Origin of the sequence: Pseudomonas sp. NBRC 111133 (assembly GCF_001320605.1) — a bacterium.
Taxonomy (GTDB): Bacteria; Pseudomonadota; Gammaproteobacteria; order Pseudomonadales; family Pseudomonadaceae; genus Aquipseudomonas; species Aquipseudomonas monteilii.
Genome location: NZ_BCBJ01000120.1, coordinates 1 through 43,154, shown reverse-complemented (window position 1 = coordinate 43,154; position 43,154 = coordinate 1). Strand labels below are relative to the sequence as shown.

Sequence of the window (43,154 nt, the reverse complement as noted above, 5' to 3'; positions counted from 1 at the left end):
GCAAGCCCGCCATTCCATGAGTCAGATGAGCTTTTCCGATTTCGAGTACGCCGGTAAGCGCAAGCAAACCCGTCGTGAGCGTTTCCTGGCCGAGATGGAACAGGTGGTGCCGTGGAGCGGTTTGGTGGCATTGATCGAGCCGCATTACCCAAAGGCCGGCGGTGGTCGCAAGCCGTACCCACTGGAAACCATGCTGCGTGTTCACCTGCTGCAGAACTGGTTCTCGTTGAGCGACCCTGCCATGGAAGAGACGCTGTACGAGATCACTTCGATGCGCCAGTTTGCTCGGCTGACGCTCAGCGCTCCTACCCCCGAAGACACGACGATCATGAATTTCCGGCACCTGCTGGAGAAGCATCAGTTGGCGGCGGGAATTCTGGAAACCATCAACAATTACCTGCGAGACAAGGGCCTGTCGTTGCGCCAGGGCACTATTGTCGACGCCACCATCATCCACGCGCCCAGTTCGGCCAAGAACAAGGAAGGCAAACGCGATCCTGAAATGCATCAGACGAAGAAGGGGAATCAGTATTTCTTTGGCATGAAGGCGCATATCGGTACCGATACCGAGTCGGGCCTGGTGCACCACGTCCACGGCACAGCGGCGAATGTGGCCGATGTAACGGAGGTCGCTCACCTGTTGCATGGCGATGAAAATGTCGTCTGTGCCGACGCGGGTTATATCGGCGTGGAGAAGCGGCCAGAGCATGAAGGGCGGCCGGTGATCTGGCAGATTGCGGCTCGTCGTAGCACCTACAAGCACTTGAGCAAACGCAGCGTGCTCTACAAAGCCAGACGCAAGATCGAGAAGGTCAAAGCGCAGGCGCGAGCGAAGGTCGAACATCCATTCCGAGTGATCAAACGTCAATTCGGGTATGTGAAAACCCGCTTCCGTGGCTTGGCCAAGAACACGGCGCAACTGACCACGCTGTTTGCCCTGTCGAATCTGTGGATGGTGCGCCGGCAATTATTGCCTGCTGCGGGAGAGGTGCGCCCGTGAGGGCAGATAACCAAGGCTTTGCCTTGGTTATCCAATAATCAGAGACTGAAAATCGGTTTTTTCGGCATCCCCAAGCCGCCCATTTTCGGCTGATGAGCAACTTGTTCGGAGTTTCCCTAGGTTTCACTGAAGGGGTAAGCGCGTGGGTGAGCACATTCAGCGCATCGGCGACGCATCGGTATTGATCGCTCGAGCGATGGGACAGCCAGCCAACTGGTGCGAGCGCTTGAGAATGGCGGCGCCGATGCATGACCTCACATCGCAAAGCGCCACGATGCGCGCTTCAAGAGGGATTTGCTCGCCAGACAGCCCACGCGGGTAGCCGGTGCCATCCCATTTTTCGTGATGCCAGTATGCGATGTGCGCCGCCATCTCGGTCAGTTCATCCATCGTGCCATCATGCAGGATGCTATAGCCAATTTCTGGATGGCCCATGATCACTTGACGCTCTTGCGCCGTAAGGACGCCCTCCTTGAGCAAGATGTGGCCGGCAATCCCGATTTTGCATTTAGCCGTCAGGCCGAATTCACCTAAAGTCGAAAGCGTCACTTCAGATTCTATTCAGATTCGACCCCGATAATCCCCCCGTCGAACCCAATTGGGGGGAGTTTCATGATCGAGTCTCAATGGAGCAGCCTGCTCCCGCTACCAATCGGTAGCCATGCCGACCACCGAGCGCAGCTTTCGCTTCATCTGGAGGGAGATGCTTCACGTGAGGATCTCGAGCAATTCATCCACGCGTGCTTTGCCGCCGTGCATCAAGCGAATGTGCAGCATTACCTACCAGAACTCTTGGCATTGCATGACAGCCACGGCCGCCTGATCGCCGCGGCCGGCATGCGCCCGGCCAGCCAGGGTCCCGTATTTCTCGAACGGTACCTGGACGTCTCATTGGAAACCGCCGTTTCTCAAGTTGCGGGCATTTCATTGGATCGCACCTGCATCGTCGAAGTTGGAAACCTGGCCTCCATCAGCGCTGGCAGTGCTCGCATCATGATCATCGCGGTGACGTGGTTGTTGGCCAACCGTGGCCTTGAGTGGGTCACGTTCACTGGGGCGGCGACATTGATCAACAGTTTTCAACGACTAGGGTTGACCCCCACCGTGTTGGCCTCGGCCGATCCCGACCGTCTGGTGGGACAGATGGACCAGTGGGGAACCTACTACGAGCAACGTCCCCAGGTATTCGCCGGAAACATCGGCTATGGCTTCGACGCCCTGACCCGAGCCGGCGTGTTCCAAAGGCTGGGTTTCCCAGTGCTCGCCGAGGAGACTGGCCATGCCGCGTGAACTGGAGCGGTTTCAAGAGCTGCTGATGTCGTTCGCCCGCGATCACGCCGGTGCCGTGGCGGTGAAAGGTGATGCTCACAGCTACACATACCGGCAGTTACTCGGTGAAGTGGGACTGCGAGCCCATGCTCTGCACCGACAACCTGCTGGAGCGTTGGTGCTGGCCCTGGATAACGGCCCTAATCTGCTGTTCTGGGACCTGGCCGCCCTGTTCGCTGAACGCCCCTGCGTGATCGTGCCGTCGTTCTTCAGTGCGACGCAGTTTGATCACTGCATTGCCCAGAGTGGTGCTTCAACCGTGCTTTGCACGACGCAGTGGGAGCCGCGACTGGTCAGTGAGGGGTTTGTTCTGGAAGGTGAGTTCTGGGTGCGCGAGCGGTCGGTCAGCGCACCCTTGCCTGATGGTACCGCCAAGGTGACCTACACCTCTGGCAGCACCGGGCACCCTAAAGGGGTCTGCCTGAACGCTGACGCCATGCTGCGGGTAGCACGGGAATTGGAGGCGGCAAGCCGGCCCACTGAACCGCAGCAGTACCTGGCTGTGCTGCCTTTGGGCGTATTGCTGGAGAATCTCGGCGTCTATGCCGCACTGATGGCGGGGGCCTGCGTACAGCTTTATCCGCAGCATCAGCTGGGCATGGGGGGCGCAAGCCAGGTGGACTTCAAGCGACTGCTGGGCGCCATTGCCCTCAGTGGTGCGCAGAGCCTGATCCTCGTACCGCAGTTGCTGATGGGGCTGGTCACGGCCATCGAGCGCGGCCTGATGCGCGTTGGCCCGTTGCGGTTCGTGGCGGTGGGCGGTGCACGGGTATCCCCAAGCCTGCTAGCCAGGGCCGAGGCGGTCGGGCTGCCGGTGTTCGAAGGCTACGGCCTGTCGGAGTGCGCCTCCGTGGTCGCACTGAATCGCCCCGGTGCTGTACGCCACGGCAGCGTCGGCAAGCCATTGCCCCATGTGCAAGTGCGTATTGCCGAGGACGGCGAGGTGCTGGTGGCTGGCTCGACATTGCTTGGCTACCTGGAGGAGGCCCCGCTCACCCAGCAATGGTGGGCGACGGGCGACCTGGGCCACCTCGACGAAGAAGGTTATCTGTTCCTCGACGGGCGCAAGAAACACCAGTTCATCACCAGCTTCGGGCGCAACGTCAACCCCGAGTGGGTAGAGGCCGAACTCACTCAGAGCGGTGTCATTGCCCAGGCCTTTGTTCATGGAGAGGCCTTGCCGCACAACTTGGCACTGCTCTGGCCGCTGGATCCCAGCGCCAGCGATGAGGCCATCGAGCAAGCCGTGCAGCAGTGCAACGCGAAGCTGCCCGATTACGCCCGAGTGCACATCTGGCGCCGTTTGCTAGCCCCGCTTAGCACCCGTGACGAAACCTTGACTGCCAACGGCCGCCCGCGACGCGAGGCGATCTTGCAGCGTTACCACACCCTGTTATCCGACATCTCGTTGTGAGGTTCCCATGTCTTTTTTCGACACCCTGCAAATAGAAACAGCTCAAGAGCGTCAGGCGTTGTTCGCCGTGCCTGTGATCCGTGAAGCCTTGTCTGGTCAGGTCAGCCTGGACAGCTATGTCGCTTTCCTGAGCCAGGCCTACCACCACGTTCGCCACACCGTTCCACTGATGATGGCCTGTGGCGCACGTTTGCCGTCACGGCTGGAGTGGCTGCGTGGCGCGGTATGCGAGTATATCGACGAGGAATACGGCCATGAGCAATGGATCCTCAACGATATCAACGCGTGCGGCGGCAACTGGGAGGCGGTACGTGATGGTCGCCCGGCATTGTCGATCGAGCTGATGGTCGCCTACCTCTATGACCTGATCGCTCGCGGCAACCCCGTCGGGTTGTTCGGCATGGTCAATGTGCTCGAAGACACCAGCATCGCGCTGGCCACTCAGGCGGCGGGTACCATCCAGAGCACCCTTGCCCTGCCTGATCAGGCGTTCAGCTACCTCAGTTCCCATGGTGCGCTCGATCAGGACCACATGGTGACCTACAAGCAGTTGATGGACCGCCTCGACGATGCCGCGGATCAACAGGCCGTCATCCATGCAGCGAAGGTCGTCTATCGCTTGTACACCGAAATGTTCCAGGGCTTGCCGCGTGCAGACCAGCCAGAGGTGCGCCATGCGCTTGCCTGAATCTGTGGTTATCCTCACCGGCGCCAGTGGGGGCATTGGCCTTGAGCTGGCCGAACAATTGTGCGCAGCTGGCGCCCAGGTGCTGGCTGTCAGTCGGCACATGGGCAAGCTGGCCGGTTTGATGAATCGGTATCCTGATCGCCTGCGCTGGCAAGAAGCGGACCTGCGCAGCCAAGCGGGGCGCGACCAGGTGATCGCCCGCGCCCGCGAGATGGGCACAGTCAACGTGCTGATCAACGCCGCTGGCGTGAACCGCTTCGCCTTGCTCGATCAGTTGGACGAACACGCACTCGACGAACTGCTGGATATCAATTTGAAGGCGCCGCTGCAACTGACACGCGCCTGTCTTCCATTGCTACGCGCTCAGCCCAAGGCGCTGGTGGTCAATGTCGGGTCCACCTATGGCTCGATCGGGTATCCCGGCTATGCCACCTATTGCGCCAGCAAGTTCGCCTTGCGGGGTTTCTCCGAAGCATTGCGGCGTGAGTTGGCCGACACCACGGTCAATGTTCTGTATGCCGCCCCCCGGGCGACCCGCACCACCATGAACAGCAGCGCTGCGACGGCGCTCAATCAGGCGCTGAAAGTCGGCATGGACGACCCGGCCGATGTCGCCCGTGCAGTGCTCGAAGCCGTGCAGTCCGAGCGCAGTGAGCTGTATCTGGGGTGGCCGGAAAAACTCTTCGTGCGTATTAACGGCATGCTGCCAGGCGTGGTCGATCGCGCGTTGCGCAAGCAACTGCCGGTCATTCGTCGCTACATCGGTAGCCATTCCAAGGAGTCGATCAAATGAAGCGTCTGTTCGTCGCCAGCTTGTTGGCATTCGCCCCCTTCACCTGGGCACTGGACCAGGCCGGCACCCAGCACTTGAGCGAGCTCCAGCAGCGCTGGGCGCAGATCCAGTATCAATTGCCCAAGGACAAACGGGCCGATGCTTTTGAAAAGCTCTCTGCTGACGCGGCGGCTTTCGTTCACCAGTACCCTGGTACACCGGAGCCTCTGATCTGGGACGGCATCATCAACAGCAGCTGGGCGGGCGCCGTTGGCGGTCTGGGGGCACTGGGCAAGGTCAAAGCGGCGAAGACCAGCCTGGAACAGGCCATGAAACTGGACCCCAACGCACTGCAGGGGTCGGCCTACACCAGCCTTGGCACGCTCTACGACCAAGTGCCGGGCTGGCCGATCGGGTTCGGCGATGCCGACAAAGCGGACGCTTTGCTGCGCAAAGCGCTGCAAATCAACCCCAACGGTATCGACAGCAACTACTTCTGGGCCGATCATCTGTACCGACAAAAGCATTACCCTGAGGCTACTGCAGCCCTGCAGAAAGCCTTGCAGGCCCCAGCCCGGCCTGGGCGTGAATTGGCAGACCAAGGCCGGCGTGCCGATATCGATGCTTTAATGAAGGCGATCAAGGACAAACAGGACTGAACATGCGGCTGCTGTTGGTTGAGGACGACATCGCATTGGGTGAAGGGATCTGCGACGGCTTGCGTCAGGAGGGCTACACCCTCGACTGGTTGCGCGACGGTGTCAGTGGCTTGCATGCGTTGCAGCATGAAACCTTTGATCTGCTGATTCTGGATCTGGGGTTGCCCCGTATGGATGGGATTGAACTACTGCTGCGTTTACGCGCCGGCGGCGACAGCCTGCCGGTGCTGATTCTCACCGCACGAGACGCCCTCGACGATCGCATCACTGGCCTGGATGCCGGTGCCGACGATTATCTGGTGAAGCCGTTCGACCTCAACGAGTTGAAGGCGCGCCTGCGGGCGTTGCTGCGGCGCAGCGCCGGGCGCGCCAAGGTGTTGATCGAGCATGCCGGCGTCAGCCTCGACCCGGCCACCCAGCAAGTGCACTACAACGGTGTCGAAGTGGTGCTGACCCCGAAGGAGTATGTGCTGTTGCACGAACTGTTGGCGCAACCGGGCAAGGTCTTCACCCGTGAGCGCCTGACCCAGCTGCTGTATGGCTGGGACGAAGAACCCGAGAGCAATACGCTGGAGGTAAACATCTATCACCTGCGCAAAAAATTGTTCAACGGTTTGATTCGGACGGTGCGTGGTATCGGCTATCTGGTCGAGGCCAAGGTATGAGCTCGCTGCGCCAGCGCACACTCTGGCGAGTGATGCTGTTGCTGATGCTTGGCACAGGTCTGCTCGCGCTCTACAACTACCATGACAGTCGCCGCGAAATTAACGAAGTGTATGACGCCCACCTGGCCCAGAATGCGCGCCTGCTACAGGGTGTCATGAGCATGCCGGTGCAGGAAGGATCGCGCGAGGCGCTCTATCGGGCGTTCAATGAGGCGCTGGGTAAGGCCGGACGACATCAGGTGGGCCACCCTTACGAAAGCAAATTGGCCTTCCAGGTTTGGCAGGATGGCGCTGGCTTGCTCGTGCACACACCCAGTGCGCCGACCATCGACCCTCCACCGACTGCTCCCGGTTTCTACGACTTTTCAACGGGTGGCCAACAATGGCGGGGTTTTGTCTTGCCAGTACCGGAGCATCACTGGGTGATCTGGGTCGGTGAGCGGGATGATGTGCGCTACGACCTGATCGACCGGATTGTTCGTCACACCTTGTTTCCGTTCCTGCTCGGCAGCCTGGCCTTGGCGCTGCTGGTCTGGGCTGCGATTGGCTGGGGACTGCGGCCGTTGCAGAACATGGCCAATGTCATCCGCGGGCGTCACGCCGACTCGCTGGAGCCTCTTCAGCTGGTACCGCTGCCCTCCGAGCTTGAGCCCATGCAGGCGGCTATCAATCGCTTGTTGGCGCAAATTGAGGACCTGCTGCGGCGTGAGCATCGATTCATTGCCGACGCTGCCCACGAAATGCGTACCCCCTTGGCGGTCCTGCGTCTGCACGCACAGAACGCGCTTGAAGCCAGCAACGATGCAGAGCGGCAAAAAGCGCTGGGCTTTCTGATGGGCGGGGTCGACCGGCTGACCCGAGTGGTCAACCAACTGCTGACACTGGCCCGCGTCGAACCCAGGCTGGGACAGCGCGCCAGTACCCGAGTCGATTTGGCCGAGGTCGTCACCGATACCCTGGCCGATCTGACCCCGTGGATACTGGATCGCGGCCTGGAGCCCTCGCTGGACATCGGCGAAGGCGACCATCACCTGGCGATCGATGCCGGCGCGCTAGGTATCGCGCTGCAGAACCTAGTATCCAATGCGGTTGAGCATTCACCGCCAGCAGGCCGCATTACCGTGTCACTCAGGCGTCTGGACAACGCTTTTGCGCTGGTGGTCGAAGATGAGGGGCCGGGTATCGACGAGGCGAGCCTCTCTCGCGTGTTCGAGCGCTTCTACAGCCGCAATAGCCCCAATGGGGCCGGCCTTGGGCTCTCTATAGTTGCAACGATTATCGATCGTCTAGGCGGGCAGGTGCGTTTGGATAACCGAGCAAGCGGGGGGCTAGCCGCCACCTTGCTCCTTCCAATCGATTGAGTCCGTCGGGCACACGCTTTCGAGATCGTGCAGGTTACCTGCAGCTGTAATTAATGCTGACGACTTCAGGCTTCCTTAAGCTTGGGCTGGCAACTTGAGGCTATCCAGTTGCCGGGAATGGCTTCTCGCTTTATGGCAACGGATACCCCTCTAATTTTTCGAGGTCGTGGATATGAAGCACGATTCAACTTCCGACCGTTATGGTCGCCTATCCATCATCATGCACTGGAGCATGGTCGTCTTATTCATCGGTATCTATGCCTGTATCGAACTGCGCGGGGCATTGCCAAGAGGCAACGTGCTTAAGGGCCCATTGCTCGGATTTCATGCGCTGATGGGTATCGCCGTATTCGTGTTGGTTTGGGTGCGCTTGATGGGTCGGCTTAGCCCACGTCCTCCCATCTTGCCAAAACCGCCTACCTGGCAGACGGCAGTGGCTAGCGTCACACACCTGGCCTTGTACGGTTTGATGATTGTGACCCCCTTGTTGGCCTGGTTGATGCTGAGCGCTGCCGGTAAGCCCCTGCCGTATTGGGGTATAAGTCTGCCTTCGCCGCTTCCTGTCGATCCCGCTTTGGCCAGGACACTGAAGGACTGGCATGAACTCATTGGGAATGCTGGCTACGCGTTGATTGGACTCCATGCCTGCGCAGGTCTGGCGCATCACTACTTGATCAAGGACAACACCCTCACACGCATGCTCCCTGGGCGTTGAGCTTGGGGGGCGGCAAGCAGGAGCTGAACCGCTCTACGCTTCTTTGTCCTGCAAAAGATCAGCAAAGATCGCCATGAATGAACGGTCGCCCTAAGACGACCGTTCATTTCTACCAGGTGGCTAGGTTAATCCTTGTTGACCGCATCCTTGACATCACCGACTACCTGCTGCGCTTCGCCTTTTTTCTCCTGCAGTTTGCCTTTCAACTCCAGTTCAGTGTCTCCTGTGGCCTTGCCTATGGCTTGTTTGACCTTGCCAACAGCCTCGTTGGCCATGCCTTTTACCTTATCCGAAGTGCTGCTCATGGTTTTCTCCTTCGACGACGATCAGTGAAGCGTGGGTTGGGTGAAACGTACGTGCATCGGTTGAAACGCGTGTCACTCAGCGATGACACGGATCTTGCGTGACGACAAGGCGAAGCGGCCTACCGCAAAGCTCAAGGCGGCACCGATCAACAGCGTTGCCAAGGTGCCCCAGGCGGCTTTCGATACGTTGCTGGTAGCGACCTGAGCAGCTTCACGTGCCTGCTGCTCTGCCTGCTCTTTCAGTGTCTTCACCTGTCCAGCGGCCTGTTGATAGGCACGGGCGTAGTTATCGACCACTTGCTCGGCCTCTTGCTGGCTCTTTCCGGTACGCGCAGCGACGATGTTGACCAAGGCTTCCTTGTCTGCCGCGCTCAGGGCAGGCTCACCCGCCTTGCGTACCCGCTCGAACCACTGCTTGAGCTGATCGATCGCCAGGGTCGGGTTTTCGGCTGCTACCTGGCCTGCAGACTCGCCTTGGGCCTGAACCTGATCGGCCTCTTGCTCCAACGTCGAAGGGTTCAGTTCAGCCTTGCCGGACTGCTCCAGCGTTTTATTCAACTCTGCTTCCATGCTGTCCCAGTCAAGCGAGATACCCTGCTTATTCAGCTGTTCCTTAATGCCTTGGCCTACAGCAGGCGCGGCTGCCGCTACCCCGTCGGCTGCAAGCGACAGGCCTTTGCCGGCAATGTTGCCAGCGGTGCCGACCACGCTGCCGGCTAAAGAAGCCAGCAGCCAGGTAGCCACTAGCGTGGTCACTGTCCAACTCAACAGACCATGCAGGCCACCGCGGGTTGGGGCGGTACGGCCAGCCACCCAAGCACCGGCTGCCACCGAGAGCACCGTACTGATAAACAACCACACGCCCGCGCCCGTACCGAAGCCGCGTAAGGGATTGCCTTCAGCTATGGGGTCCACGATTCCGGCGCCGATGGCCGTTCCCAGCACACTGAGTATCAGATAGCTGGCCAAGGCGATGGCGCCACCTGCAAACACGGCGCTCCACGATACCCGCAGCGTGCTGGCAGCGTTGGCTGGGGCGGTCACATACGATTCAGTCATCTATGCATCCTCGAGAGTTGAGACGGGAAGCACCAGCAACGGATACCTCTGGTGCAACGTCAGGGCCAGTTTGCAGGTCTCATGCAAGGCTGTATTGGCGCATCTGCACCTGATCGATTAGTGCATCCGCACCACCCTTGGCATGCCTGCAGCGATTAAGCTCCAGGTAAAACGTACATGCGCGATGGAGAACCGCCATGAGCGACGCCGTGCTCACCCGAGAGACCAACCGCCGCCAACTTCAGCAGATCATCGCCGGATTGTCCGATGGTGTGATCCTGCTGGAAGTCGACCAATCCATCATCTGGGCGAACGAAGCGGCCCTGCGCATGCATGACGTCGACAGCCTGGAGCTACTGGGTAGCAACGCTGAGGCTTATCGCGAGCGTTTCGCCCTGCGCTACCGCAACAACCACCCGCTTGAAGCCGAGCAGTACCCAATTGCTCGTGTGGCTGCTGGGGAAGTGTTCAGCGACGTGGTGGTTGAGGTTAGGCCCGTTGGCGATGAGGAAGCGCGCAGCCGGGTACACCGGGTGCGCAGCATGGTGCTGGCGGACAGCAAGGGCGATGCTGAATCGCTGGTGCTGATCATCGCCGATGCCACTGAATGGGCCAGCGCCGAACAGCGCTTCGAAAAAACCTTCAATGCCAACCCGGCCCCTGCGGTTATCTGCCGGCTTAGCGACCTGCGCTTTATCAAAGTCAATCAAGGTTTTCTGGAGATGACCGGCCATGTGCGGGAGAACGTCATCGGCAGGTCTGTCTATGAAGTGGATGTGCTGGAAAACGCCGAGCGCAAGGAGTTGGCGATCGAGCGTCTCATAGAAGGTGCAACCATCCCGCAGATGCAGGCTGAATTGCGCTTGCCGGAAGGTGGCACGAAGCTGGTTATTGTAGCCGGACAACCACTGGACATGCATGAGGAAGACTGCATGTTGTTCTCATTCACCGACCTTGAGCCCAGGCGCAAGGCGGAAAATGCCCTGCGGCAGAGCGAAGAACGCTTTGCGAAGGCGTTTCGCCTGAGCCCCGTGCCTACCTTATTGTGCAGCGCTGACAGGCAGCAATTGATCGATGCCAACGAAGCCTTTCTCGACACTCTGGGATACACCGCACAGGAACTGCTAGGCAAAACAGTGGCTGAAATCGATTTCATGGTCGATCGGCGAGTGACGTCGCAGATATTCGACGTACTAGAAAAGACAGGCCGTATCGACGGGCTTGACCTAAAACTGCGCAAAAAAAGCGACGAGCGACTCGACTGTGTCCTGCAAGCCGACAGCGTCAGCCTACAGGACACTCCCTGCTATCTGCTGGTTCTAATGGACATTACCGAGCGCAAGCGTTCAGAGCTGGAGTTGGTCGAGGCGATTGAGACGGTGATGCAGGATGCGTCTTGGTTCAGCCAAACGCTGATAGAGAAGTTAGCCAATGCCAAACGCATCAATACTGGCCGTTTGCCGGATACGTCGTTCAGCGACCTCACTCGCCGAGAGCGCGACGTGTTGGCGCTTATCTGCGAAGGTCTTGCCGACAAGGAGATCGCGGCGCGGTTGAACCTAGCACTGAACACCGTGCGCAACCACGTGGCCACAGTGTATTCCAAGCTTGACGTCCACAGCCGGGGTGAAGCGATCGTCTGGGCACAAGAGCGAAGATTGTTTGGTCGGTAAATCTAGTGCGTTTTAACGACTACAAGTGCTGAGTAAAACTGAAATCAACTGAATCGCCCCTGGTTTCGTAAACACCTCCAAGCCTCATAATGAGGCCCAAATAGGAGGTGTCATGGTAAGCGTCCGCCCAACTCACCTTGCGTAAGTCAGGCTGGCACCCACTGATGCGGCAGCAGCTGCCCGATCTCACTGGCCCGTTGCGTCGGCAGCCGCGTCAGCACATCTTTGAAATAGGCATACGGATCATGCCCATTCATGCGCGCCGACTGGATCAGGCTCATGATCGCCGCGGCCCGTTTGCCACTGCGCAGCGACCCGGCAAACAACCTGTTCGAGCGCCCGAGTGCCCATGGCCGGTACGGGTTTCGCCACGGCCTGCGCCCAGGTAGGTGGTCTTCTCGATGCTTGGCTTGGTTCCCTAGTAACCCTCGAAGCGTTCTGCGGCCAGGCGCTGAGGGGGCTCTACCAAGGTGGTCTGGTATGGCCCGGTGCCGATGACCTTGAGCACGTTGTCGTTGGCGTCGTAGGCGCTGGCGGCAAGGATGCTGGTCGACGAGTGCGCCAGCAGCGCTGGCAGCGGGGCGAAGGGCTGCTTCAGGGTAATGACCACATCGCGCCCCTGGGCACTGATCGACTCGATGTTGGCGCTGCGCAGGATGCCTGGTTTGTTGCGCGCGACGTTGAGTGCATGGGCCGCCACGGTGGCGCTGAGGTCGCTGCCGTCATGGAACTTGACGCCTTGGCGGATGGATAGCTTCCAGGTTTTCCCGTCATCGGAGACTTGCCATTGTTCGGCCAGCGCGGGCAGCGGTTGGCCCTTGGCATCGGCCTCCAGCAAGGTCTCGGTGATCTGCATGCGCTGGAAGATGAAGCCGGACACGGACGGATCGAGGCCCACGATCTCGAATGGGGCGACCACATCGAATACACGGTCCGGAGCCGCGGCATGCGCTGTGCAGACTGCACTGGAGGCCAATAACAACGCTGCGAGCAGCTTCAAGCGGGGCTTCTTGACAGACAACATGAAATGCCTTTCTAGAGCGCGACCTTTCTTGCTTCAGGCCAGACAACTGAACCTTGATGAAGAAAATTTCATCAAGAGGGGCGCGCATGATATTTGATGTAATAACGTAACGCCAGAGCGTGCACTAAAATTGCAGTTGAAAATTATTCGCGTTAAGTGTGTAATGTTATTGTGTAACTTAAAGGAGTTGTTCATGAAGCCTGGCATCCACCCTAACTATCGTCCTGTGCTGTTCCACGACACCTCGGCGAACGTGTTCTTCCTCATCGGCTCGACAGCCGAATCCGACCGCACCTACCAGCACACCGATGGCAAGACTTATCCGTACGTGCAGCTTGACGTGTCGAGTGCCTCGCACCCGGTGTATACCGGCCAGCAGCGACAGGCCACCACCGAAGGGCGCATCGCCAACTTCAACAAGCGCTTTTCCGGGTTTGGTGGCAAGCCGTAAGCGGCTGGCTGGACAAGCAGGGGTAACGCGTCAGCGCACTCTGGAGGACCGCACGGCGTGCTGCCTTCCAGAGGCGTGTTTCAAGGCGGGGTCAAGCGGTAGTCGAGTGCTTGGCAGGCGATAAGCCCGCCCACAGTTGCTCGATCGCCTGTCGGCGTTCAGCCGCATCCGGCGCTTCGCATTGCTGCATCAGCATGTCGAGGGCCGCTTTCACTTCGAAGGTGCCTAGATCCTTTCCGTCGCGGTTGCGAATGGCAATAGTCCCTTCTGCCTGTTCCTTGGCACCGGCAATCAGCAGGAACGGGATTCGCTGCAGGGTTTGCTCGCGCACCTTGTAGCCGATCTTCTCATTGCGGGTATCGACCTCGGCCCGCAAGCCGACACTATGCAGCAGCTTCGTGACGTCCTGGGCATAACCCGCGTATTGCTGGGTGATCGACGACACCACCACCTGCACCGGCGATAGCCAGCTCGGCAGCTTGCCGGCATGGTGTTCGAGCAGGATGCCGGTGAAGCGCTCCAGCGAGCCGAACAAGGCGCGGTGCAGCATCACTGGGCGCTGGCGCTGGCCGTCCTCGTCGACATATTCCAGGCCAAAGCGTGCCGGCAGGTTCATGTCTACCTGCAGGGTGCCGCATTGCCAGTCCCGGCCAATGGCGTCGCGCAGCACGAACTCGAGCTTCGGCCCATAGAACGCGCCTTCGCCAGGGCTGACCTGGTAGGCCAGCTGCATGTGCTGTAAGGCGGTGATCAGCGAGCCTTCCAGCAGGTCCCAGGTGTCATCGTCGCCCATGCGGTTGTTTGGCCGAGTGGACAGCTTGATGCGTACATCCTCGAAGCCGAACTGGCGATAGATGTCGAGCACCAGGGCTACCACCGACTGGCATTCCTGGTCCATCTGCTGCGGGGTGCAGAAGATGTGCGCATCATCCTGGGTAAAATGGCGCACCCGCAGCAGCCCGTGCAGTGCGCCCGAGGGTTCGTAGCGGTGCACCTTGCCGAACTCGCCCATGCGGATCGGTAGGTCGCGGTAGCTCTTCAGGCCGTGCTTGTACAGCAGCGTACCGCCGGGGCAGTTCATCGGTTTGAGCGCCAGTGCCCGGCCATCCTCGGTTTCGGTGGTGAACATGTTGTCGCGGTAGTTGTGCCAGTGGCCGGAAATCTCCCACAGGCTGCGGTCCATCACATCTGGCGTGTTGACTTCGATGTAGCCGGCGTCGTCCTGGCGTCGGCGCATGTAGGCGATCAGCGATTGGAACACCGCCCAGCCCCGTGGATGCCAGAACACCGCGCCAGGGGCATCGTCTTCGAAGTGGAACAGGTCGAGCTCGCGGCCGAGTTTGCGATGATCGCGCTTCTCCGCTTCTTCGATCCCGCGCAGATGCTCCGCCAGTTGCTTGGCATCGGCCCAGGCGGTGCCATAGATGCGTTGCAGTTGCTCGTTCTGTGCATCACCACGCCAGTAGGCACCCGCCAGCTTGGTGAGTTTGAAGGCCTTGAGCAGGCGGGTGTTCGGCACATGCGGGCCACGGCACATGTCGACGTATTCCTGGTGGAAGTACAGGCCCAGTTGGGTCGCCTGCGGCAGGTCGTCGATCAGGCGCAACTTGTAGTTTTCGTTGCGGGCTTTGAACACCTCAATGGTTTCTTCACGGCTGAGCATACGCTTGACCACGTCGTAGTCCTGGGCGATCAGCTCGCGCATGCGTGCCTCGATGGCTTCCAGGTCGGCCGGGGTGAACGGCCTCTCATAGGCGACATCGTAGTAGAAGCCATCGCGGACTACCGGGCCGATCACCATTTGCGCGGTGGGGAACAGCTGCTTCAGCGCGTGGCCAAGCAGGTGCGCACAGGAGTGGCGGATGATCTCCAGACCTTCTTCATCTTTGGGGGTGATGATCTGCAGGCTCACATCGTGGTCGATGATTTCGCAGGCATCGACCAGGCGCCCGTCGAGCTTGCCGGCAACGGTGCTGCGGGCAAGGCCTGGGCCGATCGCGCGGGCGACGTCGAGGACGCTGACAGGGCTGTCGAAGTGACGCAGCGCCCCATCGGGCAAGGTCACTGATACGGCTTGGGATAGGGGTTGTTCTGGCATTTTTCAGGCTCGGGTGGTCAATAGCGTGGTCGGGATGGGTCTATCCAACCCTTGCAGCTCGGTCTGCAGCATGGCGGGGTGAGACTTCAGTTGTTCGAACAAGCCCGGGTTTGCCCAGGCTTGGGTGATGGCGGGCGAAAATTCGATGCTGTGCAGGTCGATCAGGCCCATTCGCGGGTTCTGCGCATCCGCTCGGAAGCACTGGGCGTAGCCGGTCTCGGTTTCGTGCACGATGACTGAATGCAGGCTGACCTCGGCCTCGCCATTGCGCATTTCGGCCTGTGACAGCGCTGCATCGACCAGGCAGAAGAACAGGCGCGAGAACTGCTCGGCGCTGGGCGAAACCGGAATCAGCACCCAGCGTTCCGAATGGCGACGAACCGATGCCAGGTAGTCGGGGTCATCACCAGACCAGAGTGCGACGGCATGGTCGAAAGCGTCGATCAGGTCCCTGATATCGCCCTTGAGCAGACCGAAGTCGTAGATCATCTGGCCATTGTCCAGCGCATCGGCGTGGAGGATCAGCTCGACCTTGTAGGAGTGCCCGTGGATCGAGTGGGAGCAGCGTCGGGTGCTGCAGCCCCGCACGATGTGGGCGTTTTCGAATTTGAACAGTTTGCGGATCAGCATGGGGCACCTGGGTTGGCGCGGGCGCTGGTCGTCTGCACGAGGGCGCGCAGCCTCGGTCCTTGTGCGGTGTCCTCGGCGGTGAAGCCGGCCGCTTGCAGTTCGCTGCGCAGCCTGTCGGCGGTGGCGAAGTCACGGGCCTTGCGCGCGGTTTCGCGGGCCTCGAGCAAAGCGTGCAACGCGGCTTGTGGTGGTGGCGCGTCGATGTGCGGTTGCAAGGCTTGCAGTGCGGCCAGTGGTGCTTGCTGCAACAGGCCGAGCAGTGCGGCCGACTTCACCAACCGGGCCTTGGCCAATGCCCGGGCGGCATCATCGCTGGCGTCATCGAGCGCTTGGCGTAGCACATTCAGGCGAGCCAGGGCTTCGGCGATGCCCAGATCGTTTCTCAGGGCGTGGAGCAATTGCTCATCTGGCTTTACATCGGCAGCGCAGGGCAATGCCTCGCAGCGCGCCAGGCTGGTGTAGAAGCGAGTGAGTGTCTGCACTGCCGCGCTCAGGCGCTGGGCGTTCCAGTCCATCGGGCGGCGGTAGTGGGTGGACAGCAGCGCCAGTCGGATCGCCTCGCCAGGCGCTTGGCTCAGCAGGTCGCGCACCAGCAGCACGTTGCCCAGCGACTTGGACATCTTCTGCCCATCCACGGTGATGAAGCTGTTGTGCACCCAGGTGCGGCAGTACAAGGTGCCGTGGGCGCAGGTGCCTTGGGCGATCTCGTTCTCATGGTGTGGGAATATCAGGTCCTGGCCGCCGCCATGGATGTCGATGGTATGGCCCAGGTGCTGGCCGATCATCGCCGAGCACTCCACATGCCAGCCCGGCCGGCCTCTGCCCCAGGGACTGCTCCAGCCGGGCTGGTCGGCCGTGGACGGCTTCCACAGCACGAAGTCCAAGGGATCGCGCTTGTAGGGCGCGACTTCCACCCGGGCGCCGGCGAGCATGTCCTTGGTGTTGCGCCCGGAGAGTTCGCCATAGGCGGGGTAGGACGGTACGTGGAACAGCGCATGGCCTTGCGCCACATAGGCATGGCCACGCGCGATGAGGGCCTGGATCAGCTCGATGATCTGCGGCATGTGCGCGGTGACGCGAGGTTCCAGGTCAGGTGAGGCCACCCCGAGTGCAGCCATGTCCTGGTGGTAGGCCTCGATGAAGCGGTCGGTGATGCTGGCAATGGGCACGCCAGCCGCGGCTGCGGCGGCATTGATCTTGTCGTCGACGTCGGTGAAGTTGCGGGCGTACACCAGCTCTGCATAGTCGTGGCGCAGCAGCCTGGCCAGCAGGTCGAACACCACGGCCGGGCGGGCATTGCCGATGTGCGGGTAGTTGTAGACCGTGGGGCCGCAGACGTACATCGTCACCCGGTCGGGCCGCTCGGTGCGCAGCACCTCCTTGCGCCGGGTCAGCGTGTTGTGCAGGTAGATCGGCTCAGTCATGCGCAGGGGCCTGCGGGGCTGACCAGGCCGAGGCGTCGTGCGGGTGCAGGCTTTCCAGGTGGCGAACGTGCACCTGAGTGTCGCGATAACCCTGCAGGCTGGCCTGGATGCGCCGCGCAGCATCTTCGACGAACATCAGGTTCTGCCCGTTGAGTGCCGCGAACGCCTGTTCGTCGGCCCGTTTCACGGCGGTCTGCACCGGCGTGCGCAGGGCGCCTTCGACCTGGTCGATCAGGGCCAACAGCCCGAGATTCGGGGCATCTGCGGGCACCGCGACGCGCACGCGTGCTTCGCTGCGTTGGCTGTGCGGCGTCGCCAGCGAAGCGTTGCTGCGCAACCACTGCGCAACGGCACTGGCCTCGAGCAGCGGCTGGCCCTTGAAGGTTTGCAGGAAACCGTCTTCGATCAATTGCCGGGAGAGGGCGGCCGAGCACGGGCAGGTTGACGAGTAGCCGATCCGGACCTCGACGCTCAGGTTCAGCGCATCGCTCACCTTCGTGGCGAGCAGGTGAACGGGGTAGGATTTCCAGCCGGAGAGGCCCTCGGTCACCAGCGCAGGGCGGCGAACCAGCAGGTCGAAATCCAGGCGCAACCTGGCATTGCGGCTCTCACAGTCCTGATGGCTATCGATCATCTCTTGTAACAGGTGAAAGAGGTTAACCGGCGAAACCGACCCCGCCTGGCCCCAGGCGTCCAGCAGGCGATACAGCCTGGACATGTGAATGCCTTTGACGTGCGGTGCCGGCAGGTCGACCTGGACATCCGCCCGGGCGTGCAACTCGCGCTGATAGGTCGGTTCTTCGATGCGAACCGGCAGGTCGATACCTTGCATGCCGACCCATTGCAGTGGGCTGAGGCTAGGGGCCAGGTCGGTGACGGAAACGTCGGGTAATGCTGAGCTCATCATGTCTATCCAGTGGTGGGAGCCTTGCGCGTGGCAGCAAGGCGTATCAATCAGTTCCAGCCGGGGAAGGGGTTGGCCAACTGCTTCCAGGCTTCCGGCCCTTGGGCCATTTCATCATCGGTCAGCAGGCAGTCATCGAAACGTGCACGCAGCGCAGCCTCGTCCATTTCCATGCCGATCAGCACCAGCTCCTGGCGGGCATCACCCACGCCTTCGTGCCATTTCGACCGGATGTGCAGGACTGATTCGCTGTCGGTCGGCCAATGTTCCTCGGGAACGGCCGCCCACCAGTAGCCTGCCGGGCCGTGGCGCGCGACGGCCCCGGCCTGGGACCAGTTGCCGGCCATGGCTGGCTCGCAGGCGAGCCAGAAGTAGCCCTTGGAGCGCAGCACCCCAGGCCATTCGCTTTCTACCAGCGCGTGGAAGCGGCCTGGGTGGAACGGCCGGCGTGCGCGGTACACGAAGCTGGCGATGCCGTACTCTTCGGTTTCGGGGGTGTGGGTGCCGCGCATTTCCTGCAACCAGCCAGGCGCGCGTGAGGCTTCGTCGAAGTCGAACAGGCCGGTGTCCAGCACGCGATTCAGCGCGACCTTGCCGAACTCGGCGATTTCGATTTTTGCCCTTGGATTGAGGGTATTGAGGATGGCCATCAAGCGCTCGCGCTCTGCGTCACTGACCAGGTCGATCTTGTTCAGCACGATGACGTCGCAGAACTCGATCTGCTCGATCAGCAGGTCGACCACCGTGCGCACGTCTTCCTCGCCCAGCGATTCACCGCGGGCCTGCAGGCTGTCGCGCGAGCTGTAGTCGCGCAGAAAGTTGAAGGCATCGACCACGGTGACCATGGTGTCCAGGCGTGCCACTTCATTGAGGCTGCGGCCATCCTCACCTTCGAAGGTGAAGGTTTCCGCTACGGGCAGCGGCTCGGAGATGCCGGTCGACTCGATGACCAGTTGATCGAAGCGGCCCTCTTTGGCCAGGCGGTCCACTTCCAGCAGGAGGTCTTCGCGCAAGGTGCAGCAAATGCAGCCGTTGCTCATTTCCACCAGCTTTTCGTCGGTGCGCGACAGCTCGGCGCCGCCATCACGGACCAGCGCGGCGTCGATGTTCACGTCGCTCATGTCGTTGACGATCACGGCGACGCGCCGGCCTTCGCGGTTGTTCAGGATATGGTTGAGCAGGGTGGTCTTGCCGGCCCCAAGGAAGCCGGACAGCACGGTGACGGGAAGCCTTGCGGCTTGATTGGCAATCGCGCTAGAGGTGCTCATCAGGTGGCCTCACGGTAGTAGGTAGTGTGCATGCGTGCGGCTCTACTCAGTCCTCGCCGGTATCACGGCGAGTACAGGCGGCGCATTTACCGTGCAGCTCGATGGTCGAGCTGCACAGCGAAAACACGTTCTGGGTCATCCAGTGCCCCAAGGCCTGGTTCAGGTGCGGGACGTTGAATTCATCGACATGGCCGCAGCTATCGCAGATGGCGAACGCTCTGAAACCTGCTTCGCACTGGCTTGGGCAGGCGCAACTGACATAGGCATTCAACGATTCCAGGCGGTGGATCAACCCTTGCTCGGTCAGGTGGCCCAAGGCGCGGTAAATCTGCGTTGGCGCCCGGAAACCCTCATTGCGCAGGCTGTCCAGAATGGCGTAGGCACTGAGCGGCCTGGCGGCCTGCTGAAGCGTCGTCAGGACACGTTGCTGATTGCTGGTCAGTTGCATGCAGGTCTCCTTCCGCTCGCTTTGCAGTCTTCATGTTTGTTCATGGCGCGAGATGTTATAAAGTAACATTAATAAAATGGCTAGCGAAATCGCCCGGGGCTTCGCTGGTATGCAGGTCAATTGGAGTACGTATGGATCGACGCCGTGTGCTGAAACTATTGGTCGCCTGCCTGACATTGCCGCTGCCCTTCGCGGCGCAAGCAGGGCAGGCGGTAAAGCGGATTCGGCTGAGTCGTTCGGGCAGCATAACCAAGGTGTCGCTGGAGCTGACCGGGCCGGTGGCCGCGAAGCACTTCAGCCTCGCGGCGCCGCCGCGGTTGGTGATTGATCTTCCCCAGGCCAGCCTGCAGGCGTCACTGAACGAGCTTGCCCTGCAAGGTTCTGCGGTCACGGCCGTGCGCAGTGGCGTTACCGCGGCGGGTGACTTGCGTATCGTGCTGGACCTGGCCGACGCGGCGGTGCGCAGCGAAGTCCGTTCGCTAAATCCCGGGCGGCATGGCCTGGAGTTGGTGCTCACTGGATCAGCGGTGTCCGTTGCGCCGGTAGCCGTCAAGCCCTCGACGCGTCAGCGCGACCTGTTGATCGTGGTGGATGCCGGGCATGGTGGCAAAGACCCTGGCGCTGTGGGGCCCAAGGGCGAGCAGGAAAAGCGCGTGGCGTTGCAGATCGCCACGTTGCTGGCCAAGCGCATCGATGCACAGAAGGGCTACAAGGCACGCTTGGTGCGCAGCGACGATGTCTTCATTCCGCTGCGCAAGCGCGCCGAACTCGCTCAGCGGCTCAATGCCGACTTGTTCGTTTCGGTGCACGCCGATGCCGCACCGCGGCTCACGGCGTCGGGGGCGTCGGTGTTCGCCTTGTCGCAAGGGGGCGCCACATCGTCGATGGCGCGCTGGATGGCGCAGCGTGAAAACGATGCCGACATGGTCGGTGGTGGTTTGCCGGTCAAGCTGCGCCAGCACGATCCGATGGTCGCCGGTGTGCTGCTGGACATGTCGATGAGTTCGACGATTGCCACCAGCCTGGACCTCGGTCATCAGGTGCTCGCACAGCTTGGCCAGGTGTCGGGTCTGCATCAGGCGCGGGTGGAGCAGGCAGGGTTCGCCGTGCTCAAGTCGGCGGCCGTGCCTTCGATCCTGGTCGAGACAGGCTTCATTTCCAATGCCGGAGATTGTCGTCGGCTGCATGATTCGCGGCATCAACGCAAAGTCGCGCAAGCGATCTTCGCCGGGCTGGACGGCTATTTTCGCCAGCAACCGCCGGCTGGCAGCCTGATCGCGGCCAAGGGGCAGGTGTGATCAGTGCTGCGAGCCCTCGAACAGGGGGCTCATTGTGCGCGGATGCGTTCCCGATAGTGCCATTCACTGCCGGCAAGACAGGCCGTGGGCTCCGCCATTTGCGGAGCCAGTCTGTTGCTGAATGTTATAAAGTATCTTGAAGCGATATCATCATGATATAACGTTGCTTCTGGAAGGCGCAGTCTCAGACCTGCGTCACCGCTTGACCCCGCGATCAGCCGCACCTTCACCCCTGCAGTTCAGGAGCTTCCATGAGATTCACCTCGGCCTCCATTGCCGTCGTCACGGCATTGGTAACCCCAGACCTTCTCGCCGATCAGGCTGGTAACTCAACCATCACCCTTGGCGAAGTGAACATCACGCAGAAAGCCGGCGTGGCACTAAGCACGGAAAATGTACTCACCTCAGTCGACGTCATGGGCGGTGACCAGGTGGAAGACAAGAACGTGATGAATAGCTGGCAACTACTGGGTCAGATGCCGGGCATTCAACTGACCGAGACGGGGCAGGGGGCTGAGTCGGGCAAGGCCACTTTCCGGGCCTTCAATGGCGAGGGTTACATCAACGGCATCAAAACCCTGATCGATGGCGTGCCGAGTAACGTAAACAGCGGCAACCAGCGTTTCATCGACATGATTTTCCCGCTGGAGATCGATTACATCGAGGTGGTGCGCGGCACCAACGATCCGCGTTACGGCCTGCACAACATCGGCGGCAACATCAACTTTGCGACCCGTCAGGGCGGCAACTATGCAGACAGCCGCCTGACTTACGGGAGCTTCAATACCCGTGAAGTCCAAATCGCCCTCGGCCACGAGGAAGGTAACTTTGCGCAGAACTACATGCTGGCCAAGCAGGACACCAACGGTTCACGCGATCACAGCAACTCCAACAAGTATTCCCTGGGTGGCAAGTGGTTCCTCAGTAATGACGAGCAAAACTTCCGTGTAGGTGCCATTGCACGTCTGTACCACCAGCAAGCGGACGAAGGCGGGTTCCTCACCCGCGAAGAGTTGCACGCCAGCCGTACCGACTCACCTGCCAAGAATGACAACGATCGCAGCGATCGAGACATGAAACAGCTGAGCCTGCACATGGACTGGCAACTGCGTGACGATCTGAACCTGAGCAGCAAGTTGTATTACAACAGCTACAACGATGACCGCTCCATCACGTTTACCAGTTACGAGCCTGGCAACGGGCCGCGCCAGCGTCGTTTCTGGGATGAGCAGCAGCGTGGGATGCTCAGCAATCTCACCTGGCGGGTGAATGACATGCTGACCCTCGATGGCGGCATCAACTATGAAGAACAGCATAACGCGTACGAGCGCAGGCGCTTCAACTTCAGCGTACCCACCAACTTCGATGGCCCGCCAGCGCGCGTTCAAAACGATGACCACTACACGCTTCGTAACCTGGGTGGTTACGTACAGGCGGTTATCCAGCCAATTGACTCGTTGAAGATCATCCCGGCGATGCGCGTTGACAAGTTCAGTGGCAACACCAACATCTCAAGCACCAACAATGGTGTTACCACGAGTGCCAAGGGGCCTCTGCAGGACTACGGCTGGATCGAGCAACCCAAACTCAGCGTGGTGTATAGCGTTAATGACGATATCGACGTCTACGCCAACTGGGGGCGCACGTTCCAGGTGCTGACTGGCAATGCAAACCCTGCTTACCTGGTCAATGGCGTCGGTACCTATGACCCGTCGATCAACACGGGCAAGGAAGTGGGGGTGAAATTCCGGCCTTTCGAGGGCACCGAGGCACGCGTTGCCGTTTGGCAGCAGGACGCTACCGACGAGGTAGCGAACATGCCAGCCATCGATTCGACCGTTGGCCTGGGCGAAACCCGGCGTCGCGGTATCGACATGCAGTTCACCTCACGTTTGAACGATCAATGGACGGTGTGGGGCTCCCACGCCATCCAGGAAGCCAAAGTGATGAAGGGTAACGACGCGAACAACAACTCCCTCAAGGGCAAAGAAGTATTTTCCACGCCGCGTTACATCAGTAACCTGGGGGCAGAATATCGCATGAACGATGATTGGCGTTTCGGCATGCAGGCGCGCGCGCAAGGCGACTACTACATCGATGCGAACAACGAAGCGGGCAAGTACGGTGGTTTTGCCGTACTGGATGCGAGCGTCAGCTATCGGATCAGTGTTTCTACAAGCGTGGATCTGCAGGTCAAGAACCTGACGGATCGCGAATACGAATACGTCTGGTACGACAATTTCTGGTGGCCAGCTGGCGAAGAGCAGCCAATGTTTTCTCCGGCACCCGGCCGGTCTGCGTTCGTTTCACTCAACATGAAGCTGTAACCCGCCGGGACGCATTCACACGGTTGCTATGAATGCGTCCTCCCGGCCGCTCAGCCGTGCTTCAAGCGTGCGGCGGCCTCCAGAGCGAAGTAGGTCAGGATGCCGTTGCAGCCGGCGCGCTTGAACGCCATCAATGCCTCCAGAATGACCGTGTCCGGGTCCAGCCAGCCATGGTCGATCGCGGCCTTGAGCATCGAGTATTCACCGCTGACCTGATAGGCGAACGTCGGTACGGCAAAGGTGGCCTTGACCCGTTGAATGATGTCCAGGTAAGGCATGCCGGGCTTGACCATCACCATGTCGGCGCCTTCCTGCAGGTCCAGCGCCACTTCGCGCAGGGCCTCGTCGCTGTTGGCCGGGTCCATCTGGTAGGTGCGCTTGTCGCCTTTGAGCGCGGCCGCCGAGCCCAGCGCATCGCGGAAGGGGCCGTAGAAACCGGAGGCGTACTTCGCGGCGTAGGATATCAGGCGCACATCGTTGAAACCGGCCAGGTCCAGTGCGGACCTGAGCGCGCCGATGCGGCCATCCATCATGTCCGAAGGTGCCAAGGTGTCGATGCCGGCCTGGGCCTGGACCACGGCTTGCGCCGCCAGTACCTGCAAGGTCTCGTCATTGGCCACGCGGCCTTGGCGCAGTACGCCGTCGTGGCCATGGTCGGTGTAGGGGTCCAGTGCCACGTCGCCGATCAGGCCAAGCTTGGGGAACGTAGCCTTGAGCAACCTGGCGGCGCGGCAGATCAGGTTGTCCGGATCGAGGGCATGGGTGCCCTCGCTGTCCTTGCGCTGCACCGGGGTGGCGGGAAACAGGGCGATGGCCGGGATGCCCAGTTCGACCGCCCGCCCCACGTGGTCCGGCAGTTCTGTCAGGCTCACCCGGACCTGGCCCGGCATGGCACTGATCGCCTCGCGTGTGCCTGAGCCTTCCTTGAGAAACACGGGCCAGATCAAGTCATCGCGGGACAGGCTGTTTTCCGCCACCAGCCGACGCGTCCAGTCGTCAGCGCGATTACGGCGCAAACGGGTGGCCGGGAAACTGCCCATTGAGCTCGGGAAGTGGTTCATGTTGCTCATGCTTCGATGGAGGAATGGTGGCCGGTGATCAGCCAGTGCTGGTCGATCAGCTCGAAGGTGAACAGAAAGCGCGCCGGCACCACCCGTTGCTCGCCGTTTTCACGGTAGACGAACGTGTATTGACCACCGACGACCACGGTGCCCAGCTTGCGGCTGACACGCTTCTTGAACAACTGGATGTCACAGACCAGCCCGTCGTTGGCGAGGAAGTTCTCGAAATAGTTGCGACGGCTGTCGTCGCAATCGCGCACCTGGTTGGACAGGGTCGGGACCAGGATCGCATCCGGTGCATACAGTGCCAGCACCTGATCCACATCACGTGTGGCCACGGTAGCGGCCCATCGGTAAAGCGCCGCTTTGGCACCGGCCAGGCATGCCAGTTCGGTGTCGGCGTAGGTCTCGGTGGTCGCGCTCGGGCGTGTTCCTGTCATGGCGTGTTACCTGCGTAAGTCGAAAAGATGAACAGTAGCGGCGTGATCTGCTAAGCTGTAGGTGTTATAACATAACATTTTAGGCAGGTTGCAAACCATGTTCCTTACGCTTGAACAGGCAGAGGCGGGTAGCCGCTTCGCCTTGACCGATGTGCTTCGCCACATACCCTGGAACGCCCAGGGGTTGATCGCTGCCATCACCCAGCAGCATGACAGCGGCGAAGTCCTGATGTTGGCTTGGATGAACGAAGAGTCGCTGCTCGAAACCCTCGAAACCCGCCGGGCCTGCTACTGGTCGCGTACCCATGGACGCCTGTGGCGCAAAGGCGAAAGCTCGGGGCATGTCCAGCATGTACACGACGTGCGGCTGGACTGCGATGGCGACGCGCTGTTGTTGCTGGTGGATCAGACAGGTGTCGCCTGTCACACAGGGCGTCGCAGCTGTTTCTACAACGCGATCCAGGGTGATCAAGTGGTGGTGACGGGCAACCCCGCCGAGGTGGGCGCATGAGTCAAGTCATCATTCGCAACGCCCGCCTGGTCAATGAAGGTGCCATACAGGAGGCCGATGTACTGGTCGCCCATGGCCGTATCGAGAAAATCGGCCGCAGCATCGCGGGCGTCAATGCGCCGCTCGAAATCGATGCCCGTGGCCAATGGTTGCTCCCCGGCATGATCGACGACCAGGTTCATTTTCGTGAGCCTGGCGCTGCGCACAAGGGCACCATGGCCAGTGAGTCGCGCGCAGCAGTGGCGGGCGGTATCACCAGCTTCATGGACATGCCCAACACCAACCCGGCCACGCTGGATCTTGCCGCCCTGCACGACAAGAAAGCCCGCGCCGCCAGCACCTCGGTTGCCAACTACGGTTTTCATTTTGGCGTGAGCAAGGACAACCTCGATACCGTGGCGGCCCTCGACCCGCGCGAAGTGGCGGGGGTGAAGGTGTTCATGGGCGCCTCCACCGGCGACATGCTGGTGGACGACCCACGGGTGCTGGAACGGCTGTTCGCCAGCGTGCCGACCATCCTCCTGGCGCACTGCGAGCACACCCCGTCGATCCTGGCCAACGAAGCGCGCATGCGTGAGCGCTACGGCGATTTCATCCCGCCAGCCATGCACCCGATCATTCGAGATGCCGATGCCTGCCTGCGCTCTTCGAGCCTGGCGGTGCAGCTTGCCAAGCAATTCGGTACCCGTCTGCACGTGCTGCACCTGACCACCGCTCAGGAGCTAAGGCTGTTCGAAGCAGGGCCTTTGCAGGGCAAGCAGATCACTGCCGAAGTGTGCGCGCATCACCTGCTGTTCGACGACCGCGACTATGCCAGGCTCGGCCACCTGATCAAATGCAACCCTGCCATCAAGACCCAGCAAGACCGTGACGCGCTGCGCCAGGCACTGCTGTGCGACCGTATCGATGTCATCGGTACCGACCACGCCCCCCACACCCTGGCGGAAAAGCAGCGCCCTTATGCGTCGGCGCCATCAGGGTTGCCGCTGGTGCAGCATACGCTGCCCGCGCTCTTCGAACTGGTGGAGGAGGGCGTGTTGACGGTTGCCCAGCTGGTGCGCAAGACCAGCCATGCCGTCGCTGACCTGTTCGCCATCGAGGCGCGCGGCTACCTGCGTGAGGGCTACTGGGCAGACCTGACGCTGATCGAACGATTGCCCGAGCCCCGTGCCGTCAGCCTCGACCCGGTTCTGGCGCACTGCCAGTGGACACCGTTCGTGCACCACCGTTTCCAGCACCGCGTGGCCACGACTTTGGTTTCCGGGCAACTGGCCTGGCATGAAGGCCGGCTGGTCGAGGGCTGCCAAGGTTTGCCGCTGGCGTTCAACGCCCGACGCGGCTGATCGCCCTCTTTTTTCATTGACCTGAGCGCACCTGCAATGACCGAACAAGAGCTGCTGTCCCAACCTGAAGACGCTTACATGGACGCTGCGCAGCAGTCGTTCTTCCGCGAGCTGCTGCATGCCCAGCGCAAAGAGCTTCAGCAACGTATCGCTGAAGAATTCGAAGTGATATGTGACTTCGAACCCACTAGCGATCCTTCCGACATCGGCACTGCCGAGGAGCATCGCCAGTGGCAATTGAGGCTGCTGGAGCGGGAGAAGAAGCTGCTGGACAAGATCGACGAGGCCCTGGAGCGCGTCGCCCGTGGCGAGTATGGCTGGTGCAAGGAAACCGGCGAACCGATTGGCCTGAAGCGTTTGCTGCTCAGACCGACCGCCACGTTGTGCGTGGAGGCCAAGGAACGCCAGGAACGGCATGAGCGGCACATGCGCGACGATTGAGCGTGTGGATTTTTTAATGGGAATGATTTGCGTTAATTTTATGTTGTTGCGTTAACGCAGGTTCCCATGCACGTCTTGTCATCGCTTATCCCGATAGGCGATTCGTATCCCGATCGAGCCGACGTAGCGTTCGCCATGGGGAGGATTGACCGAGGAGGCACAGGCGCCTTCGGTGAGGCCGTAGCCTTCGAGAATCTTCACCCCGGTCCGCTGCTCGAACTCGCGGAAGAGCTCGACCGGCATCGGTGCGGCGCCACACAACGCATAGCGCAGGCTGGACTGATCGCGGCCCGACAACTCGGTTTGCAGGAGCGCGGCATAAACGGTGGGAACGGCGGAGAAGAAGTTGATTTCGAAGTGTTCCACCATCTCTCCGAATCGGGCGATCACGCCCTCGCCACGGTAGCCTTGCGGCGTGCCGAGAATTACGTGGTCGCCGAGGGTCCAGGGCATGAGGCCCGTCACCAGTTATGGTCGGTGACCTCGGCCTATGACCGCTCGGCGGTCCTGCGCCGTGCCGCTGCGCTGGTGCGCGAGCGACATGAGCACATGGCCCATTGCATGACCCTGGACCAGGGCAAACCCTTCGCCGAATCCACGCTGGAGGCGAAAAGCGCCGCCGACCATATCGAGTGGTACGCGAAGGAGGGGCGCCGTGCCTACGGCCGCATCGTGCCGGCTCGCAACCCGGCGGTCCGTCAGTTGGTGGTACGTGAACCGGTCGGCGCGGTGGCGGCCTTCACACCCTGGAACTTCCCGATCAACCAGGCGATGCGCAAGATTGCCGGCGCGCTGGCCGCCGGTTGCAGCATCATCATCAAGGCCCCCGAGGAGGCTCCCGGCTCCGTGATCGAACTGGTGCGCTGCTTCCACGATGCCGGTGTACTCAAGGGCGTGCTCAACCTGGTGTTTGGCATTGCGGCGGAAGTCTCCGATTACCTGATCCGTTCGCCGATCATCCGCAAGGTGTCGTTCACGGGCTCCACCGAAGTGGGCCGTCAGCTGGGCGCGCTGGCCGAAGAACATTTGGACATGGCTCTAGGGCGGCATTTCTGTTTCGCAAAAGGAGAAATGTACCCGCAAAAATACCCCCCGATACCCTCAGTGGGATGCGCAATCTAGACTGGCGATTTCTGACAACTATCGAGCTGGTGCACACTGGACTTCAGTGTGCCTCCCTGGCGGGGTAGTCGGAAGCAGGGCAGCGCCTCTAGGGTGCCGCTTGTCTTGAGCGGCAGCTATATCCAAACTGATCGTATGATAACGGCCGGAGCACATCGAATAGTGAGAGAGGTAGACTTAATTCTGAGGACCCAGTAGATGAAGCACGGCTCATGTTATGAGCATTCGTCGATTGTTGGCCCGAACCTGCGGCTCCAGCCAGACATGCCCCCTTTTCACTACCCCGGAGAAAATACCTTATTCGATGACGGTAACGGCCTTGACGACGATAGTGGCAAAAGGCAACTTCCTTGCCGGATTAGATCCAGCTAGCTTCAAGGGCGGATACAAAAAAATGTCCGTTATAGAGGTGTCCGAATGTGTTGCTAGATGCTTTACTGGCCGAGTACGACGAAAGCCGCGGTAGTGAACTGATTATCGACCACTTAGGGTTGCAAGTGATCTGGTCCGAGTTCAGCCAGCAGATTTTCCAGAATCATATCAGTTCTATTTTCAACGACATCTGCAACTTCACTCTGAACCTGTTCAGCCACTTCCTGATCAAGAGCCTGGTTGAGGACGACTCGGTCGCGATGGGCAGCGGGCAGAAGAAAACTATGACGGCAAGCGCGACCTTCGCTTTATGCCTGCCTGACTACCTTGAAAACCTCTACGTCTATAGCGTTTTCGCCCGTGAGCAGACCGACGACTTGGAAAGCACCAGCATGCAGTGGATCAGCAAGGCGAGAAGGTGATGTTTCGACAGTAACGTGACCCCTTCGCTCACCTTCAGTTGTGAACATGCGGAACAGGCCCGCCTGGAGCAGCAGCGGTACATCCGCGACGTCGAGGACCGCGTCTATCGCGAAATCGATCGGGGCTGCGAGGATTGCAAGGCCGTGGTTGTACCGCTTAAGAGCGTGCAGGGCCGGCTCAGTGTGGCCCAGCGTGGCGCGGAGGAGAACCAGTTCGCCTGGTAGAGACGCAAGAGCAGTTGGAGCAGGCCCAGTAACGAGCCAGTGAGGCGGGGGAGCACACCAATCCCCTACAGGATGCCTTGCAGCCCGCCCGCTAGGATTAGACGTGGTGCACGTGAGCGTGCGTTGGCGGCCGAAAGACGTGCCTAGGCTCTGGCCGGTTGCCCGCGGCGCTCAACGACTAAGTATGACTGAGCGGGTCACTGGTCGACGTTTGGTGCCTGGGAACGGGATACAGGCTGGCGCTGACGTGTTCAGTGGCCAGTCTCGAATGGGCTCGCGCTGGTGGACCCCGAGCGGTCGGCGGTGAGGGCGGGCAGCGCACCGTTGGGCGGAAGGGCAGGAGTTGAAGGCACAAAAAGCTGGCGTAATGCCACTCCCAAGCTTTAGGCTAGCGCCCGCACGAACGTTCAGGGAAGATAGTTATGATACAGACTTGCGCCGAGATTCATCAGCAGCTCTGGTACGCGAAAAACTTCGCAGTGGCGCAGGGTTATGGGAAACATCCACGTGATGAAGCACTGCTGCAGCGCTTAGCGGAAAAGTTGGGTGTTCCCGATGAAAGCTTTATCCGCTCTGCGGAAAGCAAGAGCATCACGGCCCAACAGTACCTGATGGCAATGTTGGAAACACTTGAGCCGCTCTCGGTCATGTTTGAAAGCATCTGGCGTTATTGCGAACGCACCTTGACTAAGACCTCGAGGGATGCACTCGATATAAGTTGGAACTTTAATCTCCACGGTGAGCGCATCACGATCAACTTTGAGGCCTTCCGGCGCTACCGTCAGTTGCTAATGCAGTTGCCGCCCGCAGAATCGTTCAATACCCTAAGCAACGCTTTCGCGGATGCATGCAGAAACTACCAGTTACCCGAATGGCCTTCCGAGCTTCCCAGCAAACCGCGAGGGGCACTCAGCACAAGTATCGCCTCAAGAATATACGACCTATGTGAGTTGGTCTTAGCGCAGGGATTGAATGATTGCGGTTACTGGGGAACAAAAGATGTCATCGCCAAGCTGTGGGCCATCCGTGACCAGCCGCTGTGGCATGCCAACGCGTTCTCCGATTTGCGGCAGCAGTTGGACCAATGCGCTCCAGCACTCACCCCGGAAGATATCCTTAGCTTACCTTTCTGGCGCCAACGCTGGCAAATCTACGAACTCTGGTGTTTGGTGACCACGCTCAGTTTGTTTGAAGGTCGCGGGTTCGAACTGACCCGTTCGCCCACCGGCGCTTCGCTCCTGGAACTCGGACGCAGCGCGGTGATTGCCGAACGCAAAAGCGACCCGCTGGGGCAGATCGTGTATCAACCAACCTATCAACGCCGAACTGGACAGACAGTGCACCCTGATATCGTCGTGGTGCGGGGAGCCCCGGCTAGAATTAAGCCTGATGATGTGGCTGCGATTATTGAGTGCAAGCAGCACAAGATGCCGGACGACGTTGCGCTGAAAGTACTCAAGAAACGTTACTTTGATGGCGTAGCCGCCTCTTACAGCGACGCCGTCGCAGCAGATGGTGAACTGGTCCTGGTCAATTATGACGACGTCGATTTTGCGCATGCCTATACCTTGGTTGATGACTTCAAGCCTGAAACGCGCCATAAGCTCGAGTTCGCGCTCGAGACGGTGCTGACCTCGTTTTCTACTTATGCAGTACAACCCATGCCGGTACTGGTTATCGATGGGGCGGCAAGTATGGCCAGTGTACAGACTCAACTGCGGGAAAAAATTGCACTAATGCATCAACGATTCGGCACTGCCTCGCACATCATTTGGTTGGCCGACGAAGCACCTGTAGTGATGGACGTGGATGCCCTTGACGAGACTTCCTTTTCCGGCAGTGAAAGCGTGGCGCTTTTCATGCAGGGGTTGCAGGCGGCACAGCAACTGGGTTCGCTGACAGTTGCCCATATCATCACCGACCTCAGCCCGCACGACAGACTATTTTCGGAACTTTCCCAGGCGTGCACTGGCATCGCGTTCCAGGTGCACAGCGTATGAACCATGACATGCGTCAATGAAAAAAATTTTGATATTGAATGCAGCATGACAGTGAGCAGGAAGCCGTCGATGTCACAGGGCAACATCATTATCGCGGGTGTTAATCCGAGGGAAGCCAACCTCAAGCGAAAACTTCGCGAGCACCTGCATACGCTGGGCTTTACCAGGACCGATGAGGGCGCCTTGCGCGCGCCCGGCAATGACAAGGATGCGATCCGGATATTGCATGGAGCTCAACGGGAGGAGCGCCTCATCGCCAGTAGCAACTTTGTAGCTCGAGCGGGTGCGAAACTGATGCAATATTTCGCCTCAGGTACTGAGGTGATTCCCAAGAAAATTTCCCCTGCCCTGGAGCGGGTTTCGTCGGGCACTTGGCAGAGCGACTTATTCCGTCTGGCATCGCTTTCGTGGTCAGTCCCGGTGTCCAGCGGCTTCGGCAGACGGTTGCGCTACCTGGTGTGGGATCAATCCAATGGCAAACTAATGGGCATCATCGCCGTGGGTGATCCTGTATTCAACCTGGGCGTGCGGGACAAATTCATCGGTTGGAACTCGCATGATCGAGGCGCGCGCTTGGTCAACATCATGGATGCCTATGTCCTCGGGGCGCTCCCACCTTACAACTCCTTGCTCTGCGGTAAACTGATTGCTTGCCTGCTTCGCAGCCGTGATCTTTACAACGACTTCGCCGATGCCTACGGAGCTACCACGGGCATAATTTCTCAGGAGGAGAAGCGAGCGCGCCTGATGGCCGTCATCACCACGTCTTCGATGGGCCGTTCTTCGGTATACAACCGTCTAAAAATCAATGGCACAGAGTACCTCAAATCAATCGGCTACACCGGTGGCTGGGGACACTTCCATATTCCTGATTGGTTGTTCCTGGAACTGCGTGACTATCTGCGCCACATTGATCATACCTATGCTGATCATCACGCGTACGGCCAAGGACCGAATTGGCGATTGCGCACTACCCGCGCAGCCCTGAAGGCGCTTGGTTTCAAGGATGATCTGATGCGTCATGGCATCCAACGCGAAGTCTTTATCTGCCAACTGGCAACCAATGCAACGAAGATCCTACAAACCGGCAAGGGTAAGCCGGATATCCGCTCTCTTCAAACAGTGAAGCAAATCGCTGATCTGGCGCTGGATCGCTGGGTTATCCAACGGGCCGCTAACGTCCCCGATTACCGGCGGTGGCGGTCATCGGACCTGATTTCTTTGTTTGGAAGCCAAGCACAATTGCTGCGCCCCGGATTCCAGTTGGATAACGGGATGACGAAAGCTTTCGGACACTAGGGATGCAAGGAGGCAGGCCTTGGATTATGCCGTCAATACGTTAACCAATCAGGTTGAGTCAGCAGAGCAGGCTACACGCAAGGGCCGTTATGTGTGCCCGATCTGTCGCGCAAAGGTATTACATCGCGCAGGGGTTAAGCAGAAAAAGTGCTTTGCTCATTGGCCAGGTTTCGGCTCGGCACAGTGCGATAATTTTGTGCCCGGCCTGCACGGTCAGCATGGAGCCGGGCTCGCATTGTCGGCGCGACCCATGCGTAGTATGGAATTACGGCTGAAAATTGAGAGAGGGAGAAACCGCGCTGCCTGGTATCTGGAACTAACACTACCGTCTTGTCGGCCCTGCGACGCGAGTTTCACCCTAGACGTAGGCAATGGGATTCTTCAAGAGATCGATATGCGCGGAATGCCGAACGGCCGCCGCGTGACTGCGGAACTGTCGCAGGAGAGTTTTCGCATCGTGTCGTTCCAAGGCACCCCAGATCGGCATTTTACCGATGGAGTAGAGCGAATCTGTCACGGATTACCCACCTTCGGAGCCGCAGTATTCACGGCCTTGGCGGGTGACAGAACGCCGGGCTTTCCAAGGGCCCAGGAGTTCAGAAAGGACGGTAGCTACGCGCTGTTGTGGAAGGCACCGGAGAACCTAAATTTTCCAGAGGAACTGGTTCCTGACAAATTTCAAAGCCGTGAGGGTTGGAATCTAGCTCTTATTACAGTGCCCACGTCACCGTCCGATGCCTGCGCAGAATGGCTGGAGTCTTTGACGGGCTTGACCGTCAATGGGGTCGTGCCAAGTATTTCAATCGCCTGGCCGTTCTTGACCCAGAGCTCCAGCTTGAATTCCGCCGAATGCGTTGGCTCTACCGCGATCATCCTCACAGCCCGGGGGATGCCGGTGGGGCAAACCGCTAATGGGCCAACCATGTTACTGCTGAGCGGGCAGAATCGGCTTTCGGCAACAGGGGTGGATCGAGATCCGGCACTGTTTGCCTTGATACCTGACAGCCGTCAGCAGTTCCACGTGGCCAACGCTGGTACGTCGGAGATTGAAAAATACATATCGACGACCTTCAACGTCGACACTGCGATCAATTTGCCAGGGGTGGAGGTGGCTTTCACTAACACAGCCGGCGTGCGCTTGGTCGTGCCCTTCGAAGGATCCCGATGCAAGGAGTGTATCGCCTTGACCAGGCTCAATCAGATGAGACTGGAATACATGGCAATGCCTCCAGGTGCGTCGGGCTATGTTTATGTTGAACGCGCTGCCACTGGCCTCAAGTACGAGCTGGCAGCGAGTGATATGAGCGCGCCTCACAACCCACATCAGCGCCTGCTTACGCCAGAACTACAAGCGGTCGTGATTGACGGTCTGATTGATGCTGCATGCCACGTTGACCTCGACCTAGGCGGGTTCGGCAGGCTGCGTTTGCGTGGTAGCGCACAGTGCTCGCCGGACATCGCTGCGCCAAGTCTCGGACCATCCATACGCTCGCGGCTGCGGAGCTTTATGACGCAATTACAGCGCACTGCGCCGATCCACATGGACGCCGACGATGACCAGTTGGTTAACGCGTTCGGCGCCCTCCAACCAAAACCTCCGCTAATTCCGCATTATCGTGCCTTGATCAAGGACGTTATCGCCTGCGGTTTTGAGGTCAAATCTTCAGGGAAAAGTGTCTCGCCATGAGTTACTACTACAGCCAGGAGGCCAGAGCTCGGATCTCGGCGTTCGACCAGCAGTCTCTTACCGAGTTCTTTGAGGAAGTACCGCATAGCTATCGAAAGTCCTCCTATGACCGTATGACCGCAATTGATGGTTTTCGCAGTGGGACGCCCACTGACTTCAAAGCCAAGCAAAAGCGACTCATCAGCCATCTATTGCATCCGCTAGGTGGCCAGAAGAGTGAAGCCGATTGGAAGGCCTTCGCCAATTTCTGGGTAGAGTGGGCGAGACATCATCTGCATAAAGATTTCCCCGCAGGTGACAAATTGCCGCCCGCTAATGATGCGGGGCCGCTTTTACTCTCCAAACTCTTTGAACGTTTTCCGGATGCCCCGCGCGAGACCGTAGAGCGCTTGATCACGTTCAGTGGGTTCGCTGACCACGCCGACACTCAGACAGAGCTGAGCAAATTCCGCACTGCGGCCATAGTGGCGCGTGATCGACTGTTTGAAGCCTTGCCGGATCGCGTCGGCGCCCTAGAGGGCAGCGTTGAAAGCCTTGAAGTGACAGCTGATGCTTTTGTCGAGCAGATCAATGCACTTCGGTTGAAGGATGACAACCTAGCTGAGGAACTGGGTGACGTCAGCGAGCGCGCCACAGAGTCTACGCGCGACCTCGCCGAACTTCGCGCACTGACAGAGCGCCTCCTTGCCGCGGATGAGCAGTTGGTATCGACCGTCCGCGCACTGGAAGAGAACGCCATTCGCGTCGGCTCTTCCGCCGAAGCAGCCCAAGACAACTTTAGATCTTTGAGCGAAGCAGTGAAGATGCTGTCTGACCGATCAGGTGCTTGGGATGAGATGGCGACACAACTCAGTGCGATCGAAAACCGGCTGAAGCCCATCACAGCACGCGAAACGGCTTGGGTGGAGACCACAGAGGCAGTAGCACGGCTGTCAGAACGTCTGGAAACCTTGCAATGTAGCGTTGGCACAGAAAGGAGCGAGTCACTCCCTGCCTCGCAGGTTCGTCTGTTTGAAGCAGAGCCTCAGGGGCCTCTTGTCGAGATCCTAAGCGTGGAGACCGCGTGCGATTTGATCTCCAACAACCTGCAAGCGTGCGGCTTCGTAAAGGGGGCAGCACTGACCGTTGCGCGTCAAATCATAGCCGCGCTCGCCGCCGGTCAGTTGATCCAGTTTACCGGGTCGTTGGCGGACGTGGTCGCTGATGCACTGGCCGCGGCCGTGGGCGGATCAACTTATCACGAGTGGCGCGTGCCTGTAGGTCTTGTCTCGGATGAGGCAGCGGCGGAATGTCTGGAAATAGTGGGGGAGACCTCAGGTTGCCTGGCCCTGAAAGGTGCAAATCGCTCCGCCTTCGAAGTCTATGGCTCAGCCATTCGCGAGGTGATTACCCGCCGTCAATTAGCCATGTCCGTCTATCCCCGACTTGTGCTGGTCGCCTCGTGGGCCCTGGGGCCCGCAGCATTTCCCGACGGTGGCACACTTGCCGAACTCGGCCCAGTTTTCGATACCGATGTGCTTCCTATGCGTGGCGTGAATTCCCGTTTGATCAATCTGAAGCATGGTCATCTCGCGCAAGAGTCATGGGACCAGCTTGAGGGTTTCGACAGCGGCATGTCCGGCGCTCTCGTAGCGGAGTTGGAGGGGCTGCTCGAGGAGGCGGGCTTCCAGCCGGGCAACCTTTGGAGAAGATGCGCCGGACGAGCCTATCTGCGCTTACGGACTGCTGCAGGAGGCAGCGAGGAAGGGGATCTGTATGCCCTTTTAACGGCATGGGCACTGCCTTGGGCAAAAAGTACAGGCGGTCCGTTCGAAGATTTAGCCCGCCTGGCAGAGCAGCTCATGGCTCAACATCAGGCTGAAACTTCGCATTTCGAGGGGGCCTAGATGAGATGGCAGGCACTGTCCCGGCAGGAGGCACAAAGCATCTTGGCCAAGGGCCTAGGTTGCACGACCCAGGGCGAAGGTCTGCGGATCGCTGCTATTGCGGAATGCCTCCGGGCTGCCTGCTTCCTACGCGCGATGCCTACCGAAAATCGCGGCGCGTGGACACCTGCAGCTTCACTCAGCCTGACCAGCCTGGCCCGCAAACACCTTGGGCCATTCTGGTCAGGCATGCTAGATGACACGGAGGCCAAACCTGGCGTATTGAGCATTCTCGACAGCCTAGGGCAGATCGGCGATTTGGTTCGGGTTGAGAAAGGGTGGTTGCCTCCTCCTCCTCGAGCGATCAGATCGCAGGACGGCTACGCGGTTGTACTGGGAGGCGGACCTTCATCGCGTTTCCCGCGAAGCTTTAAGACCAGGGGATTTGGGCGAGTACGGGTCGTACCTACGTCACACTGCGCGGGATGGCTGGACGTTGTCGACCCGAGCGACTGGATCGGTGCGCCTCTTGAGGGATTGGCAACCTGGTCTTCTCGCTTTCTCATGCAAGCGTCCAGGCGTTTTACCTCTTGTCCAATGGATGTCGCGCCCGTATCCATGTATGTGCAGGGACGTTGGTCTGAGCTGGTGAGTCAGCCCAGCACCTCCGGGCAATTCCTGGGCAAGTGTCGGACCGAGAATATAGTGAGTTATTTCATTGGCAAGTTTCACTGCGGCCGGCTTGATCAATTGGCATCCATCGAGGCATCAGACGCACGTCGCCTGCGCTTTTATCTGGATCTCCAAGCTGGTCGGCCTTGTAGGATGCAAATAGAAAGTTCCTCACGGTTTGTGACCTTGCGATCGTATCGCCGGCTTCCGCCAGAGCAGGATAAAGCACTGCTGCTCGGCTGGGAATTACCTAAAGCCGAGAGTGATCATGCCGGGTTGAAAATTCATGTGATACCAGTCGAGACATTCCCCATTGTGCGCAGTGCGCTCGAGGGATTAGGCATTGTTTTAGTCGAGCGCGGCGGCGCACAAGGAAGGATCTGATGAACAGCACGTCCATGGCAGAGGCAGTCGGGGTGCATGAGACCGCAAAAAGTCTCACCGAAAGCTTGCGGCAATACATCGAGGCGCAATATCACATCCGTGATGAGGGACTGGTCAGAGAGCGCCACGCGCTTTTGCAAGCCAATGCAACCATCGCCCAGGCCCCCTACGTGGAGGCCACGCAAGTCTATAAAACCGGTGAAGCTTATCAGCATTTGGCCATCCCGCTGGCGGCTGCTTCAGTACTGAGCGACTTGTCCGGGATGGGCTTGGGGCTTTATCCGCGGCCGTATGAGCATCAGTCGCAGGCCTTGACCGCATTCTTGGGTGATGAGTCGGCGGACTTAGTCATCGCCACTGGTACGGGCTCAGGAAAAACCGAGAGTTTTCTGATGCCAGTGATCGGCTCCCTGGCGATTGAGGGAGCAGAGCGGCCAAAGTCCGCATCAATGCCCGGGTGCCGGGCCATGCTGTTGTATCCCATGAACGCGCTGGTAAATGATCAACTGGCGCGGATCCGACGCATATTTGGCAACACCGACGCGGCAGGTATCCTGCAGCAGGGCCGGACGTTCCCGATTCGCTTTGGCAGTTATACAGGGCGCACGCCTTACCCAGGCAAGCGGGAAAGTAGCCGCGATGAACGCTTCATCAAGCCACTGTTCGAACAGTTCTACAAAAAGGTCGCCAACGTCCCGGCAGTACAAGGCGAACTGGCTAAAATCGGGCGCTGGCCAAGCAAAGATCTCGTCGGTTTTTATGCTGATGACACCGTACAGACCAAAACTTATTCGTCAGGTAAGCGGCAGGGCAAAGAATTCATTTCCAAAAACTGGAAAGGGCGACTCCTCACGCAGCCTGGCGACCGTGAGTTGATGACACGTGACGAAATGCAGGTGCGTTGTCCCGAACTGCTAATCACCAACTATTCAATGCTCGAATACATGCTGATGCGCCCCATCGAGCGGGACATCTTCGAGCAGACCAAGGACTGGTTGAAAAACGACATTCGCAACGAGTTTATCCTGGTACTCGATGAAGCCCACATGTACCGCGGAGCGGGCGGCGCAGAGGTTGCGCTGCTGATTCGCCGGCTCTGCGCCCGCCTGGACATTCCACGCGAGCGCATGCGCTGCATTCTGACCAGTGCGAGCCTGGGTAGTGAGGCTGCTGCGGCTGAAAACGGTAGGCGGTTTGCCGGTGATTTGACCGGGTTATTGGAAAGCTCGCCGCGTCGTCTTCGCGTGATTCAAGGTACCCATGAGCCCCGGTCCGGTGATCGCAGCATCACCGATGAGCAGATACAAGCGCTCGCCGCCTTGGATCTGCCTGCATTCCAGCGCGCGGCAAACGACCTATCATCGGCGACGCGTGCGCTGAATGACCTGGCTCGAGCCCTCGGCTGGGCCCCATTCCAAGGCTCCGATCACGCCGGTTTGCGGAACTGGCTATTCGAGAACCTCACCGGATTTGGTCCCTTGGAGAGGCTGATCGAGTTGGTCTCAGGCAAAGCCGAAAAGCTTGATGACCTCAGCGAAAAGCTCTTCGGTCGGACGCAGGACAACCGCCCAGAAAAGGCTACCGATGCGCTGCTGGCGCTGGGAAGCCACGCCCAACGACTTGCAGATGGCCGGGTTTTATTACCGACGCGGCTCCATCTGTTTCACCGCGGCTTGCCGGGCCTCTATGCATGCATTGATCCGAATTGTTCCAGCCGTCATGGGAACCACGAAGGCGCAACTGTCTTGGGAAGTTTGCGAACCAAGCCCGCGACGCAGTGCAACTGCGAGTCCAAAGGCCGAGTGTTTGAATTTCTTACCCATCGTGACTGCGGTGCTGCCTTCTTACGCGGCTACGTGAACGCAGAGATGGATTTCGTTTGGCACCAACCCAATGGCCCGTTCTCCGAATCGGGCACGGCGGCGTTGATGCCAGTGGATATTTTTGTCGAGGAAACGACACACCCGCGGAGCCGTCACCGCGACAAATGGCTGCACATTTCGACGGGTATTATGAGCTCGACCAGCCAGGAAGGGGTCGACGGGTTTCGCAGGGTGCGAGTGCCGGACAAAACATCGATGGGGGAGCCGATTACTTTCGATAATTGCCCCGTCTGCACACGAAGGATTCGCAACGGTAAAGATGAACCCTCAAAGATCATGGACCACATCACCAAGGGGGAGGCACCGTTTACTACTCTGGTTCGAACCCAGATGGCCAGGCAACCAGAGAGCAGGGTTGTAGATGCCCGCCATCCAAACGGTGGGCGCAAGGTCCTTATCTTTTCGGACGGCCGTCAGAAAGCGGCTCGTCTGGCACGAGACATTCCTCGCGACATAGAACTGGATGTATTTAGGCAAGCTATTGCCTTAGCCTGCCAAAAACTGCGAGATATTTCGCGGGAACCACGGCCTACGCAAGTGCTTTACACCGGTTTTCTAGACGTGCTCACCGAGTTTGATCTACCGCTGTTTGACGGCGTTGACGCGCGCAAGGTCGCCGACGCCATTGCCCTATACAAACGCGATTGCGACTCTGATTTGGAAGAGGCACTTCAACAAAGTGGTCTACCTCCGGAGTTGCCAGCACGCTATCGCATCGCTTTGCTCAAGCTGCTGTGCAGCAGCTACTACTCATTGACAGGGACAACCATTGGCTATGTCGAGCCTGTCAACACCAAGCTGAGGAAAATCAAGCAGGATCTCGTCGCGTCGGGTGTATCACTCGCAGACCAGGACCTGCGAGCACTTACTATTGGCTGGATAGAAATGCTGCTGCAGGAATTTGCGTTCGATAAATCGATTGATCGTATACTGCGTATCAAAGCGGCGGGCTATGGAAAACCATCGTGGGGCAGCAACGGCAAGTTTGATAAAGCGCTGAGAGAGGCGCTCGCCACCCATCTGCCCGGTCAAATGACAACGCTAGAGCTACTCGAAGCGACGCTGCGCAACCATCTAGCCGATGAGGAAAACGGTGCCTGGTTCCTGTCGCCTAACTCACTTAACTTGGTGGTGGACCTCAATCACGTCTGGGCGCAATGCGGCCAGTGCACAGCGGTCACACCGCTCGCATTAGCAGGCAAAATTTGCCTGGCGTGCGGGAGTGATCGTGCCACGCTTGTGGATCCTGCTACGAGTGAGTATCTAACTGCCCGCAAGGGACTCTGGCGCGAACCGGTGTGGGAAGCATTGCAGCCGGGTGCGAGGCTCTCCAATCTCAATGTGGAAGAGCACACGGCACAGTTGTCGAATCGTGATCGCAACAAGGTCCATGCGACCACGGAGCTTTATGAGCTTCGCTTCCAAGATGTGCTGATCGATGCTACCGACCGCCCGATCGATGTACTCAGTTGCACGACTACCATGGAGGTAGGCGTCGACATCGGTTCATTGGTAGCGGTTGCTCTGCGCAACGTGCCTCCTCAACGAGAAAACTATCAGCAACGCGCTGGGCGCGCGGGGCGCCGAGGCGCATCCGTTTCCACGGTGGTGACCTACTCACAAAACGGACCGCACGACAGTCACTATTTCCTTAACCCTCGGCACATTGTGGCAGGACCACCACGCACGCCCGAGATTAAGGTCGATAACGCCAAGATTGCTCGTCGTCACGTCCACGCCTATCTGTTCCAAACGTTCTTCCATGAGATCATGGCCCAGAACCCGGTTCTGCCATCATCCAAGACGGCATTGCTGCAAAAGGCTTTGGGTGCGACCCATGATTTCTTTTTCGGCGGTAACGACTCCGGGCTTAATCTCGAGCAATTCAAGGCTTGGGTCACGAGTAAGGTACTTCAGGACAATGGCCCTTTAAAGCAGTCCGTACTGGCATGGCTCCCGCCGAGTCTCGATACCCAAGGGGCCACCTTGTTGGAGTGGCTCGAGGAGACCGTTCGCGGCTTGATGCAGAGGCTTCATGAGTTAGCGGCTCAGTTACCGCAACAGGCGCTGAGTCAAGTCGACGAGAGCGAAGGGCAGGAGTCAGATGAGGCCAATGACGATGACAGCAATGCTTCCGACGCTGAAATCGAGCAAAAAGAATTGCTGGAGTTTCTCTTCCACCACGGATTGCTGCCTACCTATGCGTTTCCGACGAATTTGTGCAGCTTCTTGGTGGAGAGCTTGGCCAGGGTTAATGGCAGGTTAGAAATTCAGACCGTTCAACGTCCGCAGCAATCGATCAGCAAAGCCTTGAGTGAATATGCCCCGGGACGGCTTATCGTGATCGATCGACATACCTATCGATCCGGTGGGGTCTTCGCCGACCTGCCAGGTAATGTGGTCAACCGAGCTGCGCCACTGTTCAAAAATGCCAAACGCCATGTTCACTGCAAAACCTGTACTTTTGTCCGCAACCCCAACATGCCCTCTGACCCTAAAGATCCATGTCCGGTATGCGGTGGCGTACTTGCCACAGAGATGATGATTTTGCCGGAAGTGTTCGGCCCGGAAAAAGCCGAAGACTTACCTGAAAACGATCGAGAGCAGGAAATCACCTTCGCAACGATGGCGCAATTTCCACAGCCGGTTAATCCAGATGAGTTGTCCTTCCATTCCTGTGGGACTAGCGCGAGCTTTACCCATGCGGTTGACCAGACGCTGGTGACAGTAAACAGAGGTATCGAGGGGGCCGAATCTGGTGGCTTCTCTGTATGCGTTGAATGCGGCCACGCATCTGTGTCTGATCGTAACGCTCATCCCGGCGCACATGACCGGCCCTACAAGTTAGTGGCTCCGAAAGGCACGCCGACACATTGCTCCGGACGCTTTAAACAGGTCCTCCTCGGCCATGATTTCAAGACAGACCTGCTACTACTCAGGTTGAAAGTTGAAGCACCACTGGTTACGAATACAGCCGAGGTCGTGGTCTTACAAATCCTCGAAGATGCTCTTCATTCAATTGCCGAGGCACTCAGGCTGGCGGCAAGTCGTCACCCGCAACTGGACCTCGACCCCTCAGAGTTCGGCTCGGGTTTCAGGATCGACCCCGGAGTCCAAGGCGAGGCGCGCGTGCTGGAAGTCTTCCTATATGACACTCTTTCGGGAGGAGCAGGGTACGCTGAGATCGCAGCCCGGCACATCGTGGAGATCCTACAGGCAACACGCGAACTGTTAGAAAGCTGCGACTGTGAGACGTCCTGCACTGAGTGTCTGAATCACTTCCATAATCAACACCTGCAGAGCCGTCTCGACAGGCATCTCGGAGCGACGCTATTGAAGTATGCAGTGGATGGCGTAGCGCCCGGCTGTGCGCCCCTAGAGGAGCAGTGGCAGACACTGTCGCAATTGCGCGCCAGTCTCGAACTCGACGGTTACCACTGTAGGTTCGATGCCATGGGGTCAGTGCCGATGATGGTACAGCGTAATGGTCGAAGCCTGGCAGTTGGCTGCTTCCCTGGGCTTATTCACACGCCAGAGTTTGTGCATGGCGTGGCGTCAGCGAAAGGCGTGGATGGCCACCTGGCCTTGAATGAGTATTTGCTCCGGTCAGATATGTCCGGTGCCCACCAGAGAGTGAAGGAATTGCTCGAATAGTCCATGGAGGGTTATGTCAAGCCGTGCAAACGAGGGAAAAGGTCCGTTGAAGGCATGGACTGTGCCAGCGGACCCGACCTCGCCGAATCGTCAGCTTTGAAGAAGTCGAAAGCGCTTTTCAATGCTGCGGTGCCGCATCTACGACCGTAGGGAATATCCGATCAGAATGCGACAACTGAGTACGAGTACGGCCGCCATCCGCAAATTTCACCCCGCTGCGACAGTTCGGAGCCCTGTCTTGCACTCTGCGCTTGCTCCGTA

The 43,154-nt window shown here is 59.3% G+C and carries 35 protein-coding genes and 4 pseudogenes; 25 read left to right on the top strand and 14 right to left on the bottom strand.

Features of this window, described 5'->3' with window-relative positions; translation table 11 throughout:
* Positions 1-16: 16 nt before the first annotated feature.
* Positions 17-1,000, top strand: coding sequence for an IS5 family transposase (locus APH36_RS26530; RefSeq protein WP_082426463.1), 984 nt, complete (start codon positions 17-19; stop codon positions 998-1,000).
* Positions 1,001-1,255: 255 nt separating this feature from the next.
* Here APH36_RS26530 and APH36_RS33315 read toward each other — a convergent pair.
* A pseudogene (locus APH36_RS33315) lies at positions 1,256-1,504 on the bottom strand (HD-GYP domain-containing protein); the annotation flags it as partial.
* A gap of 108 nt (positions 1,505-1,612) precedes the next feature.
* On the opposite strand from APH36_RS33315, the gene APH36_RS26520 reads away from it, so the two are divergent.
* From APH36_RS26520 to APH36_RS26485, 8 genes are all read left to right on the top strand, one after another.
* Positions 1,613-2,290 (top strand): thermostable hemolysin, encoded by a 678-nt coding sequence (locus APH36_RS26520; RefSeq protein ID WP_060501351.1) that lies wholly within the window; start codon positions 1,613-1,615, stop codon positions 2,288-2,290.
* On the top strand, positions 2,280-3,743 hold the full coding sequence (locus APH36_RS26515; protein ID WP_060501349.1) for an AMP-binding protein: 1,464 nt from the start codon (positions 2,280-2,282) through the stop codon (positions 3,741-3,743). Before APH36_RS26520 ends, APH36_RS26515 begins: the two co-directional genes overlap by 11 nt.
* 7 nt (positions 3,744-3,750) lie before the next feature.
* Positions 3,751-4,431 (top strand): TenA family transcriptional regulator, encoded by a 681-nt coding sequence (locus APH36_RS26510; protein ID WP_060501347.1) that lies wholly within the window; start codon positions 3,751-3,753, stop codon positions 4,429-4,431.
* Positions 4,418-5,224 carry an SDR family oxidoreductase gene (locus APH36_RS26505; protein ID WP_060501344.1) on the top strand — a complete coding sequence of 269 codons (807 nt, stop codon included), beginning with the start codon at positions 4,418-4,420 and terminating at the stop codon, positions 5,222-5,224. Before APH36_RS26510 ends, APH36_RS26505 begins: the two co-directional genes overlap by 14 nt.
* Positions 5,221-5,862, top strand: a complete 642-nt coding sequence (locus APH36_RS26500) for a hypothetical protein (RefSeq protein ID WP_060501342.1) — start codon at positions 5,221-5,223, stop codon at positions 5,860-5,862. Before APH36_RS26505 ends, APH36_RS26500 begins: the two co-directional genes overlap by 4 nt.
* Positions 5,863-5,864: 2 nt before the next feature.
* Entirely contained in the window at positions 5,865-6,527 is a 663-nt protein-coding gene (locus APH36_RS26495) for a response regulator (protein ID WP_060501341.1), read from the top strand.
* Positions 6,524-7,888, top strand: a complete 1,365-nt coding sequence (locus APH36_RS26490) for an ATP-binding protein (RefSeq protein WP_060501339.1) — start codon at positions 6,524-6,526, stop codon at positions 7,886-7,888. Before APH36_RS26495 ends, APH36_RS26490 begins: the two co-directional genes overlap by 4 nt.
* A 172-nt stretch (positions 7,889-8,060) precedes the next feature.
* Positions 8,061-8,603: a cytochrome b gene (locus tag APH36_RS26485; protein WP_060501337.1), complete on the top strand. Its 543-nt coding sequence runs from the start codon at positions 8,061-8,063 to the stop codon at positions 8,601-8,603.
* Positions 8,604-8,728: 125 nt separating this feature from the next.
* Here the strand turns inward: APH36_RS26485 and APH36_RS26480 are convergent, their stop codons facing one another.
* Together APH36_RS26480 and APH36_RS26475 are read right to left on the bottom strand one after the other, a co-directional pair.
* A complete protein-coding gene (locus APH36_RS26480) occupies positions 8,729-8,908 on the bottom strand; it encodes a CsbD family protein (protein ID WP_060501335.1) in 180 nt (59 codons plus the stop codon).
* 72 nt (positions 8,909-8,980) lie between these two features.
* A complete protein-coding gene (locus tag APH36_RS26475) occupies positions 8,981-9,967 on the bottom strand; it encodes a hypothetical protein (protein ID WP_060501333.1) in 987 nt (328 codons plus the stop codon).
* Between the two features lie 197 nt (positions 9,968-10,164).
* Between APH36_RS26475 and APH36_RS26470 the strand changes: the two genes are divergently transcribed.
* A complete protein-coding gene (locus APH36_RS26470) occupies positions 10,165-11,640 on the top strand; it encodes a PAS domain S-box protein (protein WP_060501331.1) in 1,476 nt (491 codons plus the stop codon).
* Positions 11,641-11,786: 146 nt separating this feature from the next.
* On the opposite strand, the pseudogene APH36_RS26465 reads toward APH36_RS26470, so the two are convergent.
* Together APH36_RS26465 and APH36_RS26460 are read right to left on the bottom strand one after the other, a co-directional pair.
* Positions 11,787-12,005: pseudogene (locus tag APH36_RS26465) on the bottom strand (transposase domain-containing protein); the annotation flags it as partial.
* 53 nt (positions 12,006-12,058) lie between these two features.
* Complete coding sequence (locus tag APH36_RS26460) at positions 12,059-12,640, bottom strand: ABC transporter substrate-binding protein (protein WP_233458177.1); 582 nt, start codon at positions 12,638-12,640, stop codon at positions 12,059-12,061.
* Positions 12,641-12,857: 217 nt separating this feature from the next.
* Between APH36_RS26460 and APH36_RS26455 the strand changes: the two genes are divergently transcribed.
* The gene (locus APH36_RS26455; protein WP_060501327.1) at positions 12,858-13,115 is read left to right on the top strand and encodes a type B 50S ribosomal protein L31; all 258 of its coding nucleotides are present in this window, start codon (positions 12,858-12,860) and stop codon (positions 13,113-13,115) included.
* A gap of 91 nt (positions 13,116-13,206) precedes the next feature.
* Here the strand turns inward: APH36_RS26455 and thrS are convergent, their stop codons facing one another.
* Genes thrS through APH36_RS26425 form a run of 6 tightly spaced genes read right to left on the bottom strand, consistent with a single transcriptional unit; the run spans position 13,207 to position 19,887 of the window.
* Entirely contained in the window at positions 13,207-15,213 is a 2,007-nt protein-coding gene (thrS, locus tag APH36_RS26450; protein ID WP_060501325.1) for a threonine--tRNA ligase, read from the bottom strand.
* Positions 15,214-15,216: 3 nt separating this feature from the next.
* Positions 15,217-15,843, bottom strand: a complete 627-nt coding sequence (locus APH36_RS26445; protein ID WP_060501323.1) for a 6-carboxytetrahydropterin synthase — start codon at positions 15,841-15,843, stop codon at positions 15,217-15,219.
* Positions 15,837-17,267, bottom strand: coding sequence for a cysteine--tRNA ligase (gene cysS, locus APH36_RS26440; RefSeq protein WP_060501321.1), 1,431 nt, complete (start codon positions 17,265-17,267; stop codon positions 15,837-15,839). The genes APH36_RS26445 and cysS overlap by 7 nt, the downstream gene beginning before the upstream one ends.
* Entirely contained in the window at positions 17,260-18,171 is a 912-nt protein-coding gene (gene folE2, locus APH36_RS26435) for a GTP cyclohydrolase FolE2 (RefSeq protein WP_060501319.1), read from the bottom strand. The genes cysS and folE2 overlap by 8 nt, the downstream gene beginning before the upstream one ends.
* A gap of 50 nt (positions 18,172-18,221) precedes the next feature.
* On the bottom strand, positions 18,222-19,439 hold the full coding sequence (gene zigA, locus APH36_RS26430; protein ID WP_060501317.1) for a zinc metallochaperone GTPase ZigA: 1,218 nt from the start codon (positions 19,437-19,439) through the stop codon (positions 18,222-18,224).
* A 46-nt stretch (positions 19,440-19,485) separates the two neighbouring features.
* Positions 19,486-19,887, bottom strand: a complete 402-nt coding sequence (locus APH36_RS26425; protein ID WP_060501315.1) for a Fur family transcriptional regulator — start codon at positions 19,885-19,887, stop codon at positions 19,486-19,488.
* Between the two features lie 131 nt (positions 19,888-20,018).
* Between APH36_RS26425 and APH36_RS26420 the strand changes: the two genes are divergently transcribed.
* Both APH36_RS26420 and APH36_RS26415 read left to right on the top strand, forming a co-directional pair.
* Positions 20,019-21,185, top strand: coding sequence for an N-acetylmuramoyl-L-alanine amidase (locus APH36_RS26420; RefSeq protein WP_060501313.1), 1,167 nt, complete (start codon positions 20,019-20,021; stop codon positions 21,183-21,185).
* Between the two features lie 251 nt (positions 21,186-21,436).
* Positions 21,437-23,512, top strand: a complete 2,076-nt coding sequence (locus APH36_RS26415) for a TonB-dependent receptor (RefSeq protein ID WP_060501311.1) — start codon at positions 21,437-21,439, stop codon at positions 23,510-23,512.
* 50 nt (positions 23,513-23,562) lie between these two features.
* Here the strand turns inward: APH36_RS26415 and hemB are convergent, their stop codons facing one another.
* Both hemB and APH36_RS26405 read right to left on the bottom strand, forming a co-directional pair.
* Positions 23,563-24,573, bottom strand: coding sequence for a porphobilinogen synthase (hemB, locus tag APH36_RS26410; RefSeq protein WP_060501309.1), 1,011 nt, complete (start codon positions 24,571-24,573; stop codon positions 23,563-23,565).
* 5 nt (positions 24,574-24,578) lie between these two features.
* Positions 24,579-25,013, bottom strand: coding sequence for a DUF4440 domain-containing protein (locus tag APH36_RS26405; protein WP_060501307.1), 435 nt, complete (start codon positions 25,011-25,013; stop codon positions 24,579-24,581).
* 97 nt (positions 25,014-25,110) lie between these two features.
* Between APH36_RS26405 and hisI the strand changes: the two genes are divergently transcribed.
* From hisI to dksA, 3 genes are read left to right on the top strand one after another with little or no spacing between them, the layout of a single operon-like run.
* The gene (hisI, locus tag APH36_RS26400; RefSeq protein WP_060501304.1) at positions 25,111-25,524 is read left to right on the top strand and encodes a phosphoribosyl-AMP cyclohydrolase; all 414 of its coding nucleotides are present in this window, start codon (positions 25,111-25,113) and stop codon (positions 25,522-25,524) included.
* Positions 25,521-26,867 carry a dihydroorotase gene (locus APH36_RS26395; RefSeq protein ID WP_060501302.1) on the top strand — a complete coding sequence of 449 codons (1,347 nt, stop codon included), beginning with the start codon at positions 25,521-25,523 and terminating at the stop codon, positions 26,865-26,867. Before hisI ends, APH36_RS26395 begins: the two co-directional genes overlap by 4 nt.
* A gap of 36 nt (positions 26,868-26,903) precedes the next feature.
* Entirely contained in the window at positions 26,904-27,308 is a 405-nt protein-coding gene (gene dksA, locus APH36_RS26390) for an RNA polymerase-binding protein DksA (protein WP_060501300.1), read from the top strand.
* An 81-nt stretch (positions 27,309-27,389) separates the two neighbouring features.
* On the opposite strand, the pseudogene APH36_RS26385 reads toward dksA, so the two are convergent.
* A pseudogene (locus APH36_RS26385) lies at positions 27,390-27,776 on the bottom strand (AMP-binding protein); the annotation flags it as partial.
* Between APH36_RS26385 and APH36_RS26380 the strand changes: the two are divergent.
* The 9 genes and pseudogenes from APH36_RS26380 to APH36_RS26340 all read left to right on the top strand — a co-directional run.
* Positions 27,666-28,358: pseudogene (locus APH36_RS26380) on the top strand (aldehyde dehydrogenase family protein); the annotation flags it as partial. The pseudogenes APH36_RS26385 and APH36_RS26380 overlap by 111 nt on opposite strands.
* Before the next feature lie 491 nt (positions 28,359-28,849).
* On the top strand, positions 28,850-29,224 hold the full coding sequence (locus tag APH36_RS26375) for a hypothetical protein (RefSeq protein ID WP_060501296.1): 375 nt from the start codon (positions 28,850-28,852) through the stop codon (positions 29,222-29,224).
* Between the two features lie 15 nt (positions 29,225-29,239).
* Positions 29,240-29,449, top strand: coding sequence for a hypothetical protein (locus APH36_RS26370; protein ID WP_060501294.1), 210 nt, complete (start codon positions 29,240-29,242; stop codon positions 29,447-29,449).
* Between the two features lie 422 nt (positions 29,450-29,871).
* Positions 29,872-31,449 (top strand): hypothetical protein, encoded by a 1,578-nt coding sequence (locus APH36_RS26365; RefSeq protein ID WP_060501292.1) that lies wholly within the window; start codon positions 29,872-29,874, stop codon positions 31,447-31,449.
* A gap of 69 nt (positions 31,450-31,518) precedes the next feature.
* Positions 31,519-32,748: a Druantia anti-phage system protein DruA gene (locus APH36_RS26360; protein ID WP_060501290.1), complete on the top strand. Its 1,230-nt coding sequence runs from the start codon at positions 31,519-31,521 to the stop codon at positions 32,746-32,748.
* A 19-nt stretch (positions 32,749-32,767) separates the two neighbouring features.
* The gene (locus APH36_RS26355) at positions 32,768-34,435 is read left to right on the top strand and encodes a hypothetical protein (protein ID WP_156342209.1); all 1,668 of its coding nucleotides are present in this window, start codon (positions 32,768-32,770) and stop codon (positions 34,433-34,435) included.
* A complete protein-coding gene (locus APH36_RS26350; protein WP_060501286.1) occupies positions 34,432-36,321 on the top strand; it encodes a hypothetical protein in 1,890 nt (629 codons plus the stop codon). The genes APH36_RS26355 and APH36_RS26350 overlap by 4 nt, the downstream gene beginning before the upstream one ends.
* A gap of 684 nt (positions 36,322-37,005) precedes the next feature.
* Positions 37,006-37,356 carry a hypothetical protein gene (locus tag APH36_RS32195; RefSeq protein WP_177337137.1) on the top strand — a complete coding sequence of 117 codons (351 nt, stop codon included), beginning with the start codon at positions 37,006-37,008 and terminating at the stop codon, positions 37,354-37,356.
* Positions 37,356-42,893, top strand: a complete 5,538-nt coding sequence (locus tag APH36_RS26340) for a DEAD/DEAH box helicase (RefSeq protein WP_156342207.1) — start codon at positions 37,356-37,358, stop codon at positions 42,891-42,893. Before APH36_RS32195 ends, APH36_RS26340 begins: the two co-directional genes overlap by 1 nt.
* The last annotated feature ends 261 nt before the right edge of the window (positions 42,894-43,154 follow it).

Bases quoted from the DNA above. Each gene is read 5' to 3' on its own strand.
- APH36_RS26530 (WP_082426463.1), top strand. From the start codon at position 17: ATGAGTCAGATGAGCTTTTCCGATTTCGAGTACGCCGGTAAGCGCAAG.
- APH36_RS26520 (WP_060501351.1), top strand. From the start codon at position 1,613: ATGATCGAGTCTCAATGGAGCAGCCTGCTCCCGCTACCAATCGGTAGC.
- APH36_RS26515 (WP_060501349.1), top strand. From the start codon at position 2,280: ATGCCGCGTGAACTGGAGCGGTTTCAAGAGCTGCTGATGTCGTTCGCC.
- APH36_RS26510 (WP_060501347.1), top strand. From the start codon at position 3,751: ATGTCTTTTTTCGACACCCTGCAAATAGAAACAGCTCAAGAGCGTCAG.
- APH36_RS26505 (WP_060501344.1), top strand. From the start codon at position 4,418: ATGCGCTTGCCTGAATCTGTGGTTATCCTCACCGGCGCCAGTGGGGGC.
- APH36_RS26500 (WP_060501342.1), top strand. From the start codon at position 5,221: ATGAAGCGTCTGTTCGTCGCCAGCTTGTTGGCATTCGCCCCCTTCACC.
- APH36_RS26495 (WP_060501341.1), top strand. From the start codon at position 5,865: ATGCGGCTGCTGTTGGTTGAGGACGACATCGCATTGGGTGAAGGGATC.
- APH36_RS26490 (WP_060501339.1), top strand. From the start codon at position 6,524: ATGAGCTCGCTGCGCCAGCGCACACTCTGGCGAGTGATGCTGTTGCTG.
- APH36_RS26485 (WP_060501337.1), top strand. From the start codon at position 8,061: ATGAAGCACGATTCAACTTCCGACCGTTATGGTCGCCTATCCATCATC.
- APH36_RS26480 (WP_060501335.1), bottom strand. From the start codon at position 8,908: ATGAGCAGCACTTCGGATAAGGTAAAAGGCATGGCCAACGAGGCTGTT.
- APH36_RS26475 (WP_060501333.1), bottom strand. From the start codon at position 9,967: ATGACTGAATCGTATGTGACCGCCCCAGCCAACGCTGCCAGCACGCTG.
- APH36_RS26470 (WP_060501331.1), top strand. From the start codon at position 10,165: ATGAGCGACGCCGTGCTCACCCGAGAGACCAACCGCCGCCAACTTCAG.
- APH36_RS26455 (WP_060501327.1), top strand. From the start codon at position 12,858: ATGAAGCCTGGCATCCACCCTAACTATCGTCCTGTGCTGTTCCACGAC.
- thrS (WP_060501325.1), bottom strand. From the start codon at position 15,213: ATGCCAGAACAACCCCTATCCCAAGCCGTATCAGTGACCTTGCCCGAT.
- APH36_RS26445 (WP_060501323.1), bottom strand. From the start codon at position 15,843: ATGCTGATCCGCAAACTGTTCAAATTCGAAAACGCCCACATCGTGCGG.
- cysS (WP_060501321.1), bottom strand. From the start codon at position 17,267: ATGACTGAGCCGATCTACCTGCACAACACGCTGACCCGGCGCAAGGAG.
- folE2 (WP_060501319.1), bottom strand. From the start codon at position 18,171: ATGAGCTCAGCATTACCCGACGTTTCCGTCACCGACCTGGCCCCTAGC.
- zigA (WP_060501317.1), bottom strand. From the start codon at position 19,439: ATGAGCACCTCTAGCGCGATTGCCAATCAAGCCGCAAGGCTTCCCGTC.
- APH36_RS26425 (WP_060501315.1), bottom strand. From the start codon at position 19,887: ATGCAACTGACCAGCAATCAGCAACGTGTCCTGACGACGCTTCAGCAG.
- APH36_RS26420 (WP_060501313.1), top strand. From the start codon at position 20,019: ATGGATCGACGCCGTGTGCTGAAACTATTGGTCGCCTGCCTGACATTG.
- APH36_RS26415 (WP_060501311.1), top strand. From the start codon at position 21,437: ATGAGATTCACCTCGGCCTCCATTGCCGTCGTCACGGCATTGGTAACC.
- hemB (WP_060501309.1), bottom strand. From the start codon at position 24,573: ATGAACCACTTCCCGAGCTCAATGGGCAGTTTCCCGGCCACCCGTTTG.
- APH36_RS26405 (WP_060501307.1), bottom strand. From the start codon at position 25,013: ATGACAGGAACACGCCCGAGCGCGACCACCGAGACCTACGCCGACACC.
- hisI (WP_060501304.1), top strand. From the start codon at position 25,111: ATGTTCCTTACGCTTGAACAGGCAGAGGCGGGTAGCCGCTTCGCCTTG.
- APH36_RS26395 (WP_060501302.1), top strand. From the start codon at position 25,521: ATGAGTCAAGTCATCATTCGCAACGCCCGCCTGGTCAATGAAGGTGCC.
- dksA (WP_060501300.1), top strand. From the start codon at position 26,904: ATGACCGAACAAGAGCTGCTGTCCCAACCTGAAGACGCTTACATGGAC.
- APH36_RS26365 (WP_060501292.1), top strand. From the start codon at position 29,872: ATGATACAGACTTGCGCCGAGATTCATCAGCAGCTCTGGTACGCGAAA.
- APH36_RS26360 (WP_060501290.1), top strand. From the start codon at position 31,519: ATGTCACAGGGCAACATCATTATCGCGGGTGTTAATCCGAGGGAAGCC.
- APH36_RS26350 (WP_060501286.1), top strand. From the start codon at position 34,432: ATGAGTTACTACTACAGCCAGGAGGCCAGAGCTCGGATCTCGGCGTTC.
- APH36_RS26340 (WP_156342207.1), top strand. From the start codon at position 37,356: ATGAACAGCACGTCCATGGCAGAGGCAGTCGGGGTGCATGAGACCGCA.